A 57671-nucleotide genomic window follows, 5' to 3' on the forward strand; every position below is an offset into this window, starting at 1 on the left:
TCAAGGTGGATGTTGAATCACCGGAGAAGCTCGTCGTCACATCACAATCGATTCATCGATCACGGGACGTGCTCTAGCCCAGTTAGTGCACCCGCCTGCCGGACAGATTCAGGTCCAAGAAAACTCCTGCCACAATGTTAAAGTGGACCGATTGGTGAGAGGGCCTTCTCCGAGGAATTACGGTCGTGACTTTGGCGCGGTAATTGCGCAAGAGACTTCGATGCCGATACTACAAATCGATAATTCCAAGTTGTATCGCTTTTATAGCTGCTGTAGTTCTGCTGATAGTATCTAGCTTTCTCATTACGTTCTTTATGTGGAAGTTAACAGTGTTTACGGATATACCTAAAATTTGTCCAATTTCCCAGGAGGATTTCCCTTTGGCCGTCCACAGGATACACTCCTTTTCTCTTGGAGAAAGGGTGGGTGTCTCCTCGAAACCGCTGATCCGCCGGTGTTCCACAGTCTCTCCTCCGCAGTGGTTTGCAGAATGTTGTCACTGGGCACGAAACTGCCAGGGTGAAGGCTACGGCTCTGCGCGGCTTGCTGGGCAGCTCTGAATCCACACCGCTCTAGCATCTGATTGCAATTGTCGAGGTTATTTTACCTTAAACTTGTATTTCGTCACCGTTCTGCGAGCGCAACATAGGCAATACGGAGTACATATTATGGTATTTTTCGTCGCGTGAATTTAGTACGGTATTGAATGTGCTTAGACGGCAAAAGACAATTTCAAGGAGAAAAGTCGAAACCCCACGGCGTTCTCAGCGGAGTGTCAAAAATAATCGTGTTTATTAATTAGGTCTCAGAGTCGGTCTCGAAACTAACGGATGAGCGGTTCTTTGCAGCAGTTCCGCCATTGCGACGAGGATCATGGCCTGGGAGACGTCGAGCGCTGCTCGTAGTCGCGCACGAGGCGTTGCCGCCGGGCATCCAGCCGAAGGTGCGTTAGATCACCCAGCGGCGCGGCAGAAGTCGAGATAGGCGGCCCTTGCCATGAGCTTGAGCTGATCGCGGTCGGCGAAGTGCTTGACCCAGGGCCAGCGCTTGCGGACGCCGGCGAGAATGGACCTGCGCCGGCGCTGTTGGAGATATCGGCCGGCGTCAGGGTGACCATCAAGAGCCGCCCGTCGGTCGCATTCCGACGCAACGCCATCACTAGGTGGCAATCCTTGCCGCCTTGGCGCCGTGCAGGCAAGTATCCCGGGACACCGCTCCTGCGACTGGGATCGCCTACCCGGACGCGTGTGACTCCCGCGCAGGAGATCCGCTCCGGCATCGCGCGTTTCGGAACCCTGGCCCGAAGAGGTAATCAGAAGCTTCAACGGAGCGTGTCTGGATTCGTCTTCCGGCAAGAGGTCTAGGAAGTTCAACTTGCGCAGTCGGCGCGAAGGTCGAACGAGTTCCGGTTTAATTGCGGCGTGTTGTCGAGCGTCTTTGTTCGTTTGCCGAAACTAATATCAAACGCCGGTTCATATACTTCAATATGAAACTTTCTAGGCAAAGATGTTAAGCAATAGTAATTCTCAATTTATAATGCGATGCGCATTCTTATTGAATTAACGATGTTGTCGTCGCCGAAAACATGTTAGAAAATACTTATGTCAAGCCATCGCCGATGGGAGATGCATCACGGGCAAGGATGTGACTGCTAAGTTTCCAGGCGCCTCACACGGCCAAACACCAAGGGATGAACGATTATGGACGCGCTACCACTAATTTCACTGGCGAAACTGGGGGCCGATGCAACGGAACGTGGAGAGCAACGGCGCCTACAAATGGCCTGCCAGGATTACGGGTTCTTCTACCTTGTCGAGCATGGCATTCCGAAGGAGCAGATCGCGCAAGCCATCGAGGCCTCCCGGCGGTTCTTTGCTTTGCCACAGTCGGTCAAGGAACGCTTCGGTCACGCAGCTCAAGGGATCTATCCCACTATCGCCCGTGGATACAGTCCATTGCACGGGGAAATCCTACATCCCGACGCCGGCCGCGATCCGAAGGAAGTGTTCGATCTCGGAATCGACAACGAAGGCGACCGCCGTCCGTTTGGCGGGAGCACGCTGTTTCCGGATGAGGCCTTGGCTCCTGGTTTCGCGCGAAGCCTGCTTGCCTTGCAGGCTACCGTGCTCCGCGAAGTCGTCCCGCAGCTCGGAACCGCGCTTGCCGAGGTGATCGGTTTGGAACAGGGCTGGTTCCAACGGCACTTCAGCCCGCCGACGCTCGAGCAACGCGTAATTCGGTATCCAGCTCGCGGCGGCACCTGCGCCAAGCACACCGATGGTGGCTTCTTCACGCTGCTGCTGCAGGAGGAACTCCCCACCCGGTCGTTGCAGGTGTGGTTGCGCGGGCGCTGGATGCCGGTGCCGAGCCTGCCGGACAGTCTCGTAGTCAATTTGGGCGATATGCTTCAGGTCTTGAGCGACGACCGCTTCAAGAGTACGCCGCATCAGGTCGCTCACAATGGTCTGACCGACCGAATTTCGCTTCCCTTCTTTATCTATCCCGACGTCGACGCGCGCCTGACTTCGCGGGAAGGGCGCCACGCCTTCAGTGTCGCGGAAATGATGCTGCGCAATTACGAGTCAGTCGAAACAGGGAATGGCGCCGGGCGCGCGCGAGAATTGCAGTAAGTGTCCGGTATTCCTAGGCTGCCTAACTCATGGCGACGACCACCTCGAGGGTGATGCGCTGGGAGAACTCACGCAAAATTTTATCCGTCCCGCGTCGCGCGTATAGCGCGGCGGCAGGCGGACGGAAGGCGTTTGTAGTCATGTTCCTTGCAGCGCTTAGACAACCTTCGAGAACAGAAAAATACTCATGTTCGTGAGCCATGATCTCACCTATGCGTTGCAGGCGACCCAGAATTGGGTCAGCGATCTGGCGTGGAGACTTCGTTGGCATGATCGCGAGCGGGTTTTCTTAGCTTTGATCGCTACGCTGCACGCGCTGCGCGACTGCCTGGGTCGCGACGAGGCCGTGTACATGGGTGCGCAGCTGCCAGCCTTACTGCGCGGCTTTTACTACGAGGGTTGGCATCCCGGCCGCCGCGCCATAGCCAAAAACCGGAATTCGTTTCTCGATCGGATCCACGACGGCGTCCACCGCGACCCGGCAGTGGATCCGGAAGAGGTCGCCCGCTCGGTCCTAGGCCAATTGGCGGACCGTTTGTCTGCAGCAGAGATCGAAGAGGCCAAAGCTGCTACTCCGAGAGTTCTGCATGACCTTTGGCCAACCTGAGAGACTTGTGCCCTATCAGCGTATACGCGAAGCCAACGTACCTCTGCATCCTGGCGAATACCTTGAGCGCTCCTTTCACTTGTCGGGTTTCCATCAGCACGAACTCGAAGCCGCCCAACCAATGATTGTGACAGCGGGCTAGCCTCCAATCCGATCACCTCTATTGATCGAAGGCTGGGGGGAGTTGCGGGGTGCCTCTGGTTCACTTGAACCTGAGCCCTTGACGATCCTTCCAAGTTCGCTGATCGGCGGACCGACGAATTGGCGGCACCTCCAATTCTGCTAGAAGCTTCAAAGATCGCCGGCATGCGGATCCCGGCCCCAACCTCTCCTGAACCTGCAGAGCGAGGCCTTGCATTCCGCGACGCATATCGGTCCGGCCGACCGCCATCCAGATCGCACCTCGCTTGGAACCGGGATCATGAAATTCCTAGCTTCTTCACCATCGCCCCACCAGTGTTGGCGGCGTGGTCAGCGGAATCCGCAGCCGCACCTCCCCGGCGACGCCACTTCTAGGTCAGGCTGGTCGCGACATCGTACTGACGCGCCACCGCCGCAACTGTGGCCCCCGGCGCAAATGCCGCGGCCAGTATCCGGCGATCCGACACTGATCCGCTTCGTTCCAACGCCGACGCCGACACCGCTCCGGCCCCGTCAATAAACGTCACATGGCTCATGCTGTGCTGCTAACTACGCTCGTAAGGACGACTTAAGGGCGCAGCCTCGCCACGTAAAGGCTGCCTTCGCCGGAGGCGTACGAAGCTTCAGTTCATCCATCTCCTCCAATCCTGATACGGGAGAGCTGCAGCTTGCCCGCTGCATTGCAGGGGTTTAGCGACACGCCCCACAATTTGTCGGAGCAGAAGACTACGGCGCAGCGACACAGATCGCGGGACATGAGGGCTTAGGCGCAGCGGTCATGGCCTTGTTCCCGAGCAGCCGACTGACGCGAGCCAATTATAGGCGCCAGAACGTCTGGGACTGCTCTGCCGAACAACACTATCCCTAACGGCAACCACGCCTCCATTAACGCTCATTAAGCATCGCGTCTGACATCTTTTCTGCGACCATGACTGATGGGATATTCGTGTTTGCTCTAGGGCAAAATGGCATCACCGACGCATCGGCAACTCTCAAGCCTGCCACTCGGTGGACGCGACCGAACGGATCCGTAACACTAGTTGGGTCCATAATAGGTCCCATCCGGCAAGTTGAAGTCGGATGGAAGTTTCCAAAGACATTCTGGCGTATAAAGCTTTCAAGAAGCTCGTCGCTCTGGAGGAGGTCTGATATGGTGCGACCATCAGTGATCACAGACTTTATGAGGTTTCGACGCAACCACGTGGAATGATCCATAAGCGTTGCGACAATGGAAGTGAGTCCCAAATTGAGGCGACTGTACTTGCTGATCCGCTTTGCTCGCCCAGTCCAGGTAGAAGGAAATGGGTCGAGGGCGACCGGCACCAGCGCTTTGTGCTCAAGCAGCTGTGCTACAAACCGAAACGCCTCCTTCAATCGCTCAGCATCGCGTTTGTCGCTCAACATATTGAAATTCACTTCCGGCTCAGTAGCATGAGAAGAATTCTTGAGCGAAACCGTTCCTGTTGAGTAGACGCGGTTGACCCAAAAAGCCAAGCTGCCAAGGCGCTTGCCGATCGGATGCCACGCCGACTTTGCGAGGGCTGAGATGGCCATATCTGTTGACGGGCAGCCCTCGTAGCCTGACGAGTAACGAGCATGCATCTGAATGTAGCCGGTCGCGTTAGCCGCCATGCGATCGTCCGGGCTCAGATACGCTGAGATGGCGACCCCGGGGTGTTCTTGAAGATTTTTCCCGACGCCATTTATATCTGCGACAATTGGAATGCCGAGGTTTAGTAGCTGCTCAGCTGGACCGATCCCGGATCGCATCAGTAAGGCAGGCGAATGAATGGCCCCGGCACACAGGACAACCGTTGACGCGCGATAGGAGGGCCGGCCATTCTTACTTTCGGTCTCCACGCCAGTTATTTGTCGTGCTGAAGAGGTTAGCCGTACGACCGTGGTCTCGGGCAGGATTGTCAGGTTGGGCCGAGCTCGGACGCTCTCCGACAAATAGGCCATCGCAGCTGAGACGCGACGACCGTTGCGGTTCGTCAATGGAACAACTGAGTGGCCATCGCCAAACTCGCTGTTAAAGTCTGGTCGGAACGGTATACCTCTGTCCTCATAAGCCCTCGATACAGCGCGAATAAAGCCAGACCATTCTGCTTTACGCACGCGGCTAATCGGCAGTGGACCGTTGTTGCCATGAAATTCATTGTCAAAGTCTAGATCGCACTCAAGTCGGCGGAAGTATGGGAGGACACCTGCCCAATCCCAGCCCGTCGCACCGGTAGACGCCCACTCGTCATAGTCCGCGGGGCCTCCCCGATTAGCTACCTGAGCATTAATGCTAGAGCCGCCGCCCATGACTCGGGCTTGCTCATAGTGGGTGCGCCTGCTGACGTCCTGCACTATGGTCGCCTTGAGTGACGGCCACTGGTAACGAGGATTGTAGTAAGCCCTCGTAGGATTGCCATCGAGGATATCATCAGGGATGGCATCAGGGGAAAAGTCAGGACCAGCTTCAATGAGCAGGACGCGACTTCCGTTGGCCGATAGCCTGTTCGCTATGACACATCCGGAGGAGCCACCACCGACGATTATATAGTCAAATAACAAAGCCGGTCCCTCGCTTCCATCTGTATACTCCGACAAGGGGTAGCAGGTGTGACTTCGGCAAATTGCCTCCTCGACGCGGGCGCCATCCGCCGCTCAATCATCGAGAACGGGGCAAATATCGACGCGTCCGGTTACTTCGGCCAGGCAGTCGGGCACCCGCAGGTCCCTCGCACAAGCGACAGGCTGTCGCCACGACACCCGCAAGGTCCTTGCCAACTTGATCCGCCTCTCTATGCATTGGCCCAAACTGACCCCATTGAGCAGGTCTTAACCGAGGTCAGGGACCTAAGGCCGCCGCCTGCACGGTCGAAACTGTCATAGTCGCCATCGGCCAACTTCTCGAGCTCTTCACTCGGCCGGAATGTTGTCAACTAATTCAGCAACGCCGGCTAGGCGTATGCCTAAAAGCAGAAAGCTCTAGCGTCTTAGCCACGGTGACTTTAATGAGCCGGGACAATTCGCGTCGCGTTAGCCAAACAAGCCAATCATCCTCTTCGATGCCGCGGTCAGGTAAACTCAAAATGGCCCCGTTCGCTTCTCCGTGGAGATAACCATACTGATCGGCGACTCCCTTCTCAACTGACCAAGTAGGGACAAGGGCATAAATGAAATCGGGTGACCATTTCACCCACGCCAACCCAAATGCAATACCCGCAAACGTTCTTGGTAATCCCTGCCCCCTAAAATCCTCTCGGAGCCATATATCGCCGTGATAAGCTACCAATCGGGTTATTTTTTGAGCGGTGGGCGCCCGGCAAATGCATGAGGAGCCTGAGCCAGCGAGGCTCTTTGGATTCGCGTAGAAGGCTTTCAATGACTCTAGGTGTCTAGCCAAGTTGGTGGCCGTCAAATCGTCCACCCGAAGCGCCTGAACATGCGCTACTTTGCCAGATCGGTCTTCTCCGACAATCCAAAACGCACGACCAGCGTCAAGCTGCGAACAATCTGGCCGGAAGTTCGGATCTGTACGGGCCTTTCCAACAATACTTGCGGTAATCTCAGCGTACTCTTCGAAATTTTCACCCATCCTGAATAGCAAACCTGATTTGCGAGCTGCGTCATCAAGGAAAGAAATGTATTTTGACGCGTCAAAAATTGTAACATGATCACTCAATTGCGAGTTCCTCGCGTTGAAGCCCAATTCTCTAATGAGCAGCCCATAGACTCAACCTGTCCGCATTCGCCGTCACGCAAATCACCGGCGCAGTGAATCAAGGGCCAGGCTTTCGAGGTGTCCATCCGAGGCCAGCGACAGGCACGCGTCAGAAACCAGAACGTCAGTACGATAAGTCTTACGGACCCGAAAATCACCCACGCGTTTTGGTAGGTCTCACGAAGGGGAATACGGACTATCTAAGTGCCTTGGCTTTGTCCGGTAGAAGATGCGCACTGACATCCCAGCAATGTGTTGGCTTGAGCGAGGAGCTGTCTTGTTGTGAGGTAGCCCCTGATGGGAGGCATGGTGCCGATGGTGTAACCTGGATTTGCCGGGTCTGACGTGCCCAGCGCTCCCAGTGGACTTCTTTGACGTCAGCATTACTGCTGAAGCGGGCCGGAAGCCTGGACTCGCCATAGTGAACACAACGTAAGGAACGTTCGATCACCAAGGAGGAACCAGATATGGTCGACAGGATCTTTGACCGCTGCAATGCAGTGTATGTTAAAAACGTTCCCTGCAAAGGTCGCGGCGTATTTGCAAATGTTCCATTCAAGGCGGGAGATGTAATTGATCGCGCCCCAACATGGGGGTTCGAAGGTGATGAAGCAGACATGTTGAATCGTACAGGATTGCTCGAGTACTACTTTGTGAGAGATGATCCTCTGCGAGAAAGAGCTAATATGGTGGTGGGGTACGTTGTCTTCGGTTTTATCTCGTTAGTGAATCATTCTTCGAACCCAAACGCACAAACATTCTGGACCGATGGAGACGCCGGCGCGTGGGCAAGTATTGTTGCAATAAAAGATATAATGGTGGACGAAGAAATTACTCATCGCTACAAGAATATCCCGGATTACCCTTCAAAGGTCAAATTCATCGAATGAACGCAAAGAGCTGCGCGGCGATATAGAGCCTTTCACCGCCCAGACGTGCGGGTGAGCTTCAGGCGCACCGCAAAGGGCTCTCCACGTGTAGCGGCCACGCTTATCGATCGTGACCGGCGTCACGGTCAAGCCAAGGACCTTATCAGGCCATCGGGTGCCGACCAAAGCCGCCCCGAGGAGGTCACTACGTGAAGCGGCGGCAGCGCCGATGGGATGTCGAAAGAGGACTGGAATGGCTAATACAGACGTGACCAAAAATTATATCGATGGCAAGTGGCGAGATTCCTTGTCCGGTACACGGATCGAGGTCGATGACCCGTCGAATGCCGAGACGATTGCCGTCGTAGCAGAAGCAGGGCCCGAAGATGTCGAAATCGCCGTTGCTGCCGCTCATCGCGTCTTTCGCGACCGCGTTCTCATAGATATGCATCCCTATGATCGTGGGCAAATGCTGTTTCGCGTTGCCGATGCACTCGAAGCTCGTAGCGACGAGATCGCGACAATTAACTGCGCCGAGACGGGGAAGGCACTGGATCTCGCCCACGACGAAGTTCGGACCGCCATTAGATACCTGAGGTACTATGGTGGCCTGGCCGACAAGCTCGAAGGTCGTTCGATCCCGCGTGGGGCCAATTTAGTCGACTATACTGTCAGAAGTCCTTTCGGCGTGTCCGCCCAGATCGTCCCCTGGAATGGTCCACTAGAACTGACGGCGCGTTCGTTGGCGTGCGCCATCGCAACCGGCAACTCCGTGGTGGTGAAGTCGCCAGAGCTGGCTCCCTTGTCCGGAGTTGAAATCGCACTTGCCTGCGAGAGTGCGGGGCTGCCTGCCGGAGCAGTCAATGTGCTCAGCGGCTACGGGCAAACGGCAGGCCAGGCGCTGATCAACCATCCGGATGTTCGCCACATCGTCTTCACGGGCTCAATGGCAACAGGGCGAACGGTCCTCAAGACCGCATCGGACCGTATCGTGCCCTGCATCATGGAACTGGGCGGCAAGTCGGCTGCGGTTGTGTATTCCGATGTCGATCTTGATGGCGTCGTAGAAGCGGTGCGCATTGGGACCTTTCTAAATGCCGGCCAGAATTGCAATAACCTTACACGACTGCTTGTGGAACGTTCTGTTGCAGACGAACTAGTAGAGAGAGTGAAGGTCTGCGTCGAAGGACTGTCGGTTGGTCCAGGACGCGAGAACTGCGAAATCACCCCCTTGATCTCAGAAAGGCAGCGACAGGGAGTCGAACGAGCCTGCCAGACAGCCCTCTCGCAAGGGGCACGGCTTGTGACCGGCGGAACTGCACTGTCGGAGCGGAGCGGCTATTTCATGGCGGCCACGGTTTTTGCCGATGTTGGGCAAGAGAGTAGTCTCTTCCAGAAAGAAGTCTTCGGCCCTGTTCTTGCCGTCACTGCGTTCGATGATCCGGTAATGGCCGTCGATCTAGCGAACGGCACCGATCAGGGCTTGGCTGCGGGCGTGTTCACGCGGGATCTTGACCTAGCGCTTTGGACCGCCGATCAGCTTTGGGCTGGCCAAGTGTACGTGAACGGATGGTATATCGGCGGCGTCGAGACGCCGTTCGGTGGAGTAAAACAGTCCGGCTACGGCAGGGAGAAGGGGAGGGAAGCACTGGACGGCTACGTTCAGACGAGAAACGTCGGCATCCGGATCTCGCAACCATCATCCGGATCAAGCAGCAGCAGGCAGAGGCGCGCAAAATAACATAGTCGATCCTATCCGCCAGCCTAAAGTGTCGCGGCGGAGATCCAGTCCCTGTCGAACTGTGAATTGTAGGTGGCGAAGTCGAGGGCAATATAGGGGGCGGCGTTCGCCCAAGGCAGGGCGCATTAGCCGTGGCCAGACACAGTCTGAGGCACATCCGAGGGAGTTTTTGATGCAAGTAGTCAAAGGTCCGCAGGTATTCCCGCGCTCGGAATATCTGTGCAGGCTTAATGCGGTGAAAGCGAAGATGGCTGAGCGTGATATCACCGCGGTTGTCGTCACAGACAACGCACATATAACTTACCTCACGGGGTCGGTTGCTCGCTCTTATGACGCGCGCGGTCTTGTCATCCTTGGCTGGCGGGAAGAGCCGGTCTTCATCCTGCGCTGGATGGACGTTGCTGCGGCCGTCCAGGAAACGTTCATGGAACGTGACAGCATTATAGGCTACTCAGAAGATTTGATGGGTGACCCGGACAAGGACGGTCACGATGCGGTGATTGACTTCCTGTTGGATCAGGGACTGGGGCAGTGCGGCATTGGGTTCGAGATGTGCAACTTGACGCTCTACTCCGGTGAAAAGTTCAAGTGGCGTTTGCCGCAGGCCCGCATGGATGACTTTTCGACCGTGGTAACCCGAATCCGCACGCTCAAGTCGGATCTCGAGATTAGCGTTATGCGCGAAGCGGCTGCCATTTCGGATGCAGGTGTGCTTAGGGCCGCCGAAGTTATGCGCCCCGGTGTGCGGGAGGCAGATGCCATCGCCGAAATTGTCGGGACGCTCGTCCGCGGAGCAAACGGCAAACCCGGAACTTGGATCGCAACCCCCTACCTCTGCGCCACATCCCGAGTTGGAAATCCGCATACCACCTGGAGTGAGGACACCCTCCGCGAAGGTTCACAGGTCAATCTCGAAATAGCTGGCGTCCGACATGACTACCACGCTCCGATCTGCCGGACCTATATCCTGGACAAACCGTCCGATCGCTTGCTGCGTATCCATGAAGCCCAACTCGCCGGCCTTGAGGCGGGGCTGAATGTAATCCGCGCCGGCGCCGTCAGCGGAGAAGTGGCCGAAATGATTCACAGCACGACCGAGAAGCACGGATTCAAGAAGCGGTCGCGCGCCGGATACTCCATGGGTATCAACTGGATGGAAAACACGACCAGCCTTAAGCTGGGCGATACCACGGTTCTCGAGCCCAACATGACCTTCCACTTGCATCTTGGTTCCTGGGTCGAGGAAGACTTCGGCTATGTACTTAGCGAAAGCATTCGCGTCACCGAATCCGGCGTCGAGGTTCTTACAAAGGCGCCGCGTCAACTTTTCGTATTGGACTGAGCGCGCGAACAGCATCCCTCAAACGCTCAACATACTGGCGCCCTGTCATGCCGACTGAGCGCCCGGTTATCGGCCCGTGCAACATTAAAGGAAAGTTTCTAAGCCCCCTCGCTCACTCGCCGCTGCACTAGGTCGCACAAAGCAGCCCTTTGTGCCGCTATATTCACGAAGTGGGCACTGAATGGTCAGCCATCAACGATGGGCAAGTTGCACCAACCAGGGTTACCGGGGCGCAATGTTAAGCCGCATAGCAAGGCAATCGCCGCATCATGATCTATGTCATCGGATGGATATGAAGTCGCCTCACGGTGACCAGCGGCGAGAAAGAACGGAGCGAATTACTAATGAACAAGTGGCAATACGTTGAGCACAGGGGTGATCTGTTCAGGCGTGCTGTTCTGAAGGGTATGGCTGCTTTGGGTGTGGCGGCGCTGGCAACCGCCTGGTTCGCCGGTTCCGCCTCGGCGCAGTCCCTACTCGAGAAGATCGAGAGCGGAGGGACGATCCGGATCGGCTTCTCCAACACCCCTCCCTCGGCCTATCCGGGCAAAAACAACGAGCCGCTCGGCTTCTTCATCGCCATCACGCTCGACATCCTCAAGAAGCTCGGCACCACCAAGATCGAGCCGATAGTCGCGGAATGGGGCTCGCTCATTCCTGGCCTGCAGGCGGGTCGCTTCGACATCATCACCGGCGGCATGTACATCCTGCCCGAGCGTTGCCGCAATGTGCTGTTCTCCGAATCGATCGGAAAGTTCACCGAGGGCCTGCTTGTGCTGAAGGGCAATCCTGAAGACCTGCACTCCTTCGGCGATATCCGTGACAAGGGCCTAACGTTGGTCACCGCCGCCGGCTACGAGACGGTTAAGACCGCCAAAGACGTCGGCATTCCGGAAAATCGTATCATACAAGTCGCCGGCCCGGCCGAAATCCTGCAGGCGGTGAAAGCCGGCCGCGCGGCCGGGGGCTCGGCCTTCTACTTCACCGTGAAGGATCTCGCCGACAAGGACGCCAGCGTCGAACTGGCCGATCCGTACAGCCCGGCGGAAAAACCTGGCTACTCCGGTATCGCCTTCCTGCCCAACCAGCAGGCCGAGGTCGACGCCTTCAACAAGGTGTTGAAGGACTATATCGGCTCAGACGAGATGATGAAGTCGGTCGGCAAGTACGGCTACACTAAAATCCACCTGCCGGATGGCACCACGACCGCCGAGCTTTGCAAGGAGTGATGCCCGGCGTCAGCAGTTTTCCAAACCTGATGCGCCTCCCCGGTCATGGCAGGGGAGGCGCTCGGCGGGGAGCAAGGACATGAACGAATTCGCGCTTGGCTTCAGCGTGGCGGCGCTCGTCAAGGGCGCTCTGATCACGCTTGTCGTAACCTTCAGCGCATCTCTGGTTGCGATTGTACTCGGGCTGATCGCTGGCCTGCTCCGGGTCTCTCCCCTTTGGCCGCTGCGCTGGTTTGCGGTTGGCTATATCGAATTCTTCCGCGGAACTTCGCTTCTGGTGCAGGTGTACTTGTTGTTCTTTGTGCTGCCGATCTTCGGCGTCGCCCTAGCGCCGTGGACCGTCGCAATTTTCGGCATCGGCATGAACGTCTCCGCGTACGGCGCCGAGCTGGTACGCGCTGCCATCCAGGCGGTCGACCGCGGCCAGTATGAAGCGAGCATCGCGCTCAACTTCCCACGGCTCACTATGATGCGCCGCATCGTGTTGCCGCAGGCGGTCCGGATCATGCTGCCGCCCTGGGGCAACCTACTGATCGAGCTGCTTAAGTCGACCTCGCTCATCTTCTTCATCACCATCACCGAGCTTACAGCCGCCTCCAAGCTGGCAGCCGACGCCACAGGCAACTACCTGCTGTTCTTCGCGGTGGCGCTGTTTGGCTACTACGTCATCGCGCGCGCCCTGATCACTCCTTTCGTGCGCTGGCTGGAGCGTCGTCTATCAAGTGGCTTCGTGCGGCAGGTGCTGTCATGAGCATATGGGACTGGTCCTACGTCTGGGAAGCGTTGCCGTACCTTTACCGCGGCGCGATTGTTACGGTTCAGGCTACACTGCTCGGCTTCGCGATCGCGCTGGTGCTGGGCCTGGTCTTCGCGCTGATCCGCCAGTCGCCGAACCGCTACGTGTCCACAGCCGTGACGGAGATCGTGGAGTTCATCCGCTCCACCCCGCTGCTGCTGCAGGTGTTCTTCGTCTATTTCGTGGGACCGCAGTTTGGTATCGTCATCCCCACCTGGATCGCTGGCATCGGCGTGCTCGGCATCCACTACGCCGCTTATTGCTCAGAGGTGTATCGTGCCGGCATTCTGGCTGTGGAAGAAGGCCAGTGGGAGGCATGCACGGCGCTCAACCTGTCGAGGCGACGAACCTGGCGCACCATCATCCTGCCGCAGGCGATCCCGCCCATCGCGCCCGGCCTGGGCAACTACTTTGTCGGCATGTTCAAGGAGACGCCGATCCTAGCGGCCATCGCGATCCTGGAGATGTTGCAGCAGGCGAAGAATTTCGGGGCCGAGCACTACCGCTATACCGAGGCCATAATCATGGCCGGCTTCTTCTTTCTCGTGTTCAGCTTGGTCGCTTCCGCCATCTTGCAATCGGTTAGCCTGTGGCTCAACCGCCGCTATCATTTGCAGTAGGAGGTCCGTCATGAGCGAGCCAAGAGTCCGCTTCGAGAACTTCGCAATACGCTATGGAGCGCTGCCCGTGCTGGACAATCCCGACATCCCGTGCAACGGGAAGGTCATGAACGAACCTATGGTCCGCTTCGAGAACGTCACAAAACGCTACGGCGCGCTGACGGTGCTTAATGAACTCAATCTCAACATTTCCCGCGCCGAGAAGGTTTGCATCATCGGCCCTTCTGGGTCGGGCAAGACCACGGTGTTGCGCATGCTCATGACGCTGGAGCGCATTGACAGGGGGGTGATATGGGTCGACGGTGAGCCGCTGACGCACGTGCAGAAGAGGGGCCAGATGGTGCCGGCGGGCGATCGGCATCTCAGGCGCGTGCGCGGCAAGATCGGTATGGTCTTTCAGCACTTTAATCTGTTCCCGCACATGACGGCGCTGCAAAACTGCATAGAGGCGCCGGTTTCCGTGCTCGGGCTACCGAAGAAGGAGGCTGAGGCGCGCGCCGCCGAACTGCTCGACATGGTGGGGCTCAGCGACAAGAAGAATCACTTCCCCATCCAGCTTTCCGGGGGACAGAAGCAGCGCGTGGCGATCGCTCGTGCGCTGGCCATGCGGCCCAAGGTAATGCTGTTCGACGAAGTGACCTCGGCGCTCGATCCGGAGCTGATCGGGGAGGTGCTCAACGTTATCCGCAAGCTCGGCGCCGAGCTTGACCTCACTATGCTGATGGTCACGCACCAGATGGGCTTCGCGAAGGAATTCTCCGACCGGGTCTGTTTCTTCTACGGCGGCAAGATCGTCGAGCAGGGCCCGCCCGACCAGCTCTTAGGCAATCCGCAAAACGAGCGGACGCGGCAGTTCCTCAGCGCCGTACTGGAGGCGAAATACCTAGCGCCGCCGGACGGTAGGAGCCCGACCGCATCATCCTCACCCCGGCCGTATACTGGCGGCGCGGCTCATGTTTAGGCGGTGTGATTGAGGCCGATGTTGCCCCATAAGCCGTCGCTCGGCCCTTGTTCATGCTGACGTCATCCGATCCGCGCAGATATTACAGGCCGACCTGATCCCTCCCAGTTTTTCTGTGTATGCTGGCCGAGAGACTGCCTCACAAATTGCCGCCGCATCCGAGGCATGGTCCTTCGCCGGGCCACCAGAACCCGGCGGCCTTCCCCAGGATACTCAGGCAGCGGGTTCTCCAAGGCCTCCAATCGCAACTGCCTACGAGGTCCGTGCAGGGAAGTGCGCTACAGTTGTGTGCGTCAAGTTCTGCAAAAATGGCGTGGCATTCAGCGGTGACGTTGGCGTGTCCGCCGCGCAGCCCCCGTGTTTAGCGGAGCGGCGGACATGGCGAGCCGCGTCTCAGGCGGCCAATGCCCTCAGGTTCTCCTTCTTGTGCTCGCGCAGATGATCCATGTTGAGGTAGCGGGTCGCCTCGAGCCAGTTCTCGTGGATCTCCACCGCCAATGCCCGAACCAGCCGCAGACAGCTCTGCGGGTTGGGGAAGATGCGAACGACCAGGGTGCGCCGCTTGATCTCCTGGTTCAGCCGCTCCAGCATGTTCGTCGACTTCATGTGCTTGTGATGCGGCAGCGGCAGCCGATAGAAGCTCAGCGTCTCCTCGATGTTGTTCTCCACCCAATCCACCAGCTTCGGGTATTTGGCCTGCCATTTGGCGATCCACTGCGCCAGGTCGCGCTTGACCTCGGCTAGGTCGCGCCGGTCATAGAACCATCTGAGCTCCATCAGGCAGTCGTCATCGACCTTGCGCGGCACATAATCGAGCGCGTTTCTGAGGAAGTGCACGTAACAGCGCTGCCAGACTGCCTCGGGCAGGACTTCGCGGATCGCTGCCCTGAGCCCCGGATGGTCGTCGGAGACGACGAACTCGACGCCGGCGAGCCCGCGCTGCTTGAGCCCTGCCACGAACGCGCGCCAGCTCGAATGGCTTTCCCGGTTGGCCAGCTCGACACCGAGCACCTGGCGCCGGCCCTCCCAGTCGACCCCGATCGCCACCAGCACCGCCTGGCCGGCCCGCGGCACATGGAACGGCCGCAAATCAAGGCCTGACACATGACCGCACTCGATCACATGTCCAATGCTTCAGGTTCCTCCTTGCAAAATGGCTGGCATCCACACAAGAACTTGACGCACACAACCGCAAACCGGACGATCGCGATGCGTGCCGGACAGCTGGCTGCCCGCATACCTGATTGAGTTACCCGCGCGTTCCGGCGTTCTCAATTATTTCCAGATAATCTGCCCACCACTGCATCATTTTGACGCGCTCTTCCCAGTGCTCCGCCCGGGCATAGGCGCGCCGAACGTCGTTATTTTCAATATGAGCCAGCTGTCGCTCTACGGCGTCTGGATGCCACTTGCCGCATTCGTTCAACAAAGTTGATGCCGTTGCTCGGAAGCCATGGGCCGTTGCTTCATTCTTGCTGTAACCCATGCGACGCAGGGCGGCGTTGAGTGTATTGTCGGAAATCGGACGAGAAGGCGATCGCACGCTTGGAAACAGCAGCGTCTCGGCGCCGGACATTTTTTTAAGCTCGGCCAGGATATTCAAAGCTTGCGTTGAAAGAGCAACGCGGTGCGGTCGTCGCATTTTCATTCGCGCTTCCGGGATAGTCCATACCGAACTGTCGAAGTCGAACTCCCCCCATTCGGCAGCGCGAAGCTCACCGGGGCGGGGAAACAGCAGCGCCATCAACTTCAGAGCCGCTCGGGTTGCGGGCTGTCCGTTGAATGTCTCGATCGCACGCAGCAAGCCGCCCAAAGCCTTCGGATCGGTAATGGCGGCACGCGGTGTGACTATTGGCCTAATGAGCGCGCCCCTCAGCGCCGACGTTGGGTCAGTGTCGGCGCGTGCAGTGGCGATGGCGTATCGAAAGACGCTGCCAATGGTCGAGCGCAGCCGCCTGGCCGATTCGTATCGACCGCGCACCTCCACGCTACGAAGGGCAGCAAGGATAGTGGCCGCGTCAATGTCCCGAATGCACTTGTGCCCACAGGTGGGATAGGCGAAGTCGAGTAGCCATTTGACCTTGGTGATAGTGCGGTCGGCACATCCCTCTTTCTTCAGCTTGTCCACATATTCCTCGGCGATTGATCGAAAGCTGTCCTTTGCCGAACCGACCTTTCGCAACTTGCGTTCCTGTGCGGGATCGATGCCAGTTAGGAGGAGACGTTTGGCGTCATCGCGCGCTTTGCGTGCTTCGGCGAGCGACATAAGGGGATAGCTGCCCAACGCCAGAAGCTTCTGCTTGCCGTCAAATCGATAGGCGAGGCGCCAAAGGCGGGATCCGGTGGGCTGCACCCAGAGCTGGAGCCCGCCGCCGTCAGACAATTTCAGTAGCTTGGAAGCAGGACGGGCATTTCGGCATTTCACGTCGGAAAGGGCCATTTGTGGGACACCTCCCTTTGGCTGTTTCGATACCATCAGGATGTCCAGTACCAACGGAAATACCAGCCCTCCGCCCCGTTAGATCAAATACGCCGAAATTCCATGAAACGCGCTCAATCGCGCCATCCTTCCCAAAAAGATGAACGATTTCGGTCGTTTGTGGAACAGAAGCGCAGAAGCTTCGGCGAAAGGGAGTGTCGGGAGAAGAGGGGATGGTGCCCAGAGGCGGATTCGAACCACCGACACGCGGATTTTCAGTCCGCTGCTCTACCAACTGAGCTATCTGGGCCTGTTCCGGCACGCGGGCAGTCCTGCACACCGGATTTCTTGAAAGCGCCGCAGGCGCCCCTTGAAAGCGCGTGGGTTATAGCACGGGAATCCGACCTGTCCAGCGCTTAAGCGTTGATTTCAGGCGGGAAACGAACAGTTGTCTGACAGGCTGATTTATGGGGCGCGGTCGAGGCCCGCAGGCTGCTCTGAACAGCCTCACTTGGGAGGGTCGTTGTCAGTTTCGTCCTCGTCGTCGCGGGCCGGAATGACGTAGGCGCCCTTGAGCCAGCGGTTGAGGTCGATGTCCTTGCAGCGTGCGGAGCAGAACGGGTAGGTCTCGCGCGCCGACGGCTTGCCGCATTCGGGGCAGGGCCGCTTGGGGCGCAGCGGCGTGACCTTGTCGTCCGAGCTCATGGTCGCCCCGAGATCATGGCCGAGCTGACCGCCAGTTGGCATGCACCTTGAAGCCCTCGCCGGTCAGCAGCGCCACCGTCTCATAGAGCGGCAGGCCGACGACGTTGGTGTAGGAGCCGACAAGCTTGACGACGAAGGCGCCGGCGAGGCCCTGGACGGCGTAGCCACCGGCCTTGCCGCGCCATTCTCCCGAGGCGACATAGGCGTCGATCTCGGCGCGCGGCAGCCGCTTGAAACGCACCCTGGTCTCGACCAGCCGCTGGCGCAGCTTGCCTCCCGGCGTGATCAGGCAGAGGCCGGAATAGACCCGGTGCGAACGACCTGACAGCAGCCCGAGGCAATTGGCGACGTCTTCGAACGTTTCGGCCTTGGGCAGGATGCGCCGGCCGACGGCGACCACCGTGTCGGCGGCCAGGACGAAGCTGGGCACATAGTCTTCTTCCGCCTGCAGCGAGGCCAGCGCCTTCTCGGCCTTTTCCTTCGACAGGCGCTTGGCCAGCGAGCGCGGATGCTCGGCGCGCAGCGGCGTCTCGTCGACACCCGCCGGCAGCACGCGGTCCGGCTCGATGCCGGCCTGCTGCAACAATTCGATCCGGCGCGGCGAACCCGAGGCAAGCACGAGCTTCTGCAAAATGCTCATCGCGATCCCGGCCGAACTCTGACGATCTTACTTGAAACGGTAGGTGATACGGCCCTTGGTCAGGTCGTAGGGTGTCATCTCGACCAGGACCTTGTCGCCAGTCAGCACGCGGATGCGGTTCTTGCGCATACGGCCGGCTGTGTGGGCGATGATTTCGTGTTCGTTTTCGAGCTTCACCCTGAACATCGCGTTGGGCAACAATTCCGTGACGACACCCGGAAACTCGAGGACTTCTTCCTTCGGCATTCGATACCTTTGCTTGGATGGGATTCCCAGCGCCCCGGCCGGAATTTGGGCGGAACCTATATGATAATCGTGCGCTTGTGAACACGCTTAATCAGCGCCGTTTTTTGCTTCCGGCGCCAGGAAACGGCGGCCGATTCGCGCCCTTAGCCGTTCGCGCACCTCGCGATAGGCGGCTATGATCTGCTCACGCGTGCCGCTGACGCCAGTCGGGTCAGGCATCGGCCAATATTCGACGTCGACGGCAAGCGAGCGGGTAAGCTCGAGCGCGGTGTGATGGGCTTCCGGCGACAGCGTGACGATCAGGTCGAAATAGTCGTCCTCGAGATCGTCCAGTGTCCTCGGGTGCCGTTCACCCAGCGACAGCCCGTCCTCGGCCAGCACGGCGTCGACGAACGGGTCGCGTTCGCCGCCGCGCACTCCGGCCGACGCCACGAAGGTGGTGGCCGGAAGCACCTGGCGCGTCAGCAGTTCGGCCATTGGCGAGCGCACCGCGTTCATGCCGCAGACAAACAGGATCGAGCGGGGCAGGATCGAGCGGGGCAGAGGGGCTGGCAGCTCAGCCTCGCCAGTGCAGCACGCAGACCAGCGTGAACAGCCGGCGCGCCGTATCGAAATCGATATCGATCTTGCCGGCCAGCCGGTCCATCAACGTCTGCGAGCCTTCATTGTGCAGCCCGCGCCGGCCCATATCGATCGCCTCGATCTGGCTGGGAGTCGAGGTGCGGATGGCGTCGTAGTAGCTTTCGCAGATCATGTAGTAGTCCTTGACGATGCGCCTGAGCGGCGTCAGCGACAGGATGTGGGTGACCACGGCCGCGCCGTCCTCACGCGTCACCGCGAAGACTAGGCGGGATTCGGCCAGCGACAGTTTTAGCCGATAAGGCCCGGCGCCGTCGTCATTGACCGGCTGGAAGCTGTTTTCCTCGATCAGGTCGAAGATCGCCACCGCCCGCTCATGCTCGACATCGGGCGTCGAACGGCCGATCGATTCGTCGAGTTCGACATCGATCAGCCTGGCATGGGTTCGATCGTAGTCCGACATATCAGTCTACATGTTCAGCCGTATGGCGACGGAGCGTCCATGCGCGTCGAGGCCTTCCGCTGTGGCCAGCGCGATGGCCGCCGGCGCCAGCTCCCGCAGCTGCTCCGGCCCGAGCTTCAGGATCGAGGTGCGCTTGACGAAATCGAGCACCGAAAGCCCGGACGAGAAGCGCGCCGAGCGCGCCGTCGGCAGCACGTGGTTGGATCCGCCGACATAGTCGCCGATGGCTTCCGGCGTGTGGCGGCCGAGAAACACCGCACCGGCATTGCGCATCCGCGCCAGGAATGCTTCCGGCTCGTCGATGGCAAGCTCGACATGTTCGGCCGCGATGCGGTCGACCAGCGGCAGTGCTGCCTCGATTCGGGGAACAAGGATGACGGCACCGAAGTCGCGCCAGCTCGCCGCCGCCGTCTCGGCGCGCGACAGGTTTTTCAACTGGCGTTCGACCGCCTGTTCGACCGCTTCGCCGAAGGCAGGATCGTCGGTGATCAGGATCGACTGCGCCGAAACGTCATGCTCGGCCTGGGCGAGCAGGTCGGCGGCGACCCACTCCGGATCGTTGCTGCCGTCGGCCACGACAAGCACTTCCGAAGGCCCGGCGATCATGTCGATGCCGACCGTGCCGAACACCTGGCGCTTGGCCGCGGCGACATAGGCATTGCCGGGACCGACGATCTTGGCGACCGGCTTTATCGTCTCGGTGCCATAGGCCAGCGCTGCGATCGCCTGCGCACCGCCGACGCGGTAGATTTCGGATATGCCGGTCAGATCCGCCGCCACCAGCACCAGCGGATTGATGATGCCGCCGGGCGCCGGCACCGCCATGACGATGCGCTCGACGCCGGCGACCTTGGCCGGTACGGCGCTCATCAGCACCGAGCTTGGATAGCTCGCCGTGCCGCCCGGCACATAAAGCCCGACCGCCTCGATCGCCGTCCAGCGCGAGCCGAGCTCGACGCCGGCAGCGTCCGTATAGCGGTCGTCCTGCGGCCGCTGCCGCTCGTGATGGGAACGGATCCGGTCACGGGCGAATTTGAGCGCCTCGATCGTCTCCGGATCGGCCGCACCGTAGGCGTTTGCGATGTCGTCTTGCGACACGGCTATGCCGAGGCCTTTCAGATCGGCCTGTTCGAATTTCTGCGTGTAGTCGATGAGCGCCGCGTCACCCTCGGCGCGCACCCGCGCGATGATCGCGCGCACCACGGCGTCGACGTCCGCCGAGACCTCGCGCTTGGTCAAAAGGAACGCGGCAAAACGCTGCTCGAAATCGGCATCGGACAGACGAAGGGTGATGGCCATCTTGTGCTGCTCAGGCTCTGTGGAAGGGGCGCGACGTCGCTTCCCAGGCGCCGCCAATGTCAGCCAGCCGCGCCTCGATGCACTCGACATCGAGCATGATCGCGCCGCCACCTGAAAAGATCAGCTCGACAACGCCGGCCGGCTTGGCGAGCGCGAGGAAGCTGATCGCCAGCAGCGACAGCACTTCGTCGGGCTTGTCGCGGGCAATGCCGCTGGTCTTGGCGCCCAGCACCCGGTCGAAATGCAGCACGCTTTGCCGCCGCTCATTGTGCTGGCGGAACAGGCCCGATTTCGCCTCCCAGACGAAGCGGTTCATGGTCATTACGAAGCGCTTGGCCGCCGGCATGTATTCGAGGTCGCCGACCTTCAGCACGGCGTCCTGGACATGGGCCGAGACGATGCTCAGGTCCTGATCGTCGAGCGCGACAAGCTTGAGAGCCATGCGGATTTCACACCTGACGGTTGATTATTCAGCCTTCTGTTAGAGCATGATCCCGAAAAGTGGAAACCGGTTTTTGGAAAAGATCATGCTCAGGCAGGAATCTGGAGCCTGATCTCGGTTGAATCGAGATCAGATTCCAGTTGGCCTTTCCGGCTCGTGCAACCGCGCCGCAAAGCCTTGCCAAATCGCCTACCCCGAAATCCGCTCGATCACCGCGCCGCAGCCGGACAGCTTTTCTTCCAGCCGCTCAAAACCGCGGTCGAGATGGTAGACGCGGTTGACCGTTGTCTCGCCTTCGGCCGCCAGGCCGGCGATGACCAGCGACACCGAAGCGCGAAGATCGGTCGCCATGACCGGCGCGCCCTTCAGCTTCGAAACGCCGTCGACGATCGCCGTCTGGCCGGACAGTGTTATGTGGGCGCCGAGCCGGGCAAGCTCCTGGACGTGCATGAAGCGGTTTTCGAAGATCGTCTCGGTGATGCGCGACTTGCCCTTGGCCATCGTCATCAGGCCCATGAACTGCGCCTGCAGGTCGGTCGGGAACGCCGGGAACGGCGCTGTCGTCACGTCGACCGGCGCAATGCCGGCGCCGTTGCGCCTGACGCGGATGCCGGAATTGGTCTGCGTGATCTCGGCGCCGGTCTGGGAAATCACGTCGAGCGCGGTCTGCAGCAGGTCAGCCCGCGCGCCTTCGAGCATGACGTCACCGCCGGTCATGGCGACGGCCATCGCATAGGTGCCGGTCTCGATGCGGTCGGGTATCACCCGGACGCGGGCGCCCGACAGCGCTTCGACGCCGTCGATGGTGATGGTCTCGGTGCCGGCCCCATGAATCCTGGCGCCCATGGCGTTGAGGCATTCGGCGAGGTTGACGATCTCGGGCTCGCGGGCGGCATTTTCGAGCACCGTCTCGCCCTTGGCCAGCGAAGCCGCCATCATCAACACATGGGTGGCGCCGACCGACACTTTCGGGAAGACGTAGCGGTTGCCGACAAGACGGCCGTTCCTGGTCTTGGCGATGACATAGCCGGTGTCGACGTCGATATCGGCGCCCAGCACCTGAAGGCCTTCCAGGAAAAGGTCGACCGGCCGCGTGCCGATGGCGCAGCCGCCCGGAAGCGAGACCTTGGCCTCGCCCATGCGGGCGAGCAGCGGGCCGATCACCCAGAAAGAGGCACGCATCTTCGACACCAGGTCGTAGGGTGCCGTGGTGTCGACGATGTTGCGGGCGGAGAAAGTGATGGTGCGCGAATAGCCCTCTTGCTGCTTTTCGCGGCGGCCATTGACCGAATAGTCGACGCCATGATTGCCGAGAATGCGGATAAGCTGCTCGACATCGGCCAGATGCGGCACGTTTTCCAGCGTCAGTGTGTCGTCGGTCAGAAGCGAAGCGATCATCAGCGGCAGCGCGGCGTTCTTCGCGCCCGAGATCGGGATGCTTCCGGCAAGCTTGTTGCCGCCGACAATTCTGATGCGATCCATGGAAGAACGTCCCCTCGGCCAAAGGGCCGGTTTTCAATCGGTTGAGTCTGTTGTGGCCGGTCTAGACCATTGGCCGGCTTGGTTCAAGAAACAGGATTCCAGCGCCCTGGCCGGCCTGTTGATATAGGTCAATCCTTTTGCGTTTCCCTTAAGGCGCCTAGCCCTTCCGGCCGCTGGTCGGCCCCGCCGGTGCGCCGCGAGCGCGACTGCGCCTTGCGCTTTTGCAGATTGGCGCGCAATTCCTCGGCAAGCCGGGTCTTGCGGTCGACCTTATTCGGTTGACCGTTCTTTTTCGATGGACCGCCGCCCTTGTCAGGTGGAGTTTTCTTGTCGTTCATGGTTCCGTCCGGCCAGCGCGCTATGGAGGGATAGCCAACATTGTGGCGCTGCCATGTCCGGAAAAGCCGTCGGAGCGGGCTTTCACAGATGGCTTGCGCTTGGCCTTGCGCTTGCCGGTTCGATATGGCAGAAGCCCCGCCATCAGCGGCTGCGGTAGCTCAGTGGTAGAGCACTCCCTTGGTAAGGGAGAGGTCGAGAGTTCAATCCTCTCTCGCAGCACCAGTTTTCCCGAAGATTTTCAATAGTGCGCTTCGCCTGTTCCCTTTGCGTTTAGGAGTCGGGAGCAATCAGTCTTGACATGCGCGTAGCAAACTACCGATTTTTCGTCCTTCCATCGGCCGGTGCCAGCGAGCCCGTGCAAATCTATGCCGGCGTACCGACGCATTCACGTCGCCCAGCTGTGGCAACGGTGTGGAGGTCAAGAAATGCGTTCAGGTCTTGCGGACCTCGCCACAAATCTGGGTGCAGCCTGCCGAGCGCAAGCTGATGCTGGGTCAATCCTAAGCGGGCTGCTACAGTCCCGTATGGCCGCTCGAATAGTGGTTATCCTGGCGCTTCTTGCCGCCTTCGCCTACGGATTCGCAAAACTTGTGGAACGTTCTGGCGACGCTAGCGACAAGCCCTCTCCGTGTGAAAATTGGCCACACCCTGATTGTCCAGTCCCAAACGCGCCTCCTCCGGAAGAACCTAGGCCTTGAGCGGGAGGGTTCGCGGGCCTCAACGTCAGCGTGATATGCGGTAGCAGCGGGTTCACGCACTGCCAGTGGAACAAGAATTGCTCCGCATCGTTCAGATAACTATGCAACCCGTCGCGGCAGCAATCAAGCACCGCAGCTGAAGGTTGCTTGGAGGCAATTATGGGTAAGCAACTTACATCGGCTGCGGCAGGCATCCTTCTGTTCGTTGGCGTCAGCGCCGCCGCCGCTCAAGACGTCATTATTCAACCCGAGCAGGACGTTGTGATCCGCGAATACGTGAAAAAGAAACCGGTGGCATCCCTCAGCCTTCCCGGCGTGGAGCTCAACATCGGCACACCTCTGCCCGAAACAGTCGAGCTTTACGAGGTGCCGGACGTTCAGTACCGCTACGTCGTCGTCGACGGCCGGACCGTCCTGGTCGATCCAGGTACCCGCAAGATTGTGAAGGTTTACGACTGACTTGACCCCTCACGCTGAAGCCCGTCATGCCGAAAGGTGTGGCGGGCTGACGCCTTCTCAGGCTCGGCTTGGATTTCTTCTGTGATGACTTCGAAGCGGGTGAGCCGGGAAAGACCGAAGCTCGTTGAGATCGCGACGTCATTGGCATCGCATCCCCTCGCCATCAGGATTCTGCCTATGCGAGGCGTGCCGTGCATCGAAGGTGAACCAATGGCCGCCGAGATAGGCTTGGAACCATGCGTTGAAATCCATGGGATACGGCATCGGCGGTATCCCTATGTCGCCGAGATAGCCGGTGCAGTATCGCGCCGGGATATTCATGCAACGGCACAGCGTGATTGCCAAATGTGCAAAATCACGACAGACGCCGGCCCGATCGGTTAGCGCGCCGTGGGCGGTCCGCTGCGTGTCCGCGGCCTGATAGTTGAAGGTGATGTGTTCGTGAACGAAATCGCAGATCGCCTGGACGCGCGCCCATCCGGGTGCAGTATTGCCAAAATTGGTCCAAGCGAAGTCGCCAAGCCGATCGGTGTCGCAATAGCGACTGCCGAGAAGAAACCTGAGCACGTAGTCGGGCAGCTCTTTGATGTCGTGCTGGACGGCGCCCGCGGCCACAATTTCCGGCTTGCCGGTGTCATAAATTTCGAAGTTCGTTGATATCGTCGTGAGCCCGGCGGGCGCCTCTATTCTCGTGCACAAATTGCCAAAAACGTCGATGTAGCCGCGGGCTTCGACCGGGCGATCGAAGCCGATGATCTGTTCTGTCAAAAGATCGACGCGGCGTGAAGGATGGATCTCGAGGACGAGCAGCATCGGTGTCGGCTGCGGACATTCGTAGGCAAGATTGAACCCTGCGCGGATACGCATCGAAGCTCCAATGCGTTGATTTAAGCAAACTCCGGATTGCCGCGAACAGTTCCAAACGCATTAGAAGATGCTAATTTTTATTGATGCTGGTTATTGATGCCGGCTTCCTTGACCACCTTGACCTCCACCGTCATGCCGAGAAAGCTCGACGCGCTGCCGCAGTAGCTTCCGGAAAGAGGTATGGCTTGCCCAGGATGCCTGGCCACAGCCACTCTGATCAGATCCCGGTTGCCGACAATGCCATTGGTGGGGTCGAACTCGACCCAACCCGCGCCAGGCAGATAGACCTGGCACCAGGCATGCGTCGAACCGCCGCCGAGGACAGAAGCGCTGTCGCGGCTCGGCACATAGACATAGCCAGTCACAAAACGTGCGGCAAAACCGAGCGAACGAACCGCTTCCATCATGAACAGCGCAAAGTCTCGGCATGTGCCTCGACGCACGTGCAACGTCATGAGAGGCGGTTGCGTCCCTGATTCAGTTCGACGGGAATAAACAAAGCTCTCGTGGATTGCGTAGCAAAGCGTCATCAGCAATTTGCCCGTCTCGGTGTGCCCTCTGGCACTCACGAACTGTTGTGCCCATTTACCGATCTCGTCGCCGTCATCGAGATGATGGCGCTCGATGGTTTGGGTGAGGTCGGTTGCCTCGTCGGGGTCATAGGAAAATGGATAGCTGAGCGCTGCTTCATCGATACGGAAATCAGGCGCATGCTGCGGCGTGTGATCGAGCCGAATGTCTGTCACGAAACGCAGTTCGTCGCCGGAGCCCTTGAAGTCGATTACCGCAACGCAGTTTCCGAAAACGTCATGGATCCAGCCAACCTCATTCGGCTCGGGGTCGATAAACAGGGCGTGATCCAGAAGTCGCTGATCGAAACTATCGCGCGGCCTGAACATCAGCCGGTGCTCGCCAAACGTCACCGGTTGCGTGTAGCGATAGACGGTCGTGTGCTTGACTGAAAAGATCGGCATTGGCTTGCGTCGACCACCTGCGATATCAGCGCAATCATATAATCTTTTTCGACGTGCAGCGGACAAAATCGGAGCTTACGCCTCGACGGGCCGTATCAGGCGGTCGTCCACCGTAGGCTTTTTGCAATCTCCAATCGGTAGACTCTCTCAACGCCCCGTAAGTTAATCTTTCGCCAAGGAGGGGCCAAGGCGAGGAACGTCGCAAACGGGAGGAAGCAATGAACGAAGACTACGGGTCCGGCCATAGACCACGACAAGCCTTACGAAATAGCTGCTTTCGCTAAAAAGCATGGCCTTACCATAAGGGCTGCCGAGCTGATCCTTTCGCCTATAGCCCGTCCCGAGCGGCGTGCTATATTTCGTCACCGCCGTCGCAGCACAAGCCAAGAGACAATCGGCGCGCTAGCTCTCGTTCCGAAAATCCTGGAGCGACGGGTGGCGCAGATCACCCCGTCACCGTCGCCTACACGTCGCCCGCCGCTTGTTTCGGAGCGGCAGGCTTAGCGCATTTTGCAGCCAGTAGAATCGCTTGGCGTCGCAGAAATGCGGCTAACCAAACAGATAAAGCGGGATGTCCAGTTCAATTTGAACGGTCCCGCTCCAGGACTCTGTCGAGGTTGCGCCGATCGACGGCGCAGCCTTTTATACTGAACGCTCAGGTGAGGCTTCTGGACCAGTCGTCTACTTGGCGCTCTGCCTCTTCCTTGGCGATCCCATACCGCTCCTGAAGACGGCCTGCGAGTTGGTCACGATTGCCTTCGATGCGATCAAGGTCATCGTCGGTGAGGTCACCCCATTGCTCCTTGGCCTTGCCTTTGAACTGCATCCATTTTCCCTTGATTTGATCCCAGTTCATGAATTCCTCCTTTGCTGTTCAAAGGGAAATGCAAATGGACACCACATGTTCCCGAACGGCGACGGCCGATGACGATTATATTCGGCAACGCAGCGAAAAGCCGCCGGGCGGAGCCAGCGGGGCTAGTTGGAGCAGGGGATCGAATGAGAACGATCCGCGTCTTGAAATCACTCGACAGAAGGTTCGGCAGCACGATCAGCTGGCGCGCGCCAAGGCGATCGATATGACGTTGTCTGCATCCGCCTCCGGTAGATCGAACAGCATCGGGAGCTGGCGCGTCATGGCCATTTCAACGATCAGCTCTTCGATGGAAGCTGTCGGCAGATCGGTCTCGACACTATTCGAGATCATCGAGGCAAGCTTGTGGACTGGCACTGGTGCCGACTTAGCACGGTCGTCAAGCAACCTGCTGATTTCGATTACAACATCTGCGTCAATGCTCTTTGGCAATTCGCGCATGGCTTTTCCTCCCTGCCCATATCATGCGCGTGCCAGAGGGCTGAGTCTCGAAAAATCGACGTATCGACTTAATCAGAGACGTGCTTCGACCCGATTGCTTTGGCCGGGCGCTCGGGCCTGCGGCGAAAAAGCAAACTGCATTGGTGCCGTATGCGGCAACGAATTCGCCCGTTTTGCGTTGGCCAATCATACATCGTGAGTAAACGCGACAAGGAGAGTAGGCATGACAGCCGACGCGGCGAAGCTCTATCCGCGCCACCGGGATCGGATCTCCGGCAGCGAAGCTTATGTGGTAAGGCATTTTGCCCGACAGAACGGCATCACCCCAGCACAAGTCCATCAGTTGATCAGGAGATATGGAAGCAGCCGCGCCAAGCTGGTGGCTGCGGCGAAGGAGCTCCGCGGGTCGCTTCGATCGGATGTCCCCAAGGCCATGCCTGCCTCAGGGCGCCGCGCCGGGCGTCTCAGCGCCGGCGTTGATACCGGAAATGGCTTGGGGACGCAGTGAGCGTCCTGCGGAAACAATCCAGCCGACGACTTCGTATTCAGTTTTTTCGATCCTGGCCGCCGTCGCCGGCCTCTGTTCGCGATTTTCTTGCTTCAATGGTCGCCTCCAGATCGGACCGGCTGCCATATCGAACCGAGTAGGCTCGTGTAAATTCGGCACCCAACAGAAAGATTTCGGACGAATAAAAAACCCACAGCAGCACGACGAGCAGTGCACCGGCTGCCCCGTATGACGAAGCGATGGCGCTAGTCCCTATATACCAGCCGATCAGCGACTTGCCGATCGTGAAGAGAAACGCCGTCGCTACGGCGCCGACGCCAACGTCGCGCCATTGCAGCGCGCGGTCGGGCAGTATCTTGTAGATTGCCGCAAACAACAGGGCGATCATGGCAAACGACACGATCCCGTTGATTGCGCTCAGGATGAGGGTGCCAAAGGGCAGATATGCGTTGATGATATCCCCAAGCGCCGAAATTGCAGCGCTTACGACGAGGGATACCAGCAGCAGAAAGCCAAGCGCCGCGACCAGACCCAGACTGGCAGCGCGCGCCCGGACGAGCCGTGAAATCGATGTGCCAACCGGTTTGACTTTCCAGATCTCGTTCAGGGCAACCTGCATTTCGCCGAAGACGCCGGATGCGGCAACCAACAGCGTGGCGAGCCCCAAAATGCTGGCAAGAGTTCCCGCCTCTTTTTGTGACGCGTTCTCGATTGTCGCTTGCAAAAGCTCGGTGCTCTGCGGACCCATCAGGCCCGCCAGCTGGGCCGAAAGCGCCAGTTGTGCGGCATCGTTTCCGAAGGCCATGCCTGCGATGGCGACAACGATGAGCAGGATCGGCGCAAGCGAGGTCGTGGCATAAAACGCCATCGCTGCGCCGTGGCTCAAGGCATTGTCATTGATGAAGCCGACAATGCTCTCCTTAAGGAGAACCCAGCTGTCTTTCGCCACATTCCACATACGAGCCTCACCTGCTTCTCAAGCAAGTAGAGGCAATATGGCGGCGGACCAGAGCATCAAGTTCGAGAAGTCCTGGTCCGTTTGGATCCGGCGTTCAGGTGACGGATCTTGGGTTGTCTGGCGTGACCTGTCCCGAGGCCCTCTTTGTGAGACCATCCTGCGTCGGGAAGGCCGCGAACGCCGCGATGGCCAGGAAGATCGGAATCCCCAGTTCGAGAATTTCCTCGAACACTGTGGAGGTATGAATCCGGGTGAGGTGGATGTTGAGAAATGTGAGATTTGATGGCGCGCCGTCGATGACCTTGGAGAGGACGGCGCAGCCGATAGCGGCGGCAATGGCAACAGCAGTCGCCTCGCCGTGGCGAAGCCCGTGCACAAAGCTGCGGAAGCCGTTCTTCAGGAGCAAATAGAAGGCAACGGCGAGGGCAATCACGACCGCCGCGCCCATGAGCTTTTCCAACAGCGGAACGTCAGGCGAGATATAGAGGGTGGTCTTGGTGATGTTGTGGGTGGTGAAATGCGCATGGAAGTCCAGCTCGCGCAGGCACATCGCGATCAGGATGGCAACGAGATACCACCGCTTCAGCAGGTCCCGATATGACATTTCCCGGACAAGCGTTGCCACGACGATCAGGTAGCCGGCGGCCGAGAAGACTTCAATTGGACCGCCCTCGCTGAGGTAAAACTTCCGTATGTCTTCGGGAAAGAAAGCGAGCGGCAAGGCGATGAGAAAGACGAGCACCAGCAGGGCAAGGCCCATTTGATTGAAATAGTGGCCTTTGCCGTATCCGGTCTTTCTTTCACTCCACGCCATATCCGTCTCGCCCATCTGTCTTGTGCCGACTCTCTATTGATCGTGGTTTCACTCAATTTGAAAGACTGGGCTATTGTCAAGTTGCCGTTCGGTATTCCCGGCCACTTGCCGGCGCTCTGACGGCATCACTGCGTAAGCGTGACGAGCCTGTCCGGCCTAGTGCGGTTGTTGGCTGTCCTTTCCAGAAACGTGTCTTTGTAGCGACGACGACCCGTTCGCTCACGCCACCGATCGCCGCCATCTACCCTGCGGCGGTGTCAATCAATCGGCGCCCCACCGCCTGTTGCGTAAGGCGCTGTTGGACGCTCTCACGATCCAACCAACGGAACTGTGACAGTTGTCGCATAATTGATCGGATATTGGTCGAAGTACGGGAACTCGATCACAAAAGCATATCTGGCCGTGAGATGCGCCATGCGGAAGCCGCCGCTGGGAGGGTCGATTGCTATCGTCACATCGACATCTTTCAATCCCAAACCCAGCAATTTGTCTGTGGCTATGGCCTCTATTTCGGCCTCGGTCAGCGAGTTCTTCAACTGCAGCGCACGTGAGGACGTTTCCAGCGTATAGCGAACGCTGGACATGGCATTCAAAGCCCAGCCGAATGCGAAGATACCGAACAAAAGCATTATCAGAAAAGGTGCGATCAGCGCGAATTCCAGCCCAGTCCCGCCTGATGCGTCACGTTTGAACGCTCTCGCGATCCGTTTAGCGGACACGGATCACCTCTTGATGGCCGATCTCGCGAGAAAGAGAAAACGTGCCAAACATGAAGGGCGGGGACCAGGTCGCCGTCGCTGTTATTTCGACGAAGACCGAGGGAGCTTTCGTCCCCCCGTTGCACAGGCTCGATGCATCGACCACGGTGCTTCCGCACATGTATTTCCGGCCCAGTGTAACCTGTGCGCCTTCGGGATGGTTTTCCCAACTCGAAAGGGCGACGGCTTGGGTGGCCGCGTCGTCGGTTGCTCCCCCCATCACAAGATTTGCCGCCGTCTTGACGCTTGCGCGCATCGACAGCGAGCTTGATACGAAAGACCAGCCGTTAATGATGCCAAGAAGTACCAGGCAAAGGATCGGCACAATCAGGGCAAACTCCACCGCAGCAACACCCGAATCGTTTCGGAAAATCCGACCGGACCGCTGTTCCATGACGGTTACTCGACAAGCTGAACGGATTGCGCGGCTGGAATCTCTCGCATCCCAAGGCTGGTGCAATCCTGCTTGATGCTTGTAGCGCCGGACCACTCTATCGTATCGCCGACGACCTGTGTGCAACCACCTTGGCCCGAGAAATTGCCGAGATATTTAACCTCCTGAGTTGGAAAATACAGAGCACCGGTCAGAAGCGAATCCGCCGTGCCATTAAACGAGTTTGATCCCGCCAGGTTTGCTCTGTCGCCGTAAAACAGCACACCCGAATAGGTGCCTGACGTCGGTGCGCTAAGCTTGACGGTGGCCGTGCCGTTCATGCTGACGCCGGAGCTGCCGGCCAGATAGATGATGACTCCGTCGCCGGAAATAATTGCGTTCGCGCTTGCTTTGAAATCGCCCCCCTCAACGACATATACCCCAGGCGAGAGCGTTACACTGCCGCTCAAGCTGAGCCCCTTGCAGTATGTTCCAGGTTTCAAGGTCGACAGATTGTCGTTTTGACAGGGGTTCGTGGCTGGCGGCGCCGGCAAGTCGGCAAAAGGATCCGCAGCGGGCAGCGCCTGGGTAAGCGGGTTCGCGCAAACGGTTTTTACAGCGTTGCTCAATGAAACACCGCCTGCCGATATCAGGCAATCGGCCTCCAGATATGCCGACCCTTGAAGCTTGAGGCCGTCCGCGGCGATTGAATCCGACATGACGGAGCAGCCGGTCAGCTTGAGGTTCGAACTGCCGGAAAAGAGCGCCGCTCTCGAAGCGGAAGGGTTGAGCGCCAGAACGCAGGCTTTTGACGCGTCCGTGATAAGAGCCACGGCCCTTGCCTGTGCGCCGACCGCGCTTTGACTGAATATCGATGTGAAAAATCGATCGAGCGTCTGATGGACGATGACCTCGACCGCCTTTTTTGCGACATTCGGTCCGGACGATGGAGGCGTGAAGACCTCGATTGTGCCTGTCGATGGTCCCCAGCCGTTCGTGATCGCTGACAGTGTCGCGGCCGAGACAATCGTTGGCTTGTCGGATCCAGAAACTTTTTCCAAGGCACCAGCATAGGCTGCCGCATCCGCCACCGCCTGTAGCTTCAGGCTGCTATAATACCAATAGGAAGTTTCGACACCCAGGCCCGCACCGCCGACAATAATCGGCAAAGACAGGGCAAAAATAGTAGCAACGTTGCCGCTCTCGCTGATTCGTCGCGGAGAGCTGAAAAAACGCCTGAAGGTACCGCCACCCCATCCCATTTGCCTATTCAAGCAGCGATGCATAAAGGAATGACTAAGAATTTCACTCGATTTGTTAGCTGCGCTCCTCGCCATCCGCCGGCGCTGAACCAGCTTCTTCCAGTCCCCAGGGTGATGCGCAAGAAATTGCCGACGGCGGCCGGTTTCGTTGGCAAAAGGTTACCATTCCCTGCTATTCCCCCTTCAAATCAAAAGCAGTGGACTTGCGCATGACCAATGTCGCCCTGACCGGGCTTGCCAGCGATCTCGCCAAGCGCGCCGCGGAAGGCCGTCCGGTGCGCATCGGCGTCATTGGCTCCGGCGAGATGGGCACCGACCTGGTGACGCAAGCCATGCTGATGCCGGGCATTTCGGTGTGCGCCGTCTCGACCCGCCGCCCGCACACGGCGCGTGATGCCGTCCGCATCGCCTATGGCGACGAGGCGATGGCACGGGAGGCCGATACGCCGTCGAAGGTCAGCGAAGCGATCGAGAGCGGAAAAATCGCCATCACCTCGAACGAGATGCTGGTCACCAATCCGCTCATCGACGTGGTCATCGACGCCACCGGCAAGCCCGGCGTCGCCGCCGATTTCGACCTCATGGCGATGGAGCACGGCAAGCATCTGGTGATGATGAATGTCGAGGCCGACGTCACCATCGGCTGCTATCTGAAGCAGCAGGCCGACCGGCTCGGCGTCGTCTATTCGGTCGGCGCCGGCGACGAGCCGTCGAGCTGCATGGAACTGATCGAGTTCGCCGCCGCACTCGGCTACACCATCGTCTCGGCCGGCAAGGGCAAGAACAATCCGCTCAACCACGACGCGGTTCCCGACGAGTATCGCGAGGAAGCGCTGCGCCGCAACATGAACCCACGCATGCTGGTCGAGTTCGTCGACGGCTCGAAGACCATGGTCGAGATGTGCGCTATCGCCAACGCCACCGGGCTGGTGCCCGACATTGCCGGCATGCACGGCCCCAAGGCCGATCGCGATGAATTGGCCAAGGTGCTCATCCCGCGCGCCGATGGCGGCATCCTGTCGAGGAAGGGCGTCGTCGACTACACCATCGGCAAGGGCGTGGCGCCCGGCGTCTTCGTCATCGTCGAGGCGACGCATCCGCGCATCATCGAGCGCATGGACGACCTGCATATCGGCCACGGCCCCTATTACAGCTTCTTCCGGCCGTATCATCTGACCTCGCTGGAAGTGCCGTTGACCGCCGCGCGCATCGCGCTCTATGGCAAGCCGGACATGGTGCCGCTGCCGAGGCCGGTCGCCGAGGTCTGCGCCGTGGCCAAGCGCGATCTCGCCGCCGGCGAGATTTTCGATGCCATCGGCGAGACCTGCTACCGCTCCTGGACCATGACCGTCGAAGAGGCTCGCGCCAACCGCGCCGTGCCGGTCGGCCTGCTCGAAGGTGGCAAGGTGCTGAGACCGGTCAGGAAGGGCGAGTTGCTGACCTCAGACAATGCCGCGCCCGATCCGGCGACCAGGCTGTTCGCCTTGCGCCGGCTGCAGGACGAGATGCTGTACGGAGCGGGGTAGTGCGGTGCAGAAATTCGATGCCAGCGGACAGAGGGAGGCGCGAAGGATCGCTACGGCAACTGATCGTCGACCTTCGCCGCCGACCGGCCTTCAACGCCCAAGCAGCTACTTCCCCAACTCGATCGACCGCAGCCGCGCTGCTTCCACCGCTTCGGTGAGCAGATGGATCAGCCGGTCCTCGCCCATCAGCACGGCAAGTGCGGCGGCCGTGGTGCCGTTGGGGCTGGTCACCTGCTGACGCAGCACGCCCGGCTCCTCGCCGCTTTCTGCGGCGAGCGAGGCGGCGCCATAGACTGTCTGCATGGCCAGCAGCTTGGCGGTTTTGGTCGGCAAACCGGCCTTCTCGGCAGCCACCGTCAGCGCTTCGATGAAATGGAAGATATAGGCGGGGCCAGACCCTGACACCGCCGTCACCGCGTCCATCAGGCCTTCGTCGTCGATATCAGTCACTTCGCCGCTCGCCGAAAGCAGATCGGCAACGAAACGCTTCGTGTCGTTGGAAACCAGTCGGTTGGAAAACACCACCATCATGCCCTTGCCAATGGCCGCCGGCGTATTGGGCATGCAGCGTACGACCGGCGCGCGATTACCCAGAATGGCCTCGAACGTGGCGACCGGCGTTCCGGCGGCGATGCTGAGGAAGGTCGTGCGGCCATCATTGAAGCGCTTGTACGCGGCGGTCACGTCGCGGATCACTTGCGGCTTCACCGCAATGACGACGAGGGCCGGCACCGCGTCCGCTGGAATACCGCCGGCGTCCGCGGCAGCACTGCAGCCCAGCGCTTCGGCGCGCTTGCGCAGATCGGCATTAGGCTCGACCACGAAGACCGCCGCCGGGGGGAGCTTGCACGATTTCAGCCAGCCCGAGAGCATGGCGTAGCCCATATTGCCACAACCGGCGAGAACAAGCTCGATCGTCATTGAAGCCTCCGCAGAAAGATGGTTTCCCATAGACGTTCGTGGCGGGGCGGGGAAGTCCTGTTGGGACTGTGGATCAGGGCGGACCACGGACCGCCATCGGCCGCAGCGACACTTGCCTGAGGCCGAACATGCCGAACACGAAGAACAGCCAGACCGGGTCGGCGCGATGGAAAAAGAAGCTTTCGAGGAAGGCGTTCAGCGCGGCGAACAGCACCACCATCATGAAGAAGTCGCCGAGATAGATGTTTTCCTTGCGCAAGGGGATGCGCATGTAATCCCGCAGTGGCGCGATCAGGAATGTGTAGACCGCCACGCAGAGCGCCGGGATGCCCATCAGCACGGCGATGTCGAGATAACCGTTATGGCCGTGCACGATGGTTCTGATGTCCCAGGCCCGGTCGAACGGCTGGTCCTGGTTCAACAGCAGCGGCGTGCCCCAGAAGCTCTCGAACCCGTAGCCGGTCCACGGCCGCTTCGCCAGCATCTCGCCGGCGAACTCCCACAGCGTCGTGCGCCCGGTGTAGGTCAGGTCGGGGAAATAGAGTGCCGCCAGATGCTTCACCGGCGGCAGGAAGACGATGCCCAGCGTGCCGATTGCCGCGGCGATGATGGCCAGCGCGAACAGGATCGGCGTCCCGAGCCGCATGCCGATCAGGCTCGGCAGCACGACGATCAGGATCGAAAACGGCACCAGTCCGGCCGTCGTCTTGGAACCGGTGTGCAGCATGAAGATCATCGCCGCGCAAAAGATTGACGCGCCCCAGAGCCGCTGTCCGCGCCGGTAGAGGTACAGCCCGGCGAAGCTGAAGCAGGCCATGACAGGCCCGGCGATGTTCTTGTGAGTGAAAACGCCGCGCCACAGGCCGGCATGTTCCGGCTCCAGAGAATCGGTGGTGTGCAGCGCCTCGTGCGGAAAGACGATGAGCCCGATATAGGACAGGCCGATGACGACGACGATGGTGAAGATGATGACTTTCGAGAAAGCCTCGGCGTCGCGGGGAAGCGCCAGGATCGTCGCCATCGTCAAGATACCGATCAGCGTGAAGGAAGCGGCGCGCATGGCCGAAGGCGGGTCGGTTGCCATCACTACCGACAGCACGAAGAAGCCCAGCATCAGCAGCCAGGACGGGCTGAGCAGCGAGCGCACCACGCCCGGGTCGGCGAAAGCCAGCAGCGAGAAGATCGAGATCGCGCCGAGCGAGCCGAAGCCGAGCTGGTTGACGATGTCGCCGCCGTCGCCGGTCATTTCGGCGCCGGCCGGCTGGAAGGGACGGAACGACACCAGGATGACGGTAAACAGCAGCGCCGCGATCGCGGTCGCGACGCCGTCGCGTGTGAACGCCGCGCTGAGCGGCGCGCGTTCAGTTCTTCTCAGGCTGCCGGTATTGCTCATTGGCGTATCCGAATTCGGCAAGGATGCGGCCGACAGCTACATGGATTGGGTATAAGGCCGTCGCCAATGATCCCCTCCGCGCCAGCCTGGCCGCGCTGCGAAACGGCGAGGCGGCAAGCAGCGCCAGGCTCTTGAGGAAAACCCTGGTGCCGGCGAACGGCGTGCCGGCCCGTTTCTTCTTCTCGACCAGCGTCGAGATGACGCCGTTGCGCAGGCTGCGGGCGCGGATCCAGTCGGGTTCGACGCGCCGGGCCGGGACGGCTTCGTGCACTTGCGCCTCGGCGCACCAGCCAAGCACAAAGCCTTTTTGTGCTGCACGGCTCAGGAAATCGGAATCGCCGCCGCCCATGAAGTTGAATTTCAGGTCGAGGAAGGGCGGCCCCATGGCGGTGAGCACGTAACGCCCAACCAGCAGATTGCCGGAGGAATAGAGCGCGGGTACACGCCCGGTTTCCCGGTAGGGTGGCGCAAAGACCGGATGCTCGGCCCATCTGGCATGGGCCGCGTCGGCAAACGCCGGCCTTTGCGGGCCGCCGACGATGTCAGCACCGAGCGTCTCGGTCGCCTTGCACATGCGCTCGAGCCATTGCGGATCGGCGATCTCGTCATCGTCGATGACCAGCAAGTGCCTGAAATTTGGAAAATGCAGGATCGCCGTCTGCCAGCCGGCATTGTAGGCGCTGCAGTTGCCGCGCTCATGTGCAATGATGACCATGCCTGATATCTCGCCGCGCTCGAACAGCGGCAGCGCCGCTTTGGCGCCGGCGCGCGCCTCGGCCTCGTTCTCGATGACGATGATTGCGAAGCGTCTGCCGGTTTCCTGGACCTTGAGCGATTCCAGCGTCGCCAGCAGCTGATCGGGCCGTTTGAAGGTCGGCAGCGTGACGACCGCCTCGACGGCCGTCGTGACAAGTCTCGGAGAGCGCCCCGCGATCGATACCGAATCGTCCGATGGCGAAGGGATCATCCGTGTCCAGCCCAGAAGGTGACTTCGACTCTCGATAGCACTCCGACGATAACGTTTCGTAACTAAGCCGCCACGCGAACGTCAACTTCCACTATGCGTCCTAGCGCGGCAAAGGCTGATTCTATCTGCTCGAGCCTCGATTTGTGATCGAGTCGAAATAGGCGATCAACCGACTCGCGTTTCCAGTTTAGGCGTCTCGCCAACTCGGCACGCGTAATTCCTGCCTCACGTAGTGACCAATAAAGATTGAGCTTAAGCCAAGTCAGAGCGGGCAGGTCTGTGACTACGCCTGGCTTTCCATCCGGGTGCGGGATGTCCTCACCATCATCGATCATGCTTGCCAGGACAGTCTCTATCGCATCGACTGCATGTCGACGGACAAGGTATTCCTCTTCGGCAAATGTCACCACGATTGGCAACTGCGGACATGTAATGAGCAGAGTGCCATTATCGTCCGGTTCCACGTTGATGCGATATCCAGCCATCCCTTCAATCCCAACTACCAAGTTCCTTGCCGGCACCATGCATTTGCAATTCCGACTTGCGGTCACCTCGTCGTATGATCAAATGACCAGAGCCGCCCTTCTTCGTTTCGAAGGTGCAACCCTGTGCGGCAAGCCATTTCTTCAGTTCTTGCTGTTCATACATATAGGATGTTCCACACAAATGTTGAAGTCAACATAAATGTTGAGCTTGGCTCAGGATAACGCCACTCGTAACGCAACCCTTGCGCCTCAAGGCCTTTCAACGCCAGCTACCCTAACAGCGCGCCTTCCGACGTTTCCGGCACGAAGCACGAACGTCTCGATACGCTTGGACCCAGACTGGTAGCCAATTTAAACAAACTCAAAAGCTTAGGATTAGCGTTTCGTTAATCACCTTTCGTGGACGTGCAGGCAAACTTATGGCCTTCAACCCTCGATTGTTGCCGCTTAATCAACGCTTCACCCCGCTTTGCTAGCTGGGTCAGCACTGGATAGGTGAGATGCATCTGCTGTTCGCCACATCGATCGTGCCCGACGGTGCTCTTGCCTCGGGCTATGAGATCGCCAATGCCGCGATCATCGCCGCGTTGCGGCGCGCCGGCGCGCGCGTCACCGTGATCGGCTTCACCTGGCCGGGCAAGCCTGCGAGCGATCCGCAAAACACCATCGTGCTCGGTGCCGTCGATGTGCGCACCGAAAGCGCATCATCGCTGCAAAAGCTTGGCTGGGTTGCAAAGGCGACGCTCTCCGGCGTCACTTTCGCGTCGGTCAAGCTGCGCGTGGTCACCGACGGCGAGGTCTGCGCCGCCGTCGACCGCGCCGGCCCTTTCGATGGCTATGTCTTGAATTCCGTGCAGTTTGCCGGCGCCTTCGAAAGGCTTTTCGGCGACCGGCCGTCGATCTTCGTCGCCCACAATGTCGAGCACCGTTCGGCGCAGGAGAACGCCGCTGTCGCGGGCGGCCGTTTCCAGCGCCTGTTGTTTCGCCGTGAGGCCATGCTGCTCAAGATCATTGAAGAGCGGCTTTGCCGCCGGGCACGCTTCGTCTTCACGCTGGCCGAAGAAGATCGCTCAGCACTCGGCGTCGCCTCCGACGACCGTTCGGCGGTACTGTCGCTGGTGACTTGCGCCGAAGCGCCCGTGCAAAACGAACCGCGCCGTATCGATTGCGACGCGGCGCTGATCGGTACCTGGACCTGGCAGCCGAACCGCATCGGCCTCGACTGGTTCCTGGAAAAGGTGGTGCCGCATCTAAGGCCGGACTTCCGGGTCAGGATTGCCGGCGGCGTGCCATCCGGCGTCATTTCCGCGCATCCCGGCGTCGAGTTCGTCGGCCGCGTGCCGGACGCGCAGGCTTTCGTGCGGGGCGCCGCCGTCATCCCGCTGATCAGCACCTCCGGCAGCGGCGTGCAACTCAAGACCATCGAAACCTTCGAACTTGGCCTGCCTTCCGTCGCCACCAGCCATTCGCTGCGCGGCATCGACCATCGCCCGGTCAATTGCGTCGTGACCGATGATCCGGTGGCCTTCGCCGGCGCCCTGGAAGCAGCAGTGGCCGACGTCAGGGACGTCGACGGCAGCGCTTTCCACCGCAGGCAGGTGAAGGCGCTCGATGCCGCAATCAGGCGCGGCCTGGATAAGCTCGAACCCGCCGGCCAGGAGGTGTTTGCATGAATATGCACACCGCCCGCGCCGCTTTCGGGGTCGACAGTTTGAAATCGATCCTGGGCATCTCGGTCCTTGCCATCCGCTGGGACGATGCGGTCGCCCTGCTGACCCGTTTGATTGCTGAGCGGCGCTTCACCAAGATCACCTTTCTCAACGCTCACAACGCCAATGTCGCCTATACGGACCCGGTCGTTGCCGAGGCGCTCGAGGATTTTCTCATCCTGCCGGACGGTGTCGGCGTCGATCTGGCGGCGAAACTGCTTTATGGGGCCTCGTTTCCGGACAATCTCAACGGCACCGATTTCATCCCTGCCTTTCTGCAGGCATCCGCCAGGCCGCTGACCGTGGGGCTGCTCGGTGCGACCCAGGTCAACGCCGAGGCGGCGTCGAAGAAGCTGGCAGCGCTCGCGTTGCAGCACCGATTCGTGGTCATCTATGACGGTTATTTCTCTCCCGCCGAGGAGCCGGCAATCGTCGATCGCATCGCCAGGTTGCGGCCGGACGTGCTGCTTGTCGCCATGGGTGTGCCACGCCAGGAATTGTGGATCGCGCGCCACATCAACGCGCGCCACTGCACACTACCGATCGCCGTCGGCGCGCTGCTCGATTTCCTGAGCGGCACGGTGCCGCGGGCGCCGCTGTGGATGCGACGGCTCAGGCTCGAATGGCTGTTTCGGCTGTGGATCGAACCGGGTCGCCTCTGGCGCCGCTATATGGTCGGCAATCCCCTGTTCCTGTGGCGCGTCGTCGGCCAGAAATTCCTTCGCAGGCCCGCCTCTCCCAGAGCAGGCCCCGGAGCAAGCCGTTGAACAGCCGGTTTATGCCGAGTCCCGATGCCGATGTCCTTCGCCAGATGCCGACCGCGGCGGTCGTGACGGCAAGCTATGCGCCGGATTTGGAGCGTTGCCGCCTGCTGTGCGAAACCCTCGACCGTTACGTTTCCGGCGTAGCGTACCATTATATTCTTGTCGAGCATCGCGACGTGGCGCTGTTTCGTCAGCTGGAGAACAGCCGCCGCACCATCGTCGACGAGCGGGACCTGTTGCCGCGCTGGCTGCATGCCTTCGACGATCCGCTCAGCCTGTTCCGCCGACGCATCTGGCTCAGCCTCAAGACCATGCCGCTGCGCGGCTGGCATGTGCAGCAGCTTCGCCGCATCGCGATAGCAGCGCACGCCGGCGAAGACGTGCTGATCTTCTGCGATTCCGACGTGGCCTTTCTCAAGCCTTTCGACTGCAGCGCTTTGTGGCGCGACGGCAAGGTGCGGCTGTTCCGACGCGACGGCGTGCTGTCCGGTGACGGCCATGAGGAGCATCGCATCTGGTCGCGCAATGCCGGCTCGGCGCTCGGCATCGAGCCATCAGAGGTTTCCAGCCACGATTACATTTCGACGCTGATTGCATGGCGCCGCGAAACCGTGACGGCCATGTGTGCCCGGATCGAGAAGATCCATGGCCGCAACTGGATCGAAATCGTCGGTGCTGTGCGCAAATTCTCCGAATGCATGATCTACGGCCGTTATGTCGACGACGTGCTCGACGGCGCCGGCCATTTCCACAGCCCGGAGGAGTTCTGCCGCGTCCACTGGACGGGCGAAGCGCTGTCGGATGACGGGTTCCGCCGCTTCGTCGCCGCCATGGCGCCGGAACAGGTGGCCATCGGCATGCAGTCCTTCATCGGCACGGATATCGGCCGCATCCGCCGCCTGGTCGGGCTCGATTAGTCCAGGTCAAAACCCGATCACCCTGAAGGACCGGGTTGACCCGTTGGCGACCTTCGCCCCCCGTGCCGCATATGACCGCTTGGCGCAGCATGTCGGCCGTAGAGTGCGACTTGCCACTGCCCACAGCAGACATCGGCGGGGAACACGCTGCAGGCCGCGGTTGCGCCAATTGGTGACGTCTTGCGGGGTTCTCACCGAATGTCAGGCCTGCGACACACGAACTCGCGTGTTATCGCGATGCCTTTGTGATATGTTTCCTGCCCCACCGAAGCGAGGCCAAATGGCTGCGGAGGGAGCCCAATGAATATCGCAGTTTGGCTCAGAGGTTTAGGCCTGGAGCAGTACATTTCGGCTTTCGACGAAAACGCGATTGATGCCGAAATACTGCCGCGCCTCACCGCCGAGGACTTGAAAGAAATCGGGGTTGCCGCGCTTGCCCACCGCAAGCGCATCCTGGAGGCAATTGCCGCGATGCAAGAAGAGCCGGCGTTAGAGCCGGCGAAACCAGCTTCAGCCTCACAAATCCGGACGTCGGCTTCGGTTGACCGGTCCGGCGAACCTGGACGGCCGCGCGAGGCGGAACGGCGTCAATTGACGGTCATGTTCGTGGACCTCGTCGGTTCTACCGCGCTTGCGACGCGGCTTGACCCTGAGGAGATGCGCGACCTCTTGAGGAAGTTTCAGAATACTGTCGCTGGCGAAGTCCTCCGCTTCGAGGGACAAGTCGCCAAGCTTATGGGCGACGGAGTATTGGCCTATTTCGGTTGGCCGCAGGCGCACGAGGACGAGGCCGAGCGCGCTGTTCGCGCGGCGCTTGCGGTGGCCGCTGCCGTAGCCGAGTTGTCTTTGGGTGACAGCCAGCAACTTTCGGTCCGGGTCGGCATTGCAACTGGCGTCGTAGTCGTGGGTGACCTGATTGGTGTAGGTGCCGCACAAGAGAATGCAGTCGTGGGCGAGACCCCCAATCTTGCAGCTCGGCTCCAAACTTTGGCCGAGCCGGGAACGGTAGTCATCTCGGAGCTTACCTATAGACTTATCGGAAAGCTGTTCGAGGTGACCAGAATCCGGCCGCAGCGGTTGCCAGGCTTCGACGCGCCCATAAGCGCATTCAAGGTGATTGGAGAGGGACGCGCCGAGAGTCGATTCGAAGCACTTCACGCAGCCGAATCTGCGCCCCTTACAGGGCGGGAACATGACATCGCCCTGCTCCTCGATCGGTGGCGGCTTGCCGCTTCCGGGGAAGGCCAAGTTGTCGAGCTATTCGGCGAGGCCGGCATAGGCAAGTCCCGCATTCTGCAAGAGCTGCTGGAGCGCCTAAAAGACGAGTCGCACACGCGACTGCGGTATTACTGCTCGCCTTATCACCTCGAAACCGCCCTCTATCCTGTGACGGATCAGTTGCTCCGGGCCGGGAACATCAGGCGAACGGACCCGCCCGAGCGTCAGCTTGACTTTCTTGAGCAACTGCTCGCCGGTTCGACAAAGAAGCCCAATGAAGCGATACCACTAATCGCGGCATTGCTGTCGATCCCGAGCGAGGGACGCTATCCCAAGCTCGACCTGATGGCGCAAAAACAGAAGTCTCGCACATTCGAGGTGCTGATCGAGCAGCTGGAGGCACTGGCCCGCAGCAAGCCGGTCCTGATGCAGCTTGAGGACGCGCATTATCTTGATCCGATGTCCGCCGAGCTCTTCGACCAAATCGCGGGCCGGATTCAACACTTGCCTATAATGCTGATTGCAACTTCGCGACCGGAAGGCGCAGTGCGTTGGGCTGGTCTTCCGCACGCGACTTTTTTGACCCTGAATCGGCTCAGCCGTTCCCAAGCGGCCTCTATCATTGCAGCGATGACGGGGGGCAAGCAGTTGCCAGCAACAGTGCTGGATCAGGTTCTGTCGAAGACCGAGGGCGTGCCGCTTTTCGTGGAAGAGTTGACGAAGGTCGTGCTTGAATCGGGCCTGCTTGAAGAGCGTGACGGCGAACTCGTGCTGGCGGGCCCGCTGCCTCCGTTTGCTGTCCCGGCCACTCTGCACGACTCGCTGATGGCCCGGCTCGATCGGTTGGCTTCGGTCCGGGAGGTCGCGCAGATCGGGGCAGTGATCGGTCGCGAGTTCAAGCACGAGTTGCTTGCCGCAGCCGCTGGACTTCCTGATTTTGAACTTGAGCGGGCAACGAACGAGCTAGTAGCGGCCGGCCTTGTTTTCCGCCGGGGCAGTAACAGCCAAGTAACTTACGTCTTCAAGCATGCGCTCGTGCAGGATGCGGCCTACAGCAGCCTCCTGCATAGCCGCCGCCAGCAGCTTCATGCCCGGATCGCGTCCATTCTCGAGGAACGCTTCCCCGAAATCGTAACCACAGAGCCCGAACTGCTTGCCCACCACTTTGGTCAGGCGGGCCTTGTGGAAAAGGCCGTCGAGTACAATGAGCTCGCTGGTCGTCGGGCGCTTTCTCGCTCTGTCCTGACTGAGGCGCTCGCCAGATTCGACAACGCCCTAACCGGGCTTTCGGCGATGCCACCGTCCGAAGAGCGTTCGCGGCGCGAACTTGCAATCCAGTTGGCGCTCGGCAGTACCCACGTTGCTGCGCACGGCTTCGCCGCACCTTCGACAGCGACCGCTTATGGTCGCGCGCGCGAACTCTGTGAAGAGCTGAGCGATACACGTCAGCTCTTTCCGGTTCTTTACGGTCTATGTCTTTACCACCTTTATGCTGCCGAGTTGGCGGAGGCCCGCAGCGCAGCGGACCGCCTGCTTGAATTAGCGAAAGCGAGCAACGACTCTGGGCTGTCGTTCTTTGCTCATCGGGCTGCTGGGGTCAGCTCGTTGCCCGCCGGCGAATTCGCCCGCGCCCGGACACATCTCGAGCAGGCGTTGGCTCTCTACGATCCCCAGGAGCACAGATCGCCGGCGTTTGTTTACGCCTTCGACCCACGGGTCGTGTGCCTGGACTATCTCGCCCGCACATTGCTGCCGCTTGGGTTTCCTGATCAGGCTCTGGCGGCCAACAACGAGGCGGTTGCTGAAGCGCACCGTGTGGGTCATCGCAACAGCCTTGCTCTGCCATTATTCTTCGGCGGCGTCATCCGCCAGATCCTTGGCGATCGCGAAAGTGTCGGGGAATGCTGTGCAGAGTTGACCCGCATTGCCAGCGAAGCTGGATTCCGCTTTTGGCTTGCCGGCGCCACAATCTTGAGCGCTTGGACACTCGCTGAGGCGGGCGATGCCGATCGGGGTCGCCTGGAACTCCAACGAGGCCTTGTTGAGTGGCGTGCGACCGGCGCGGAATTCATGGTTCCTTATTTCATCGCTCTTCAGGCGCAGATCGAGGTCAGAGCCGGCGACCACGATGTTGCACTCCGTTTGCTTGAAGAAGCACACGCCAGGATCGAACGCACCAATGAACGATGGTTTGCAGCCGAGGTGCTACGCCTCCAGGGCGAGGTGCTCCTGCAGTCGGGGAAAGACGGAGTTGCACTCGCCGAAAATCGCCTTTCTGACGCGCTGGCGATTGCCCAGGCCCAGGGCGCGCGATTCTGGGAACTGCGTGCTGCACTGAGTCTCGCGCGGGCCGACGGTCCCATTTCTGGTGCTCGCGAGCGGCTCGCACTCATCATTTCCGGGTTTACCGAGGGACAAACGTTGCCTGACCTGCGAGCCGCACGAGCACTCGCAACACCGGCTGAAGGCCTTCGGACGGCCAATTGATAGAAATGACGACAGACAAAGGAGGACGCCATGGCACAACCGACCGAGAATATCCGCGACGTGCTTCAGAAGGCGAATGATGGCTGGAATTCGGCCTTCAATAGCGGGAATGCTGACGCAGTCGCTGCTCTTTACACACCCGACGCGGTTGTATTGCCGTCCACCCATGCCTTCGTAAGGGGGACGAGCGCTATCAAGGACTTCTGGAAGGAATTGATCTCGGCTGGTGTGGGGAACCATGGCATCGAACTCGTGGATGCAGTGGCCGCCGGTGACATTGCCTACGCGACCGGGAAATGGTCGGCCGAAGGCGGCGAAACGCAGCGCTACGAAGGATCCATCGTCACAATCTTCCGACGCGAAACTGATGGATCGTGGAGAGTATGCCTCCACACTTGGAACTGATCCGGTGCTTCCTGGGGTTTACGAATGGACGATCGACCGACGGCGGCAAGGACCCGTGGCATATTCACCTGCCGGACCACCAAGCCGTTCTCGTTCGCCGGCCTCTGAGCGCATAGCAAGAAACTCGGCACCAACTGCACGATCATCACGGCGTCGGCAGTCGAACCGGTAAACCAGATCCACTTGCACAGGAGCGCGCGATTCGCATCAACGCCCCGTCTTTCTGCAACTTCGCGTCGTGCGCGTGGGCTGCGTCTCGAACGGCCACTGCGGTTCGGTCGTATCCCTCACGGGCTCCATATCCAATCGTCACGAATTTCTGCACAGTCGTTCCCTTCAGGTTCTTGGTGAACTGCAGAGCCTTGGTCGCAAGGCATGCATCTTGGCCGCATGAAGTGCAACTTAGATTCGGCACTCTCCGGGGCGGCCTTCACTTGGCCCCTGAGAGAGCACTTGCCACCCGTGTTTGCAGCTTGCGACGACGCGTTTGAAACAGAGTTACCAATTTGGGTTTCAGCAGCGTCCGTGGTGCGAATGGACGTTTTTCCCTTCCTCGATCTGAAACCGGACCGACTGGATTCGGTCCCAGCTCGGTCATTCAGTAGCGAAAGTTTCTATGAGGGCTCCTGGCTTTCGTTCCGATCGACAGTAGGTGCGACAACACTCCATCCCGGCCATTGACGGCAGCCCGCTAGTTCAGTTTGACCTCAAACCGGCCTCGCCGGTTTGCGCATCGCCGAATAGGTGAGCAGCGCCGAGGCGAGATAGAGCAGCAGGAAGACGGGGTTGAGCGACAGCACCAGATCGGGCGTGTCCACGATTGTGGTCAGCACATAGGTCAGCAGCACCGCCTTCAGCCCGGCAAGCAGGGCCAGGTTGATCGCCCGCACCAGCGTCTGGCCGCGCGCGAACAGAAGCTCGGCCTGGTATTCGACGAGATTGCGCAGGCCCGGCACGCAGATCGCCAGCGCCACCAACGGGGCAGCCTCCGCGACATTCCTGCCGAGCGCGTTGGGGAAGAAATGCAGCACGATGCCGAGTGCCGCCAGCCCCAGCGTCGAAACCAGGAACACGCCGCCTTCGATGCCGCTTTTGACCGAAAGGCGCGACAGAAGTTCCGGCGCGCGCATCATGCGCTGCACCAGCATCATCGAGAAGGTGCGGATCGGGATCGCGGTCAGGTCGACCAGCCGCATGATGATGGCATAGATGCCGGCGAGGTGTGGCCCGCCGATCGCCAGCACCAGCAGCTTGTCGAATTCCATCTGCAGGTAGAACAGCACCTCGGCGCCGGCCACGTAGATGGAATCGGCGAGCCGCCGCAGATAGAGCTCCAGCCGCAGCCGCAGCCGCTGACGCGGATAGAAAAATCCGAAGGCGATGAGCAGCGAGGCGGCGTTGGCGCCGATATAATACCAGGACCAGACCCCAATGGTCGGCTGCGCCGCGAACATGAACAGCACGGCGCCGAGCGCCCGCAGGGCCGTCGCCAGGATCGTCAGCAGCGCGGCGCGGCCGAATTTGCCGAGACCGTTGTTGACGATCAGCGCCACTTCGACCGGCCGCCACAGCAGCGCCTCGGCGAACACGATCGCCGCAAAGACGGACAGCGGCACGGTGCTCGCAAAGAAGACCAGGTAGACGCCGTAAGAGGCGGCAGCCAGCAGCGGCAGCGATATTACGCCAAGCAGCAGGAAGCCGGCCGTGAAGGTGCCGATCAGATTGGAACGGATGGTGGCAGTTCGATAAAGCGCCGAGATGAAGCCGAAGGCCAGGATGCGCGACAGCATCACGCCGGCCGCCGAAGCGGTGGCGAAAATGCCGAACTCGGCGATGGACAGCGCGTTGGCCAGCGCAATGAAATAGGCGAGCGAAAACACCAGCCGCCCGCCCGCGCCGCTGATCGCCCAAAGATAGTCGCGAACCAGCCCCCATCGCTCGACCACGAAAGCGCCGATCCGGGCGAGGGGCCGCCGTTGTGGGAGGTTGCCAGCCTGAGTCATGTGTCGGAGACAGCATAGGCTGGAAAGTTTAACGTGCCGTTCTGAACGCTTTGCTGCTTTCAAGAAGGACACAACCGAAGAGGGAAACCTCGTCTTCAAGGCAGGGAAATTAACCTTTTGTTTCCTATGCTTGTTTAGCGTGGCTTAACGAATGGCTGACCGCGCGTCCAAGCCGCCAAGGGCAAGCTCCACGACAATGGTCGACAGGCAAAACCGTGAAGATTGGAGGCGCGAGCGGTCCTTGCTGGCGCTCGGCCAGGCGATGCGTGGCGAAGAAGCTGAACCATCGCTGGTTTCGATCGAGGATCGGGCAGACCCGTCATGGCGCGAAGATGCCGCAACGCGCCATCGTCTCGCGCGCTTACGCCGCGAGAGGCGAGCGCATCCGGAACTCTCGGCAACCCCGGAGCCCTCGGCGATTCCGGAACGGACGGTAACTCCGGAATTCTCCGAAAACGATGAAACAAACCAGTTTCAAGCCGATCATGCATCCGCTTCGGCCGCCAGGATCCCGCCTGAGGCCGACGTCGCTGTGGAAGCGGACGAGGACGCCAAGCCGCGGGAGGAGCCGGTTGCTGCCGGCGCCTCCGGAGACCGCCGTGCCGATGCCGATCCTCGACATGCCGCGTTCGATCCTCGATCCGCCGCTTTCGATCCCCGATATGCCGCGCTCGATCCCCGATACGGGGCGTCCGAGCCTCAATACGCCGCATTCGAGCCGAGATACGCCGGCGACGAGCAGCGGTCTTCCCGTGAGGACGACGACGGATGGAAGCCGTTGATCGATCCGATGCAGGTCGTCCGCGGCGTTGCCCGGTCGAAGCTGCTGATCGTTGCCATGACCGTACTGGGGGCCACGCTCGGTGTCGCGATCGCGCTGTCCACGCCGAAGAAATACGAAGCCACCGCAGAGCTGATCGTCGACCCGCGCGACCTTAAGCTCACCGACCGCGACCTCACCCAATCGGTGGTTGCGTCCGATGCCACGCTGGCCATCGTCGAAAACCAGGTTCGCGTGCTCACCTCCGGCACCGTTCTCAACAAGGTCGTGGACAAGCTCAATCTGGTCAACGATCCGGAGTTCAACGGGCAAGGTTCCGATGGCCTGGGCGTGATGACGCTCATCCGGTCGATCCTATCGCGCAGTGACGGGCCGGGTGCCGATGAGAGCCGCCGCCGTGCGCTGGCCGTCGCCAATCTGGCGGAGAGCCTTTCGGTCGAGCGCGGCGGCAAGACCTTCGTCATCTCCGTCCGCGCCACCACGCAAAATGGCGAGAAGTCGGCGCTCATCGCCAATACGATGACGGACGTTTTCCTGCAGACTTTCGGTCAGATCCAGTCCGACACCGCTGGCCGCGCGACCGACGAACTGACGGGCAGGCTTGACGAGCTGCGCAAGGGCGTGGAAGTGGCCGAGCGCAAGGTCGAGGATTTCAGGGCCACGCACGACCTCGTCGACGCGCAAGGCCATCTGATCAGCGACGACGAGATGCTCAAGCTTAACCAGCAGCTTGCCATTGCCCGCGCGCGCACGCTGGAACTCAACGCCCGCGCGGCGTCGGCGCGCTCGATCGACGTGAATTCGGTTCTGAGCGGCACCTTGCCGGAGGAGATCAACTCCAACACGATGAGCGAATTGCGCTCGCAATATGCGACGCTCAAGCAGGAGGCCGACCGCGCCGCGATCCGGTTCGGGCCGCGCCATCCCGAACTCCAGGCGCTCAATGCCCAGCTGGCCGGCTCGCGCGAGCGTATCGCCGGGGAACTGCGCCGCATCGCCTCGTCGCTGCAGGTCGACCTCAGGCGCGCCGTGCAGCTCGAACAGGATCTGGCCTCCCGACTGGCGCAGTTGAAGGTCCGCAGCGGCGACGTCAACAGCGACCTCGTCACCCTGCGCGAACTGGAGCGCGAGGCCGCCGCCAAACGCTCCGTCTATGAACAATACCTTCTGCGCGCCAAGGAGACCGGCGAGCAGAAGGCCATCAACACCGCCAACATCAACGTGATCTCCAAGGCCTTCGCCCCGCTCGAGCCGAACGGACCATCGCGCGCTGTGACTGTGCTTGCCGGCCTGCTGGCGGGTCTCGCCTCTGGTGTCGGTCTGGGCGCCATGCGCGGCGCCTATGCGAGCCTGCGCGAAACCGCCAATTCGCGGCCGCGTCGCCGGGAACGCCGTTTTGGAGACCAGACATACCAGGCGTCGCCGCCGCACGTTCCGCCAGTCGAGGCCACCAGGCGTTCAGGTCCGATCGGTGCGCTGCTGTCGGCGGTGAGAAAGATCGTGCCGCGCAAGGCGCGCAGGGAAGACACTGCCAGTGCGCGGTCCAGTGGCTCACCAGCCAGTGGCGCATCGGCAGTCGCCGGAGGCGCCAAGCGGGATCCGGAAACTACCGGCTACAGGCAGCCGCAAGTCCAGCCAGGCGCCTATGCTCCGCAGCAGGCGATGTACCCGGCCGCGCCTACACAGGCGTACCCCTATCCGCAACCGCCGATGGGCTATCCCTGGCAGATGCAGCCGCCGGCGGCCGGCTATCCGCCGGCCATGACGCCCCATGCCCGACAAGTGCCTTATCCGCAGCAGCAGGATCCCCGAGCCTCGTCGGACGAGGCAAATCAGGCTTCGAAAGCCGCTCAACAGCAAGCCTCCATCGAGGAAATCCGAGCCAGCTTGCGCGAATTCCGCGACGCGGTTCGCGAATTCACCGAAAGCCGATCGCGGCGCTATTTCTGAGCGCCGAATAGAATAAAAGCCATCGGTTTCGAGTTAGCGGCATAAGACGGCGCTTTGACGGGATTGCCAGGTCGGATTTTCGTGAAAATGCCGCCCGAAGCAGAACGATGTTGAGGGTGGTTCATGGCCGAGTTGATTGACGGAAAGAACGTCGCCGAAGACGTGGTGCGGCGCGTCAAGGCCTTGACGATCGAACTGGTGGAAAAGGGCGCGCGGAAGCCCGGTCTCGCCGTGGTCATCGTCGGCGAGGATCCGGCGAGCCAGGTTTATGTCGCCTCTAAATCCCGCACCGCCAAGGAATGCGGCTTTCATTCGGTCCAGCACACACTGCCGGCCGAGACCTCCGAACAGGAACTGCTTGATATCATCGGCGACCTCAACGCCGATCCGGCCGTCAACGGCATCCTGGTGCAGCTTCCGCTGCCTGGCCATGTCGATGCGGGCAAGATCATCCAGGCAATAGCGCCGCAAAAGGATGTCGACGGCTTCCACTTCATCAATGTCGGCAAGCTCGGCACCGGCGAACTGGAGACGGCGTTCGTGCCTTGTACACCGGCCGGCTCGATGCTGCTGATCGAGCGTGTGCGCGGCAAAGATCTTTCCGGGCTCAATGCGGTCGTCGTCGGCCGCTCCAACATTGTCGGCAAACCGATGGCCAATCTTCTGCTTGCCGCCAACTGCACTGTCACCATCGCACACAGCCGCACCAAGGACCTGGCTGCACTGGCGCGCACCGCCGACATTCTCGTTGCCGCTGTCGGCAGACCCGAAATGGTCAGGGGTGGCTGGGTCAAATCAGGAGCCACCGTCATCGACGTCGGCATCAACCGCATCGCGGCGCCCGAAAAGGGCGAAGGCAAGACCCGCCTCGTCGGTGACGTCGCCTATGCGGAAGCGGCGAAGACGGCCGGCGCCATTACGCCGGTGCCTGGCGGCGTCGGACCGATGACCATTGCCATGCTGATGGCCAACACGCTAGCTTCCGCCTATCTCGCGGCCGGATTGAAACGGCCGTCTTTCTGAACCTGGAAAGCCTCAGCTTTGCCGAACCTCACTGTTCCCTCAGAGCGGCCGGTCACGAACGATCCCGTTCAAGGCGGCCGGCAGTTCGGGTTCCTGCTGGTCGACAAGTTTTCCATGTTCTCGCTGGCCGCCGCAATCGACACGTTCCGGTCGGCGAACCGGCTGCTCGGCCACGACTTCTATGGCTGGACGACGGTGTCGGCCGATGGCGATGCCGTCATGGCCTCCAACGGCCTGCCGCTCAAGATCGACTACGCTGTCGCCGATCTGCCGCCGGTCGATATACTTTTCGTCTCGGTCGGGCTGACGACCGAGTTTCCCGGCAAGAGCAAGGTGCTGGCGGCGCTGCGCAGCTGGGGCCGGCGCGGCAACGCGCTCGGCGCACTGTCGGTCGGCTCCTATCTGCTCGCCGAGGCAGGCCAGCTCGAAGGCTATCGCTGCACCATCCACTGGGAAAACCGCGCCGGCTTCGTCGAGCGGTTTCCCGACATCAACTGCACCGGCAACGTCTTTGAGATCGACCGCAAGCGCTACACCTGCGCCGGCGGCACAACCTCCATCGACCTGATGCTCGAGATCGTGCGCGGCGATTTCGGCTCGAGCCTCGCCAACGGCGTCGCCAACCAGTTCCAGCACGAGCGCATCCGCTCCGCCGGAGACCGCCAGCGCGTCGGCCCTGAGCGCGACCTGACCGGCAAATCGGAAAAGCTGCGGCGCATCGTCGAGCTGATGGCCGACCATCTCGACGAGCCGCTGTCGGCGGTGCAGCTCGCCAAGTCGGCCGGCCTGTCGGTGCGTCAGGTCGAGCGCCTGTTCCTACGTCACCTCACGGTGACGCCCGGCCGCTATTATATGCGGCTCAGGCTCGAGCGGGCGCGCGAATTGCTGCGCCAGACCAACATGCCGATCCTCGATGTGGCGATCGCCACCGGCTTCACCTCACACTCCTATTTTGCCCAGAGCTATCGGCTGCAGTTCGGCCGGCCGCCTTCCGAAGAGCGTCGCACGACGTACTGAGTAGTTTTTGGCGCCAGTCAGCGACGCCGACCCTCATATGCCCCGGCGTCCGGGCTTGTATCCTGACGCCGCGTCAAATAGCTTCGCCCCCGGACTGGCAGAGACTGACTGGCAGAGACTGACTGGCGGCCACTGACGGGGGGAAATTTTCATGACGGGACTTGCACGGAGCATCGCTGCGGCGGTTTTACTGTTGTGGATGACGACGCTCGGCCTTGCCGCCGACCGTGTCGTCGTCGTTCTCGACGCTTCCGGTTCGATGTGGGCGCAGATCGACGGCAAGCCCAAGCTCGAGATCGCCCGCGAATCGCTGCGAACAGTGCTGCTATCGGTCCCCGCCGACAAGGAGATCGGCTTCATGGCCTATGGCCATCGCGAGAAGGGCAGTTGCGAGGACATCGAGTTGATCGTACCGCCGCAGGCCGGCTCGGCAGCTGCTGTTTCCGCTGCAGCCGACAGCCTGAAATTCCTCGGCAAGACGCCGCTGACATCAGCCGTCAAGCAGGCGGCCGAGGCGCTGAAATACACCGAGGACAAGGCTACCGTCATCCTGATCACCGACGGGCTCGAGACCTGCAAGGGTGACCCTTGCGCGCTCGGCAAGGAACTGAAGGCTGCCGGCGTCGACTTCACCGTAAACGTCGTCGGCTTCGGCCTGACCGCGGACGAGGGCAAGCAGGTTGCTTGCCTCGCCGACAACACCGGCGGCAAATACATTCAGGCGTCCGATGAGAAGGCGCTGCAGGACGCGCTGGTCGAAACCATCGCCGCACCTGCACCGGCGCCCGAACCAGCGCCTGCGCCGCAGCGGGCGCCCGACCCGGAAAAGCCGGAGTTCAACTTCATGCCGGCCGTGGTGCTCGCCGAGGGGAGCGAACCCGTCACCGACGGCAATTCCTGGGAGATCTACAAGGCAAAGTCCGATGGCACCCGCGGCGACTACGTCACGACCGAATACGGCGCCTACAAGGGCAATCTGGAGCCGGGCGACTACACAGTCGTCGCACGCTATGGCGAGGCCAGGACCGAACAGAACATTACGGTCGAGGCCGGCCAGGTCTACAAGCCCCTTGTCACGCTGAATGCCGGCACGCTCATCATTCATCCGCGGCCAAGTGAGGGGGCGGACGTCGCCGATGGCGCGGCTGTCGTGATCGCCTATCCGGGCGTCGATACGCCCGCGACCTATTATGGCGACACGAAAGTCGTGTTGCCGGCCGGCGACCAGAAAGTGACGGTCAGGATCGGGCAGGGCGAGGTCACCGAAACCATCCCGCTCACTGCCGGCAGGATCGTCAACAAGGATATCATCGTCGGCGTCGGCCATGTCGTTGCCAACGCCTACTACATTGCTGGCGGCGACAAGGCCGACGGTTCGGGCATCGGCTTCAAGGTGTTCAAGGCAAAAAAGAAGATCGACGGGACGAGGCAAGAGGTGGCTCATGCCTATGGTCCCGACAGCAAGTTCGATCTGCCGCCCGATGACTATGTGCTGACGGCAACGGTCGACCTTGCCGTCGTCGAGCAGCCGTTCAGCGTCAAGGCCGGTGAGAATCGGGATCTGAAGATCGCCATCAATGCCGGCGTGCTGGCGATCACCGCGCCAGGAGCTTCGAAGATCGAGATTTTCGATTTGAAGAAGGACATCAACGGCAACCGCAAATCGCTCGGCTACGCCTATGACGAGAAATATCAGGCGGCGCTGCCGGCCGGCGACTACGCGGTCGTCTCGCAGATGTTGGACAACAGCTCGAAGGAAAGCACGGTGACGGTCACAGCCGGCGAGCGAGCCGAGTTGACGGTGCAGTAGGACGCAGTTCGTCGCCGGCAAACGGGCGGCTCGTGGCCGCCCTTTTTCACTGCAGTGCAAATTCCGCTGCGTTGTTTCCGAATGCGCTGGCGCCGTGGTCGGCACGTCCGACCATTTGTCGGAATCCAGCGAAAAGCTCGCGGCCGAAGCCGAATTCATTGCCGACAAGATCGCTGTCCGCTGCTCGCCGCAGCGCGAAATCGGCTGCCGGCACCAGCACTTCCAGCGTTCCGGCTTCCGCGTCGAGCCTGACGATGTCGCCGTCATGGATCCTGGCGATCGGCCCGCCCTCGACCGCCTCCGGCGTCACATGGATCGCCGCCGGGACCTTGCCGCTCGCGCCCGACATGCGCCCGTCGGTGACCAGCGCCACATGCTGCCCGCGATCCTGCAGCACGCCGAGCACGGTGGTCAGCCTGTGCAGCTCCGGCATGCCGTTGGCTTTCGGTCCCTGGAAGCGGATGACGGCAATGAAATCGCCGGTCAACGTGCCGGCCTTGAACGCCTCGTTGAGCCCTTGCTGGCTGTCGAACACCTTGGCCGGCGCCTCGATGATGCGCCGTTCCGGTTTCACCGCGGAAGTCTTGATGACGGCATGGCCGAGATTGCCTGAAAGCATTTTTAGCCCGCCGGTCGGTTGAAACGCCTTCTTGAACGGCGCCAGCACCTTCTCGTCGCCGCTTTCGCGCGGCGAGGCCTCGCGCACCACGCCGCCATCGGCGCCGAGCTTGGCCTCGACCGCATAGGGCCGCAGGCCTTCGCCCCAAACCGTCTGGACGTCCTCGTGCAGTATGCCCTCGTCGAGCAATTCGCGGATCAGGAAGCCGAGCCCGCCGGCCGCATGGAAATGGTTCACGTCGGCAAGGCCGTTCGGATAGACCCGCGCGAGCAGCGGTACGGCTTCCGAAAGGTCCGAAATATCCTGCCAGGTAATGGCGATGCCGGCTGCGGCTGCCATAGCGATCAGGTGGATGGTGTGATTGGTCGATCCGCCGGTGGCGTGCAGGCCGACGATGCCGTTGACGAACGAGCGCTCGTCGATCATCCGGCCGACCGGCGTATAGGCGTTGCCGAGCGCGGTGATCGCCAGCGTTCGCTTCGTCGCCTCCCGGGTCAGCGCGTCGCGCAACGGCGTACCGGGGTTGACGAAGGAGGCGCCGGGCGTGTGCAGGCCCATGATCTCCATCAGCATCTGGTTGGAGTTCGCCGTGCCGTAGAAGGTGCAGGTTCCCGGCCCGTGATAGGATTTGGACTCGGCCTCGAGCAGTTCGGCCCTTCCCGCCTTGCCTTCGGCGTAGAGCTGGCGGACCTTGGCCTTCTCGTCGTTGGGCAGGCCTGTTGTCATCGGTCCGGCCGGGATGAACACCGCCGGCAGATGGCCGAAAGTAAGCGCCGCGATCATCAGCCCCGGCACGATCTTGTCGCAGACGCCAAGAAAGACCGCCGCGTCGAACATGTTGTGCGACAGGCCGATCGCCGCGGCCATGGCGATCACATCGCGCGAGAACAACGACAGCTCCATACCGGGTTGGCCCTGCGTGACGCCGTCGCACATCGCCGGCACCCCGCCGGCGACCTGGGCAATGCCGCCGGCCTCGCGTGCCGCGTCCTTGATCAGCGCTGGAAATGTCTCGAAAGGCTGATGCGCCGACAGCATGTCGTTATAGGAGGTGATGATTCCGAGGTTCGGCACCCGGTCGCCGCCAAGTGCCACCTTTTCCGAAGGGCTGCAGACGGCAAAACCATGGGCGAGGTTGCCGCAGGAAAGCACGGCTCGGTTTGCGGTCCGGTGCGAGGCCTCGGCGATGCGGCCGAGATAGGCCTCGCGCCCTGGTCTGGAGCGTTGGCGGATGCGCTCGGTGATGGCTTCGATGTCGCGTCTCGCGGTCATAGCGTCGGTCCTTTCAGGCGAGGTCCCGCAACACCGTCCGGCTATCTGCCGGGACCCCTCGGCAAGTTGAAATCAGGATGCCCAGAAAACCTCTACCGGCCTCTCGGCTGCGTCGAGCACGGCACGAATGGGTTTTCGTGTTTCCGATCCTATCGCGCTCTCGAAAGCCTTGCGCTTGTCTTCCCCTTCGATGTGCAGTGCGACGAAGCCGGCCCTGACGATCCGCGCCAGCGACAGCGTCAGGCGCGGTTCGCCGGCGCTTGCCGCGTGGACCGGGAACACGATCCTTTCCGAGGACGGGTCGAGCAGTTTTTCCAGATTGTCGGCGTCCGGAAAGAACGATGCGGTATGGCCATCGGTTCCCATGCCAAGCACGACCACGTCGAGCGGCCAGGGCAGCGACCGCAACATCCTGCTATCGGCCTCAGACATATCCTCGATGCTTTCCGCCTCTTGGTAGAGCGGCACAAAACGTGCGGCTGCGGCCGCGTTTTGCAAAAGATTGGCGGCGACCAGCCGGGCGTTGGAGCGCGGAGACGAGGCCGGCACACAACGCTCGTCGACCAGCGTCACAGTGACCTTGTTCCAAGCGATCGGGATATTCGAAAGCGATGCGAAAAATCTCGCCGGCGTCGTGCCGCCGGAAACGGCGAGCAGTGCCGTGCCGCGCTCTGCGATTGCATTGGTCAGGCGGCCTGCGACGTGCCCGGCAAGTGCTGCCGCCAGGTCCGGGCGTTCGGCAAACGCGTGCCAGCTGTAGGCGGTGCCGTTCAATTGCTCTCGTGCCATGTCCGCCCGTCGCGTTCGATCAGCGCAATCGAGGCCGAGGGGCCCCAGGTGCCGGCTGTATAGCCCTGCGCCTCTTGCCTTCCGTTTTCCCAGGCGTCCTGAATCGGGTCGATCCACTTCCACGCTGCCTCGACCTCATCGCGGCGCATAAACAGCGTCTGGTTGCCACGGATGACGTCCATGACCAGCCGTTCATAGGCGTCGGGTGCGCGGCCGTCGAAGGATTGCGCGAAGCTCATATCGAGCGGTATCTGGCGCAGCCGCATACCGCCCGGCCCCGGATCCTTGATCATGATGAACTGCTTGACGCCCTCGTCGGGCTGCAGCCGGATGACCAGCTGATTGGCGGAGATCGGCCCGGCGCTGTCGCCGAAGATCGAGTGCGGGATCGGCTTGAATTCGATGACGATCTCCGAGACGCGGGTCGCCAGCCGCTTGCCCGTCCTGAGGTAGAACGGCACGCCCGCCCAGCGCCAGTTGCCGATTTCGGCCTTGAGCGCGACGAAGGTCTCGGTGTTGCTGTTCTTGCCGAGTTCCTCGACATAGCCTTTCACCGGCCCGCCGGCCGAGGCCCCGGCACGGTACTGGCCGCGAACGGTGTGCTTGGGGGCTTCGTTACCGTTGATGCGTTTCAGCGCGCGCAGCACCTTCAGCTTTTCGTCGCGTACGGCGTCGGCATCCATCGACGACGGTGCCTCCATCGCGACGAGGCAGAGAAGCTGCAGCATGTGGTTCTGCACCATGTCGCGCAGCGCACCGGCCTTGTCGTAGTAGGTGACGCGGTCTTCGAGGCCGACAGTCTCGGCGACGGTGATCTGAACATGATCGACATTGGCGGAATTCCACAGCGGCTCGTAGAGCGCGTTGGCAAAGCGCAGCGCCATCAGGTTCTGCACCGTCTCCTTGCCGAGATAGTGGTCGATGCGGAAAATCTGGCTTTCATGGAAATCATCGCCGACCAGATCGTTGAGCTCGCGTGCCGAGGCGAGATCGCGCCCGATCGGCTTCTCCAGCACGATGCGCGAGTTCGGCGTGATCAGCCCGTTCTCTCTCAGCTTGTGCGAGATGTCGCCAAACAGCGCCGGCGCCACCGCCAGGTAGAAGGCACGGATACATTCGCTGTCGCCGATCGCCGTCTTCAATTTGTCGAATCCCGCGCCGGTCGTCGCGTCGGCCGAGACGTAGGAAAGCCGGGCAAGGAACGTCTTCAGCTCCGTGGCGTCTATATCGGCCGGCTTCACATGGTCGGAAATCGCCTGCCTGGCGAACGCCTGGAATTCCTCGTCGGTCATTTTCGAGCGCGAGGTGCCGATGATGCGCGTCGGTTCGGAAAACTGATGGCCGCGCTGGCGATGGTAGAGCGA

50 protein-coding genes, 2 tRNA genes and 4 pseudogenes (1 of these 56 running past the window's edge) are annotated in these 57671 nt (G+C 60.7%); 22 read left to right on the forward strand and 34 right to left on the reverse strand.

Features of this window, described 5'->3' with window-relative positions:
- Positions 1-229 precede the first annotated feature (229 nt).
- Together AC0L25_RS22385 and AC0L25_RS22390 are read right to left on the reverse strand one after the other, a co-directional pair.
- Positions 230-463, reverse strand: a complete 234-nt coding sequence (locus tag AC0L25_RS22385) for a helix-turn-helix transcriptional regulator (protein ID WP_473597512.1) — start codon at positions 461-463, stop codon at positions 230-232.
- Between the two features lie 331 nt (positions 464-794).
- Positions 795-1204, reverse strand: a pseudogene (locus AC0L25_RS22390) (transposase family protein); the annotation flags it as partial.
- A 496-nt stretch (positions 1205-1700) separates the two neighbouring features.
- Between AC0L25_RS22390 and AC0L25_RS22395 the strand changes: the two are divergent.
- Complete coding sequence (locus AC0L25_RS22395; protein ID WP_473597513.1) at positions 1701-2630, forward strand: 2-oxoglutarate and iron-dependent oxygenase domain-containing protein; 930 nt, start codon at positions 1701-1703, stop codon at positions 2628-2630.
- A 187-nt stretch (positions 2631-2817) separates the two neighbouring features.
- Complete coding sequence (locus AC0L25_RS22400) at positions 2818-3237, forward strand: DUF2267 domain-containing protein (protein ID WP_473597514.1); 420 nt, start codon at positions 2818-2820, stop codon at positions 3235-3237.
- Positions 3238-4263: 1026 nt separating this feature from the next.
- Here AC0L25_RS22400 and AC0L25_RS22405 read toward each other — a convergent pair.
- Entirely contained in the window at positions 4264-5940 is a 1677-nt protein-coding gene (locus AC0L25_RS22405; RefSeq protein WP_473597515.1) for a GMC family oxidoreductase, read from the reverse strand.
- A 376-nt stretch (positions 5941-6316) separates the two neighbouring features.
- Positions 6317-7054 (reverse strand): hypothetical protein, encoded by a 738-nt coding sequence (locus tag AC0L25_RS22410; protein ID WP_473597516.1) that lies wholly within the window; start codon positions 7052-7054, stop codon positions 6317-6319.
- Positions 7055-7560: 506 nt separating this feature from the next.
- On the opposite strand from AC0L25_RS22410, the gene AC0L25_RS22415 reads away from it, so the two are divergent.
- The 7 genes and pseudogenes from AC0L25_RS22415 to ehuA all read left to right on the forward strand — a co-directional run.
- Positions 7561-7983 (forward strand): SET domain-containing protein-lysine N-methyltransferase, encoded by a 423-nt coding sequence (locus tag AC0L25_RS22415; RefSeq protein WP_473597517.1) that lies wholly within the window; start codon positions 7561-7563, stop codon positions 7981-7983.
- A gap of 232 nt (positions 7984-8215) precedes the next feature.
- Positions 8216-9703: an aldehyde dehydrogenase family protein gene (locus tag AC0L25_RS22420; protein WP_473597518.1), complete on the forward strand. Its 1488-nt coding sequence runs from the start codon at positions 8216-8218 to the stop codon at positions 9701-9703.
- 172 nt (positions 9704-9875) lie between these two features.
- Positions 9876-11045: a M24 family metallopeptidase gene (locus tag AC0L25_RS22425; RefSeq protein ID WP_473597519.1), complete on the forward strand. Its 1170-nt coding sequence runs from the start codon at positions 9876-9878 to the stop codon at positions 11043-11045.
- Positions 11046-11389: 344 nt separating this feature from the next.
- Entirely contained in the window at positions 11390-12274 is an 885-nt protein-coding gene (gene ehuB / locus AC0L25_RS22430) for an ectoine/hydroxyectoine ABC transporter substrate-binding protein EhuB (protein WP_473597520.1), read from the forward strand.
- 79 nt (positions 12275-12353) lie between these two features.
- Complete coding sequence (gene ehuC / locus AC0L25_RS22435; protein ID WP_473597521.1) at positions 12354-13025, forward strand: ectoine/hydroxyectoine ABC transporter permease subunit EhuC; 672 nt, start codon at positions 12354-12356, stop codon at positions 13023-13025.
- Positions 13022-13690 carry an ectoine/hydroxyectoine ABC transporter permease subunit EhuD gene (ehuD, locus tag AC0L25_RS22440; protein ID WP_473597522.1) on the forward strand — a complete coding sequence of 223 codons (669 nt, stop codon included), beginning with the start codon at positions 13022-13024 and terminating at the stop codon, positions 13688-13690. The genes ehuC and ehuD overlap by 4 nt, the downstream gene beginning before the upstream one ends.
- A gap of 106 nt (positions 13691-13796) precedes the next feature.
- Positions 13797-14567, forward strand: a pseudogene (gene ehuA, locus AC0L25_RS22445) (ectoine/hydroxyectoine ABC transporter ATP-binding protein EhuA); the annotation flags it as partial.
- Between the two features lie 477 nt (positions 14568-15044).
- On the opposite strand, the pseudogene AC0L25_RS22450 reads toward ehuA, so the two are convergent.
- The 12 genes and pseudogenes from AC0L25_RS22450 to AC0L25_RS22505 form a co-directional block, all read right to left on the reverse strand.
- Positions 15045-15710: pseudogene (locus AC0L25_RS22450) on the reverse strand (IS256 family transposase); the annotation flags it as partial.
- Positions 15711-15900: 190 nt separating this feature from the next.
- On the reverse strand, positions 15901-17091 hold the full coding sequence (locus AC0L25_RS22455; protein WP_473597523.1) for a tyrosine-type recombinase/integrase: 1191 nt from the start codon (positions 17089-17091) through the stop codon (positions 15901-15903).
- A 213-nt stretch (positions 17092-17304) separates the two neighbouring features.
- Positions 17305-17380, reverse strand: a tRNA-Phe gene (locus tag AC0L25_RS22460).
- A gap of 197 nt (positions 17381-17577) precedes the next feature.
- Positions 17578-17775 carry a DNA gyrase inhibitor YacG gene (yacG, locus tag AC0L25_RS22465; protein ID WP_456003026.1) on the reverse strand — a complete coding sequence of 66 codons (198 nt, stop codon included), beginning with the start codon at positions 17773-17775 and terminating at the stop codon, positions 17578-17580.
- Positions 17776-17788: 13 nt separating this feature from the next.
- Positions 17789-18415 (reverse strand): Maf-like protein, encoded by a 627-nt coding sequence (locus tag AC0L25_RS22470; protein WP_473597524.1) that lies wholly within the window; start codon positions 18413-18415, stop codon positions 17789-17791.
- Between the two features lie 27 nt (positions 18416-18442).
- Positions 18443-18661, reverse strand: a complete 219-nt coding sequence (infA, locus tag AC0L25_RS22475) for a translation initiation factor IF-1 (RefSeq protein WP_006200926.1) — start codon at positions 18659-18661, stop codon at positions 18443-18445.
- An 87-nt stretch (positions 18662-18748) separates the two neighbouring features.
- Complete coding sequence (locus tag AC0L25_RS22480) at positions 18749-19216, reverse strand: arsenate-mycothiol transferase ArsC (RefSeq protein WP_473597558.1); 468 nt, start codon at positions 19214-19216, stop codon at positions 18749-18751.
- 1 nt (position 19217) lies between these two features.
- Positions 19218-19703, reverse strand: a complete 486-nt coding sequence (locus tag AC0L25_RS22485; protein WP_258121975.1) for a UPF0262 family protein — start codon at positions 19701-19703, stop codon at positions 19218-19220.
- Positions 19704-19709: 6 nt separating this feature from the next.
- Positions 19710-21002: a histidinol dehydrogenase gene (hisD, locus tag AC0L25_RS22490; RefSeq protein WP_473597525.1), complete on the reverse strand. Its 1293-nt coding sequence runs from the start codon at positions 21000-21002 to the stop codon at positions 19710-19712.
- Positions 21003-21012: 10 nt separating this feature from the next.
- The gene (locus tag AC0L25_RS22495; protein WP_473597526.1) at positions 21013-21444 is read right to left on the reverse strand and encodes a DUF2948 family protein; all 432 of its coding nucleotides are present in this window, start codon (positions 21442-21444) and stop codon (positions 21013-21015) included.
- 189 nt (positions 21445-21633) lie between these two features.
- Positions 21634-22926, reverse strand: coding sequence for a UDP-N-acetylglucosamine 1-carboxyvinyltransferase (gene murA / locus AC0L25_RS22500; protein ID WP_473597527.1), 1293 nt, complete (start codon positions 22924-22926; stop codon positions 21634-21636).
- Positions 22927-23054: 128 nt separating this feature from the next.
- On the reverse strand, positions 23055-23264 hold the full coding sequence (locus tag AC0L25_RS22505; RefSeq protein ID WP_473597528.1) for a hypothetical protein: 210 nt from the start codon (positions 23262-23264) through the stop codon (positions 23055-23057).
- 148 nt (positions 23265-23412) lie between these two features.
- On the opposite strand from AC0L25_RS22505, the gene AC0L25_RS22510 reads away from it, so the two are divergent.
- Together AC0L25_RS22510 and AC0L25_RS22515 are read left to right on the forward strand one after the other, a co-directional pair.
- A tRNA-Thr gene (locus tag AC0L25_RS22510) sits at positions 23413-23487 on the forward strand.
- A 635-nt stretch (positions 23488-24122) separates the two neighbouring features.
- A complete protein-coding gene (locus tag AC0L25_RS22515; protein ID WP_473597529.1) occupies positions 24123-24422 on the forward strand; it encodes a DUF1236 domain-containing protein in 300 nt (99 codons plus the stop codon).
- Here AC0L25_RS22515 and AC0L25_RS22520 read toward each other — a convergent pair.
- The 4 genes and pseudogenes from AC0L25_RS22520 to AC0L25_RS22535 form a co-directional block, all read right to left on the reverse strand.
- Positions 24413-25289, reverse strand: a pseudogene (locus tag AC0L25_RS22520) (transglutaminase-like domain-containing protein). The gene AC0L25_RS22515 and the pseudogene AC0L25_RS22520 overlap by 10 nt on opposite strands.
- A 77-nt stretch (positions 25290-25366) precedes the next feature.
- A complete protein-coding gene (locus AC0L25_RS22525) occupies positions 25367-26263 on the reverse strand; it encodes a transglutaminase family protein (RefSeq protein WP_473597559.1) in 897 nt (298 codons plus the stop codon).
- A gap of 655 nt (positions 26264-26918) precedes the next feature.
- Positions 26919-27119, reverse strand: coding sequence for a CsbD family protein (locus AC0L25_RS22530; protein ID WP_352952677.1), 201 nt, complete (start codon positions 27117-27119; stop codon positions 26919-26921).
- 195 nt (positions 27120-27314) lie between these two features.
- Positions 27315-27578, reverse strand: a complete 264-nt coding sequence (locus tag AC0L25_RS22535) for a hypothetical protein (protein ID WP_127203582.1) — start codon at positions 27576-27578, stop codon at positions 27315-27317.
- Positions 27579-27801: 223 nt separating this feature from the next.
- Between AC0L25_RS22535 and AC0L25_RS22540 the strand changes: the two genes are divergently transcribed.
- Positions 27802-28086 (forward strand): DUF3606 domain-containing protein, encoded by a 285-nt coding sequence (locus tag AC0L25_RS22540; protein ID WP_473597530.1) that lies wholly within the window; start codon positions 27802-27804, stop codon positions 28084-28086.
- Between the two features lie 37 nt (positions 28087-28123).
- Here the strand turns inward: AC0L25_RS22540 and AC0L25_RS22545 are convergent, their stop codons facing one another.
- The 5 genes from AC0L25_RS22545 to AC0L25_RS22565 form a co-directional block, all read right to left on the reverse strand.
- The gene (locus AC0L25_RS22545; RefSeq protein WP_473597531.1) at positions 28124-29044 is read right to left on the reverse strand and encodes a YihY/virulence factor BrkB family protein; all 921 of its coding nucleotides are present in this window, start codon (positions 29042-29044) and stop codon (positions 28124-28126) included.
- Positions 29045-29138: 94 nt separating this feature from the next.
- Entirely contained in the window at positions 29139-29873 is a 735-nt protein-coding gene (locus AC0L25_RS22550) for a hypothetical protein (RefSeq protein ID WP_473597532.1), read from the reverse strand.
- A gap of 293 nt (positions 29874-30166) precedes the next feature.
- Positions 30167-30577 (reverse strand): TadE/TadG family type IV pilus assembly protein, encoded by a 411-nt coding sequence (locus tag AC0L25_RS22555; RefSeq protein WP_473597533.1) that lies wholly within the window; start codon positions 30575-30577, stop codon positions 30167-30169.
- The gene (locus AC0L25_RS22560; protein WP_473597534.1) at positions 30567-31010 is read right to left on the reverse strand and encodes a TadE/TadG family type IV pilus assembly protein; all 444 of its coding nucleotides are present in this window, start codon (positions 31008-31010) and stop codon (positions 30567-30569) included. The genes AC0L25_RS22555 and AC0L25_RS22560 overlap by 11 nt, the downstream gene beginning before the upstream one ends.
- Before the next feature lie 5 nt (positions 31011-31015).
- A complete protein-coding gene (locus tag AC0L25_RS22565) occupies positions 31016-32251 on the reverse strand; it encodes a pilus assembly protein TadG-related protein (protein ID WP_473597535.1) in 1236 nt (411 codons plus the stop codon).
- Between the two features lie 209 nt (positions 32252-32460).
- Here AC0L25_RS22565 and AC0L25_RS22570 point away from each other — a divergent pair, with 209 nt between their 5' ends.
- Positions 32461-33777, forward strand: coding sequence for an NAD(P)H-dependent oxidoreductase (locus tag AC0L25_RS22570; protein ID WP_473597536.1), 1317 nt, complete (start codon positions 32461-32463; stop codon positions 33775-33777).
- Between the two features lie 105 nt (positions 33778-33882).
- Here AC0L25_RS22570 and proC read toward each other — a convergent pair whose 3' ends face one another.
- From proC to AC0L25_RS22595, 5 genes are all read right to left on the reverse strand, one after another.
- Positions 33883-34698 (reverse strand): pyrroline-5-carboxylate reductase, encoded by an 816-nt coding sequence (gene proC, locus AC0L25_RS22575; RefSeq protein WP_473597537.1) that lies wholly within the window; start codon positions 34696-34698, stop codon positions 33883-33885.
- 73 nt (positions 34699-34771) lie between these two features.
- The gene (locus AC0L25_RS22580) at positions 34772-36091 is read right to left on the reverse strand and encodes an O-antigen ligase family protein (RefSeq protein WP_473597538.1); all 1320 of its coding nucleotides are present in this window, start codon (positions 36089-36091) and stop codon (positions 34772-34774) included.
- Complete coding sequence (locus AC0L25_RS22585) at positions 36060-37058, reverse strand: glycosyltransferase family 2 protein (RefSeq protein ID WP_473597539.1); 999 nt, start codon at positions 37056-37058, stop codon at positions 36060-36062. The genes AC0L25_RS22580 and AC0L25_RS22585 overlap by 32 nt, the downstream gene beginning before the upstream one ends.
- Before the next feature lie 62 nt (positions 37059-37120).
- On the reverse strand, positions 37121-37543 hold the full coding sequence (locus AC0L25_RS22590) for a type II toxin-antitoxin system HicB family antitoxin (protein WP_473597540.1): 423 nt from the start codon (positions 37541-37543) through the stop codon (positions 37121-37123).
- A gap of 4 nt (positions 37544-37547) precedes the next feature.
- On the reverse strand, positions 37548-37706 hold the full coding sequence (locus tag AC0L25_RS22595) for a type II toxin-antitoxin system HicA family toxin (protein WP_473597541.1): 159 nt from the start codon (positions 37704-37706) through the stop codon (positions 37548-37550).
- Between the two features lie 337 nt (positions 37707-38043).
- Here AC0L25_RS22595 and AC0L25_RS22600 point away from each other — a divergent pair, with 337 nt between their 5' ends.
- The 5 genes from AC0L25_RS22600 to AC0L25_RS22620 all read left to right on the forward strand — a co-directional run bounded on the left by AC0L25_RS22600 (position 38044) and on the right by AC0L25_RS22620 (position 45043).
- Positions 38044-39216 (forward strand): glycosyltransferase family 4 protein, encoded by a 1173-nt coding sequence (locus AC0L25_RS22600; RefSeq protein ID WP_473597542.1) that lies wholly within the window; start codon positions 38044-38046, stop codon positions 39214-39216.
- The gene (locus tag AC0L25_RS22605; protein WP_473597543.1) at positions 39213-40019 is read left to right on the forward strand and encodes a WecB/TagA/CpsF family glycosyltransferase; all 807 of its coding nucleotides are present in this window, start codon (positions 39213-39215) and stop codon (positions 40017-40019) included. The genes AC0L25_RS22600 and AC0L25_RS22605 overlap by 4 nt, the downstream gene beginning before the upstream one ends.
- Positions 40016-40933, forward strand: coding sequence for a DUF6492 family protein (locus tag AC0L25_RS22610; protein ID WP_473597544.1), 918 nt, complete (start codon positions 40016-40018; stop codon positions 40931-40933). The genes AC0L25_RS22605 and AC0L25_RS22610 overlap by 4 nt, the downstream gene beginning before the upstream one ends.
- Before the next feature lie 300 nt (positions 40934-41233).
- Entirely contained in the window at positions 41234-44638 is a 3405-nt protein-coding gene (locus tag AC0L25_RS22615; protein ID WP_473597545.1) for an adenylate/guanylate cyclase domain-containing protein, read from the forward strand.
- A gap of 30 nt (positions 44639-44668) precedes the next feature.
- Positions 44669-45043 (forward strand): YybH family protein, encoded by a 375-nt coding sequence (locus AC0L25_RS22620; protein WP_473597546.1) that lies wholly within the window; start codon positions 44669-44671, stop codon positions 45041-45043.
- Between the two features lie 707 nt (positions 45044-45750).
- Here the strand turns inward: AC0L25_RS22620 and AC0L25_RS22625 are convergent.
- Positions 45751-47046, reverse strand: a complete 1296-nt coding sequence (locus AC0L25_RS22625; RefSeq protein ID WP_473597547.1) for a lipopolysaccharide biosynthesis protein — start codon at positions 47044-47046, stop codon at positions 45751-45753.
- 196 nt (positions 47047-47242) lie between these two features.
- Between AC0L25_RS22625 and AC0L25_RS22630 the strand changes: the two genes are divergently transcribed.
- The 4 genes from AC0L25_RS22630 (at position 47243) to AC0L25_RS22645 (ending at position 53627) form a co-directional block, all read left to right on the forward strand.
- A complete protein-coding gene (locus tag AC0L25_RS22630; protein WP_473597560.1) occupies positions 47243-49777 on the forward strand; it encodes a GNVR domain-containing protein in 2535 nt (844 codons plus the stop codon).
- Between the two features lie 123 nt (positions 49778-49900).
- A complete protein-coding gene (gene folD, locus AC0L25_RS22635; RefSeq protein ID WP_473597548.1) occupies positions 49901-50800 on the forward strand; it encodes a bifunctional methylenetetrahydrofolate dehydrogenase/methenyltetrahydrofolate cyclohydrolase FolD in 900 nt (299 codons plus the stop codon).
- An 18-nt stretch (positions 50801-50818) separates the two neighbouring features.
- Positions 50819-51817, forward strand: coding sequence for a GlxA family transcriptional regulator (locus AC0L25_RS22640; RefSeq protein WP_473597549.1), 999 nt, complete (start codon positions 50819-50821; stop codon positions 51815-51817).
- 151 nt (positions 51818-51968) lie between these two features.
- Entirely contained in the window at positions 51969-53627 is a 1659-nt protein-coding gene (locus AC0L25_RS22645; RefSeq protein WP_473597550.1) for a vWA domain-containing protein, read from the forward strand.
- A 46-nt stretch (positions 53628-53673) separates the two neighbouring features.
- Here the strand turns inward: AC0L25_RS22645 and edd are convergent, their stop codons facing one another.
- The 3 genes from edd to zwf all read right to left on the reverse strand — a co-directional run.
- The gene (gene edd / locus AC0L25_RS22650) at positions 53674-55518 is read right to left on the reverse strand and encodes a phosphogluconate dehydratase (protein WP_473597551.1); all 1845 of its coding nucleotides are present in this window, start codon (positions 55516-55518) and stop codon (positions 53674-53676) included.
- A gap of 72 nt (positions 55519-55590) precedes the next feature.
- A complete protein-coding gene (gene pgl, locus AC0L25_RS22655; protein ID WP_473597552.1) occupies positions 55591-56307 on the reverse strand; it encodes a 6-phosphogluconolactonase in 717 nt (238 codons plus the stop codon).
- Positions 56289-57671, reverse strand: partial view of a glucose-6-phosphate dehydrogenase gene (gene zwf / locus AC0L25_RS22660; RefSeq protein WP_473597553.1) — the 3' portion only. It continues 87 nt past the right edge of the window; 1383 of the gene's 1470 nt are visible here — the last part of the coding sequence; its start codon lies off the right edge, out of view; its stop codon occupies positions 56289-56291. The genes pgl and zwf overlap by 19 nt, the downstream gene beginning before the upstream one ends.

It is taken from the genome of Mesorhizobium sp. WSM4813 (genome assembly GCF_055811555.1).

Excerpts from the sequence above, each read along its gene's own strand:
- AC0L25_RS22395 (WP_473597513.1), top strand. The coding sequence starts at position 1,701 with ATGGACGCGCTACCACTAATTTCACTGGCGAAACTGGGGGCCGATGCA.
- AC0L25_RS22400 (WP_473597514.1), top strand. The coding sequence starts at position 2,818 with ATGTTCGTGAGCCATGATCTCACCTATGCGTTGCAGGCGACCCAGAAT.
- AC0L25_RS22415 (WP_473597517.1), top strand. The coding sequence starts at position 7,561 with ATGGTCGACAGGATCTTTGACCGCTGCAATGCAGTGTATGTTAAAAAC.
- AC0L25_RS22420 (WP_473597518.1), top strand. The coding sequence starts at position 8,216 with ATGGCTAATACAGACGTGACCAAAAATTATATCGATGGCAAGTGGCGA.
- AC0L25_RS22425 (WP_473597519.1), top strand. The coding sequence starts at position 9,876 with ATGCAAGTAGTCAAAGGTCCGCAGGTATTCCCGCGCTCGGAATATCTG.
- ehuB (WP_473597520.1), top strand. The coding sequence starts at position 11,390 with ATGAACAAGTGGCAATACGTTGAGCACAGGGGTGATCTGTTCAGGCGT.
- ehuC (WP_473597521.1), top strand. The coding sequence starts at position 12,354 with ATGAACGAATTCGCGCTTGGCTTCAGCGTGGCGGCGCTCGTCAAGGGC.
- ehuD (WP_473597522.1), top strand. The coding sequence starts at position 13,022 with ATGAGCATATGGGACTGGTCCTACGTCTGGGAAGCGTTGCCGTACCTT.
- AC0L25_RS22455 (WP_473597523.1), bottom strand. The coding sequence starts at position 17,091 with ATGGCCCTTTCCGACGTGAAATGCCGAAATGCCCGTCCTGCTTCCAAG.
- yacG (WP_456003026.1), bottom strand. The coding sequence starts at position 17,775 with ATGAGCTCGGACGACAAGGTCACGCCGCTGCGCCCCAAGCGGCCCTGC.
- AC0L25_RS22470 (WP_473597524.1), bottom strand. The coding sequence starts at position 18,415 with ATGAGCATTTTGCAGAAGCTCGTGCTTGCCTCGGGTTCGCCGCGCCGG.
- infA (WP_006200926.1), bottom strand. The coding sequence starts at position 18,661 with ATGCCGAAGGAAGAAGTCCTCGAGTTTCCGGGTGTCGTCACGGAATTG.
- AC0L25_RS22485 (WP_258121975.1), bottom strand. The coding sequence starts at position 19,703 with ATGTCGGACTACGATCGAACCCATGCCAGGCTGATCGATGTCGAACTC.
- hisD (WP_473597525.1), bottom strand. The coding sequence starts at position 21,002 with ATGGCCATCACCCTTCGTCTGTCCGATGCCGATTTCGAGCAGCGTTTT.
- AC0L25_RS22495 (WP_473597526.1), bottom strand. The coding sequence starts at position 21,444 with ATGGCTCTCAAGCTTGTCGCGCTCGACGATCAGGACCTGAGCATCGTC.
- murA (WP_473597527.1), bottom strand. The coding sequence starts at position 22,926 with ATGGATCGCATCAGAATTGTCGGCGGCAACAAGCTTGCCGGAAGCATC.
- AC0L25_RS22505 (WP_473597528.1), bottom strand. The coding sequence starts at position 23,264 with ATGAACGACAAGAAAACTCCACCTGACAAGGGCGGCGGTCCATCGAAA.
- AC0L25_RS22515 (WP_473597529.1), top strand. The coding sequence starts at position 24,123 with ATGGGTAAGCAACTTACATCGGCTGCGGCAGGCATCCTTCTGTTCGTT.
- AC0L25_RS22525 (WP_473597559.1), bottom strand. The coding sequence starts at position 26,263 with ATGCCGATCTTTTCAGTCAAGCACACGACCGTCTATCGCTACACGCAA.
- AC0L25_RS22530 (WP_352952677.1), bottom strand. The coding sequence starts at position 27,119 with ATGAACTGGGATCAAATCAAGGGAAAATGGATGCAGTTCAAAGGCAAG.
- AC0L25_RS22535 (WP_127203582.1), bottom strand. The coding sequence starts at position 27,578 with ATGCGCGAATTGCCAAAGAGCATTGACGCAGATGTTGTAATCGAAATC.
- AC0L25_RS22540 (WP_473597530.1), top strand. The coding sequence starts at position 27,802 with ATGACAGCCGACGCGGCGAAGCTCTATCCGCGCCACCGGGATCGGATC.
- AC0L25_RS22545 (WP_473597531.1), bottom strand. The coding sequence starts at position 29,044 with ATGTGGAATGTGGCGAAAGACAGCTGGGTTCTCCTTAAGGAGAGCATT.
- AC0L25_RS22550 (WP_473597532.1), bottom strand. The coding sequence starts at position 29,873 with ATGGGCGAGACGGATATGGCGTGGAGTGAAAGAAAGACCGGATACGGC.
- AC0L25_RS22560 (WP_473597534.1), bottom strand. The coding sequence starts at position 31,010 with ATGGAACAGCGGTCCGGTCGGATTTTCCGAAACGATTCGGGTGTTGCT.
- AC0L25_RS22565 (WP_473597535.1), bottom strand. The coding sequence starts at position 32,251 with ATGGGATGGGGTGGCGGTACCTTCAGGCGTTTTTTCAGCTCTCCGCGA.
- AC0L25_RS22570 (WP_473597536.1), top strand. The coding sequence starts at position 32,461 with ATGACCAATGTCGCCCTGACCGGGCTTGCCAGCGATCTCGCCAAGCGC.
- proC (WP_473597537.1), bottom strand. The coding sequence starts at position 34,698 with ATGACGATCGAGCTTGTTCTCGCCGGTTGTGGCAATATGGGCTACGCC.
- AC0L25_RS22580 (WP_473597538.1), bottom strand. The coding sequence starts at position 36,091 with ATGAGCAATACCGGCAGCCTGAGAAGAACTGAACGCGCGCCGCTCAGC.
- AC0L25_RS22585 (WP_473597539.1), bottom strand. The coding sequence starts at position 37,058 with ATGATCCCTTCGCCATCGGACGATTCGGTATCGATCGCGGGGCGCTCT.
- AC0L25_RS22590 (WP_473597540.1), bottom strand. The coding sequence starts at position 37,543 with ATGGCTGGATATCGCATCAACGTGGAACCGGACGATAATGGCACTCTG.
- AC0L25_RS22595 (WP_473597541.1), bottom strand. The coding sequence starts at position 37,706 with ATGTATGAACAGCAAGAACTGAAGAAATGGCTTGCCGCACAGGGTTGC.
- AC0L25_RS22600 (WP_473597542.1), top strand. The coding sequence starts at position 38,044 with ATGCATCTGCTGTTCGCCACATCGATCGTGCCCGACGGTGCTCTTGCC.
- AC0L25_RS22605 (WP_473597543.1), top strand. The coding sequence starts at position 39,213 with ATGAATATGCACACCGCCCGCGCCGCTTTCGGGGTCGACAGTTTGAAA.
- AC0L25_RS22615 (WP_473597545.1), top strand. The coding sequence starts at position 41,234 with ATGAATATCGCAGTTTGGCTCAGAGGTTTAGGCCTGGAGCAGTACATT.
- AC0L25_RS22620 (WP_473597546.1), top strand. The coding sequence starts at position 44,669 with ATGGCACAACCGACCGAGAATATCCGCGACGTGCTTCAGAAGGCGAAT.
- AC0L25_RS22625 (WP_473597547.1), bottom strand. The coding sequence starts at position 47,046 with ATGACTCAGGCTGGCAACCTCCCACAACGGCGGCCCCTCGCCCGGATC.
- AC0L25_RS22630 (WP_473597560.1), top strand. The coding sequence starts at position 47,243 with ATGGTCGACAGGCAAAACCGTGAAGATTGGAGGCGCGAGCGGTCCTTG.
- folD (WP_473597548.1), top strand. The coding sequence starts at position 49,901 with ATGGCCGAGTTGATTGACGGAAAGAACGTCGCCGAAGACGTGGTGCGG.
- AC0L25_RS22645 (WP_473597550.1), top strand. The coding sequence starts at position 51,969 with ATGACGGGACTTGCACGGAGCATCGCTGCGGCGGTTTTACTGTTGTGG.
- edd (WP_473597551.1), bottom strand. The coding sequence starts at position 55,518 with ATGACCGCGAGACGCGACATCGAAGCCATCACCGAGCGCATCCGCCAA.
- pgl (WP_473597552.1), bottom strand. The coding sequence starts at position 56,307 with ATGGCACGAGAGCAATTGAACGGCACCGCCTACAGCTGGCACGCGTTT.